The sequence below is a fragment of the Variovorax sp. MSC1_012 genome (genome assembly GCF_023667525.1).
GTDB lineage: Bacteria > Pseudomonadota > Gammaproteobacteria > Burkholderiales > Burkholderiaceae_C > Variovorax > Variovorax beijingensis_B.
On record NZ_JAMOZJ020000002.1, the window covers coordinates 170,466 to 228,136 of the forward strand.

The following is a 57,671-nucleotide window of genomic DNA, read 5'->3' on the forward strand; positions in this document are numbered from 1 at the left end:
GAAAAACGCGGGATCATCGAAGAGTCCATTCATGCAAGTGGTTAAACACAGGACTCATTGTTCGAGGGGCGAATGAACATCCATCGCGGCGGCGATGAACCTGCGCCGAACAAGAGATGAATGCTGGATGAACGGCCTGGCTAGCCCGCCGTCTCGCTGATGCGATATCCAAGGCCGCGCACGGTCTGCAGCAGCTGTACCGCGTGGTCGTCGTCGATCTTCATGCGAAGACGGCGCACATAGACATCCACGATATTGGTGAGCGGATCCTCGTGCGTGCCCCAGACATTGGCCAGGATGCGTTCGCGGCTGTATACCCGCCCAGGCGCGCTCATGAGCAGCTCGAGAAAGGCCAGTTCCTTGGCGGTCAAGGTGATCGGCTGCCCGGCGCGCTCCACGCGCATGCGTTCGCGATCCAGCACCAGGTCGCCCACCTGCAAGGTCGTGACCCGCGGCCTGAGGTCCCGGCCGCGGCGCAGCAGCGCCTCGATGCGCGCGAGCAACTCCTCGAAGTCGAATGGCTTGGTCAGGTAGTCATCGGCGCCGAGGCGCAGGCCGTTCACCTTGTCTTCGGTCGTGCTCATGGCGGTCAGCATCAGCACCGGAGTCTGGCCGCCCTCGGCGCGGAAGGTCTGGCACAGCTCCAGGCCGTTGATGCCCGGCAGCATCAGGTCCAGGATCAGAAGCGCGAGGTCTCCCCGGCGCGCCAGCTCCAGGCCCTGCGGACCGGTGCGGGCATGCTGCACCGCGAAGCCTTCCGCCTTCAGCCCGCGGACCAGAAAATCGGCGACACGGGGATCGTCTTCGACAATCAGGATGCTTCTGTTCATGGCTGCAGGACGCTGGCCTCAAGCTCGTGGATCGGCAGGCGTGCAAGAACGACACGCACCTCAGTCCCTTCCTCGGGCCGGCTCTGGATCTCGATGTGCCCGCGATGGGCCTTGACGATGGCCTGCGCGATGGAAAGGCCGATGCCGCTGCCATCCGCCCGGTGGGCGCGTGCCCGGTGGCCGCGGACGAAACGCTCGAAGACCCGGGGCAACTCGTCCTCGTCGATGCCGATGCCGTGGTCGCGGACCACGATGGCGACTTCGCCTCCGGCAAGGCTGCAGCCCAGATGCACCTTGCCGTTCGGGCGGGAATAGCGGATGGCGTTGTCCAGCACGATCATCACCGCCTGGCGCAGCCGGTCGCCGTCTGCGCGAACCATGACCGTTTCCGCCACGGGCTCGCAGGTCAGCACGGCCCCATGCAGCGCCGCCAGGGCCTCACCCTGTTCCGCGACCTCGCTCAGCAGCATTGAGAGATCCAAAGGAGACGGCTGGATCACCAGTTGGTCGGCTTCGGCCCGCGCGATCAGAAGCAGATCGCCAATCACCTTGGTCAACTGCTGAACGGTGCCGACAATGCGCTTCAGGGCGTGGCGGTACTCCTCGGGTAGCTTGTCGCCGCCGCGAAGCGTGATCTCCGCCTCCCCGCGAATCGCAGTGGCCGGTGTCCGCAGTTCATGGCTGAGGTCGACGAAGAGTTGCCGCCGCCGATGATCCAGAAGCTGGAGCGTGTCGTGGGCCGACTGCAATTCCTGAGTCCGGTCGCGAACCGCATCTTCCAGGCGCCGGCGGGCTTCGTCGGCCTGCTGGCGATGCTGCTGCAGTTCCGCCGCCATCTGGTTGAAATGGCGCGCCACCACTTCGAACTCGTCGCCCGATGCAAGTTCGATGCGGTGTTCCAGCGAACCGGACTGCAGGGCCCGCGTGCCTTGCAGCAGCAGCTCCAAGGGGCGCTTGAGGCGCCCGCGCAGATGCAGCGCCCACAGCATCGCTGCGACAAGGGTGATGATCGCCATGGCAATCGCCTGCTGCCGCAGCCGGTCCAGGCCCCGCTCGGTCGCGGCACGGGCAATGGGAACCGCCTTGCGCTGCCCTTCGATCGCACCGTTGAGCAGCTCGCGAAGGTCCCGGCCCTGGGTCATGTCGAAGACCTGCGCCACCTGCCGCCAGACATTCGGGAATTCCGCGCCGGGCGACAGCGGCTGCAGGTCCTGCAGTTGCGCCTGCACCTCGAGGATGTTGCCGTCCAGCAGCTTGCTGATCTCGACCAGCTGAAAGACCTCTTGCGGCACGGCGATGTCCTCCCGCGAGGACACCTTCCGCCACGAGTCCAGGTGCAGGCGGGACATTGCGTCCAGCCGCCCGGCACCGGTCCGCATCCGCTCGAGCAGCTGATCCCGCACCGCCGAGGTTGCCTCTGCATTCATGAGGCGCTGCGAGGCCCACACGCGCAGTCTCTGCTTGTTGGCTGAAATCTCGAGGAGTTCGGAAAGAATGTCGCTCGTCAGCCGGCTGTGCGCGGCGTACTCGTTGACGCGATTGGAGCCCCAGTAGACAAAGGCGGTCTGGCAGCACACCAGCGCAACAAGAACCGCAAAGGCAAACGACAACCGTAGACGAAACATTGCGGCGAAGTCTACAGGCCTCGGATTGCCGCCTGGTTCCATTCTGACGAGCTGAGCTTCAGGCAGCTCCTGACCTGGTGCTCGCGCTCGGCCTCGAGCTGAAGCTGGGCGCGGCGCGCCGGCGGGCAGGCCACGCATGACCGAGTGATGAGAGGGCCATCGTCGCCGCACATTGGGCCGCGGCGCATCAGCGCTCGCGGGCAGCGTGGCGCAACACCTGGGTGATCGGCTCGATCAGGTATTGGAGTGCAGTGCGCTCCTCCCCCTGCAGGTAGATCTCGGCGGGCATGCCGGCGAGCAGCTTCAGGTCTCCTGCCGTCGCGAGCGAAGCCGCATCGGCCTCGACCAGCACCGAGTAGTAGGGAGCGTTGGTCGCACGGTCGATCAGGCGGTCACCGGACACGTAAACCACCTTGCCGTGCACCAGTTGCGTGGTGCGGTACTTGAATGCGGTGAAGCGGATGTCGGCCGCCTGCCCGCGCTGGACGCGGCCGATGTCCTCGGGACGCACGCGCGCGTCGGTCATCAGTCGGCTGTCGTCCGGCACGACATCGGCGATGGTCTCGCGAGGCGGGATGACTGCGCCGGGCGTCGAATACTTCAGATCGATGATCTCGCCGCTGGCCGGCGCCGTGATCACCTGACGCGCCGAGGCATCGGCCGACTTGCGCCGCTCCTGCTCGATCTCGGCCAGCCGGGCCGCCGTGACCTTGAGCTGGTCGCTCGCCTGCTGGCGGTAGTCGCTCTCCAGCGAACGGATGCGCAGGTCGGCATCGACCGTGCGCTGCTCGGCACGCGCCAGCTCTGCGCGCCGCTCCTCGATTTTCACGCCGTAGTCGGCCACGGTGCCTTCGAACTGCGCGATGCGCGCGGCCGAGACGAAGCCGTCCTTGAGCAGCTTGCGGTTGGTCTCCAGATCGCTCTTCTGGAACTTCATCGACTCGCTCGCCTGCGTGATCTGGGCGCGCAGCGCGACGATTTCCTCGGCCACCTTCTCGCGCTGCGAGCGCAGCAGGCGCACCTGCCCCACCAGCGCGTCGCGCCGCGCCTCGAACAACGCGCGCTCCTTGTCCAACTGCGCCGCCAGGCGCGGGTCGGCGGCCGCGGTCTCGACCACGTCGGGAGGGAAGGCGATCGCGCGCGCCATGGTCTGCTCCGCGTCCAACCGCGCGAGGCTCGCGCGCTCGGTCTTGACACGGTGGTCCAGCCTGTTGCGGTCGGCATCGACCGAGACATCGCCCAGCACCAGCAAAGGCTCCCCCTGCCGCACATGCTGGCCGTCGCGCACCAGGACCTCGCGCACGATGCCGCCTTCGGCGTGCTGTACCGGCCGCCGGTTCAAGTCCACCTTGACATAGGCCTGCGCCACGACGGCCGAAGACAGCGGCGCAAAGCCCAGCCATGCAACGGCCGGCAACAGTCCACAGACCAGCACGGCCAGGCCCCAGTGCGTCAGGCGGCGCGCTTCGCGCACCTGGAGCGCCAGAGGGTCGTTGGCCGCGATTGCATGCGCCATGTAGTTCATGACACCTTCTCCGCGGGGCGCGGCATCATTACCACCTGCGCCCTGCCCGTGTTCTGGCCATTCCGCTTGATCGACTGCATGACCTCCGCCACCGGTCCGTACTGCTTGACGCGCCCGGCCTCCAGCACCAGCAGCTTGTCCATGTGCTGCACCAGTGCGCTGCGGTGCGTGACGACAATCACCGTGACCTGCCCGCGCAGCGCCTTCAGGGCCTCGCCCAGCGCCAATTCGCCCGCCCCGTCCAGGTTGGAGTTGGGCTCGTCCAGCACCAGCAGCTTCGGGTTGCCATAGAGCGCGCGGGCCAGCGCGATGCGCTGGCGCTGGCCCGGCGACAGCATCACGCCCATGTTGTCGACGACGGTGTCGTAGCCCTCAGGCAGCGTCAGGATCAGCGCATGCACGCCGGCACGCTGCGCCGCTTGCACGACCTTGTCCGGATCGACATCGCCCAGCCGCGCGATGTTGTCGGCAACGGTGCCGGCGAACAACTCGACATCCTGCGGCACATAGCCGAGCCAGGGGCCGAGTTCTTCACGCGGCCATTGCGCGATGTCGACGTCGTCCAGCCGCACGACACCTGCATGGGGCCTCCACAGGCCGGTCAGCAGGCGCACCAGCGTCGACTTGCCGGCACCGCTGGAGCCGGTGATGGCCAGCGACTCGCCGGGCTCCAGGCTCAGCGAGACGCCGGCGAGAATCATCCGCTCGCCCTGCGAGGACCGGAATACGAGGCCCTCCGCGTGCAGGCGGCCGCTCGGCGCCGGCAGCGCCATGCGTGGCGGCTGGCGCTCGGCGGCGCCCAGCACCTCGGACAGGCGCGCGAAGGCCAGGCGCCCCTCGGCCAGCACGCGCCAACTCCCCACCACCTGTTCGACCGGCGCCAGCGCCCGGCCGAGCAGGATGGTGCAGGCCACCAGGATGCCCGCCGTGCCTTCGCCCGTGATGACGAGGTAGGCGCCCAGTGCCTGCAACAGGACCTGCACCGCCTGGCGCGTGATGCGCGTGAGCGCAGCCATCGCCACCGACTTGCGCGCGATCGGGCCCTGCAACGCGGCGACGCCGGCGTTGAGGTTCCGCCAGCGCCCGATCACCGCCTCCCCCATTCCAAGCGACTGGGCCAGCTCTGCGTTCTGCATCGAGGATTCGAGGTAGCGCGTAGCCCTGGCGGCTTCCATCTGCAAGGCTTCGATATCGCGGCGCGTGATGCGGTCGTTCACCACGGCAAGCACGAGCATCAGCACCGACGCGGCGGCCGCGGCCATGCCCAGCATCGGATGCGCCAGCCAGATGACCGCGACATAGACGAATGCCCATGGCACATCGAACAGGGCCAGCAGCCCCTGGGAGGAAAACAGGTTGCGCAGCGCCGCGACGTCGCGCAAGCCTTCGCAGGGCGCGCGCTCGGCGCGGCGCGCCGTGCGCACCAGCATGGCCTTGGCCACCACCGGAGACAGCTGGTCGGCGATCAGATTGCCCGCAACGCCCTGCAATCGACTGCGCAGGTAGTCCAGCATCAGCATCAGGCCGAGTGCGACGCCAACGCCAAGCAACAGCACCAGCAGCGTCTCCCGGCTCTGGCTCGTCAGCACACGGTCGAAGACCTGCAGCATGAAGAGCGCGGGGGCGAGCAGCAGCAGGTTCACGAAGAACGAGAAGCCCGCGACAAAAAGAAGCGGTCGCTCGAGAAGCTGCAGGAGAGGCTTCATGTCGATCTCTCTCGTGTGCCGCCACCCGCTCCTGCGGACAGCAGGCGGAAGCTCACAGGCCGGCCTTGATGTCGTTGCTGTCGAAGGTGTCGCCCGGATTGGTCAGCGTCAGCGTCACCACCAGCGTGCGGTTCGCCGCGCCCAGGCCGTCGGTGTCGTAGTACAGGTTGCCTGTTGCACTGTCGTAGATCACATGCACGCCGGCACCCACCGTGTCTCCCGCACCGCCGCCGTCCAGGGACGCGAACTCGGCTGCCGACAGCGTGCTTCCGCTGGCGGTCGAGAGGGCCGTGAACGTGCCGCGCGACAGCTCGATCAGATCGCCGCTCGCCGCCGATCCCGACGCATTGAAGTCGGTGACCGAATCCACCGCGTTGGGTGCCGAGTCGAAGACGAAGGTGTCATTGTCCGCGCCGCCGGTGAGTATGTCGGCGCCAGTCCCACCGACGATGCGATCGTCGCCGGCAAGGCCATTGATCGCATCGTTGCCGCCGCTGCCGCGCAATTGGTCGTTCGACGCCGAGCCGGTGATCGTGTCGCCGAAGGCCGTGCCGATGACGCCCTCGAAGTTCTTGTAGCCGTCGGTGCCGAGCCCGGCGGCGCTGGCATTGAAGCTTGTCGTGCTGCTGCTTTGGGTCAACGTGAACGTGAGGCCGGCCGTGCCGTCCGAGAAGTCGAGCAGGTCGCCGGCGCCACCAGCGCCATCGAGCGTGTCGTTGCCGCCGCCGCCGCGGAGGATGTCGTTCGAGGCGCTGCCGGTGAGGGTGTCGGCAACGGCCGTGCCGATGACGCCTTCGATGTTCCGGTAGGTATCTGTTCCAAGCGACCCGGGTCCGTTGAAGACGGTATTGCCGCCGGATTGCGTCAGGGTGAAGGTGACGCCGTTGAGACTGTCGGAAAAGTCGATCAGATCCTCCGAACCGGCCCCGCCATCGATTTCGTCATTGTTGTTCCCCCCACGCAGCACGTCATTCCCGGCTCCACCGTCAAGGGTGTCGACGTTCTCGCCGCCGATCAGCAGGTCCGAACCCGCGTTGCCGAACAACTGATCGTTGCCGTTGCTGCCGACGAGAACCGACTGGAACGCGCCGTCACGCAGGGTGTCGCCTCCCGCCTTGCCGTCGATGTAGGCGCCTTGATAGGCCGCGACGCCGGTGAGGTCGATGTTGTTCGCGCCCGATGCCGTGTCCAGCACGTTCAGCGTGACGGAGCCGGTCGCACTTCCGCCGACGCCGTCGCTGAGCGTGTAGCTGAGCGTGACGACGGTCGGGCTGCCGACCGTGCCGCCGGTCGCACCGGTGGTGAACGAAAAGGTTCCGTCGGCGTTGACGGTGATCGGAGTGGCCAGCGCCCCCGTCACGACACTGATCGCCGTCACGCTGAGCGCAGCGCCGTCGATGTCCCTGTCATTGGCCAGCAGCACGCTGGTCGACAGTGTCACGGTGGTGTTGTTGGACACATAGAGCACGTCGCTGGCGGTAACCGGATTCACGTTCACCACGTTGACGGTGATGCTCGCCGTATCGGTCGCACTCGAGAAGGCGGAGCTTCCTCCGTTCGTCACGGTGCTGACCGTCGCTCCTGCCGTGCCGCTCGTCTGGTCCCAGGCGCGGAAGGTGATGCCGTCGCTGACTGTGCCGCCGAAGTTCGAATTCGCCTGGAAGTAGATACGCGTGTTCGCGTCCGCAGCCAACAGTAGTGCGGAGGCGTCCGACACCGCCCCCACCGTGGCCCAGTTGGTGCCGCCGTCGGTGGAATACCACCAGCTTCCGTTGGCGGCATTCGCGCCCGTCAGCGCGATGCCAGTGGCCGCGCCGTTGTCCGCATCGCTCACGTTGTCGAGGTCGCCGCTAGGTGGGGGCAGATTCACGAGGCTCGATACGAGCGTCCCGACGGCCCCGACCGGTACGCCGGCATTCTGGTCTACCGACGCCAGAGCGGGCGTCGCGGCAGCGCTCAGGACGGGTGCATCGTTAGTGCCGGCGATGGTCACGGTCACCAATTGGCTTGCGGTCCCGTCGGACGAGACCGCAGTGAAGCTGTCGCTGAGCGATTGGCCTGCGGCCAACTGTTGGACCGCTGTCTGGCCGTTGTTGACCGTGTAGGTCCAGGTGCCGTCGGCTGCCAGCGTGAAGCTGCCATAGCCGCTGCTGCCAGCGGTGCCGGGCTGGCTTATGAAGCTGGACTGTCCGGCATCGGCATCGGCGATCGTCAGCTCGCCGCTGACCGCGAGGCTGCCGCCGGACACTGCAGTGTCTTCTTGCACCGCGCCGCTGGCCACACCACCAATCACCGGCACGTCGTTGGTGCCAGTGATCGTCACCGTCACGACCTGGCTGGCCGTTCCATCGGCGGAGACCGCCGTGAAGCTGTCGTTGATCGACTGGCCCGCGCCCAGTTGCTGGATCGCACTTTGGCTGTTGTCGGCCGCATAAGTCCAAATGCCATCGGCTGCCAACGTGAAGCTGCCGTAGCCGTTGCTGCCGGCAGTGCTTGCTTGAGACAAGAAACTGGACTGGCCCGCATCGACATCGGCAATCGTCAGCGCACCGCTGGTGCTCAGGTTCGGCATCGAGCCATCCTCGCTCACCGCGCCACTGACCGCGCCGCCGATCACCGGTACGTCGTTGGCCCCGGTCACCGTCACAGTGATCTGCTGCTGGGCCGTGCCGCCGTGGCCATCGTCGATGCTGACGGTGAAGGTCTCCGTCGCCGTCTGGCCCTCGGCCAGATACTGCGTGGCCGCGTTGGCAACGCTGTAGTTCCAGCTCACCGTGCCGTCGCCCGCGCCCGTGGCCGCGTCGCTGAAGTCGGCCGTCAAAACCCCGCCCAGCGCGTTGTCCGCACCGACCGCCACGCTGACGTCGTGCGCATCGCTCAGGTCCACGTCGTCGAAGGTGATCGTGCCGCTGTCGCTCAGGGTTGGCGCCGTTGCATCCTCGGTCACCGCCGCAGCCGCATTGGCCGCGCCGATCGTCGGCGCGTCGTTGGTGCCGGTGATGGTCACGTCGATCTGCCGGGTGACGATGCCGCCGTGCTGGTCGTTCAGCGTGAGGGTAAAGCTCTCGAGCCGGGTCTCGCCCTCGGCCAGGTACTCGACGGCCGCGGCGTCCACGGTATAGGTCCAGGTGAGCTGGCCGCCCGTGCCGGTCCCCGTGGTGTCGCCGTCCTTCACCGCGGTCAGGCTGCCCAGCACGCTGCCAACCGGCGTGCCGGTGGCGCTCACCAGGTGCACATCGCTCAAGTCCAGGTCGCTGAAGCCGATGACGCCGCTGTCGCTGAGCGTTCCCGCCGGTGCGACCTGCTCGGTCACCGCACCCGCCAGGTCCTGGGCCGTGACGACCGGCCCGTCGTTGCTGCCGGTGATGGTGACGGTCACCGTGGCAAGTCCCGTCCCGCCATCGGCATCGGTCACCTCGTAGCTGAAGGTGTCGGTCGCGCTCTCGCCCGCGGCCAGGTACTGAAAATCGGCGGCATGGGGCTGATACTGGAAGTACCAGGTCGATGGATCGCCCATCGCCGGCTGAACGAGCGTCGCCGTCCCGTGGGCCGGTGCCGAGGCCAGCGCCAAACTCTTGACCAGGTCCGGAACCAGATCGTTCTGCAGCACATGGATCTGGATCCCCCGGCTGTCTTCGGTCGTCGTGGCCGCGTCGCTCACGGCGTTCACCGCCTCGTTGGCCGGATTCATCTCGACCCCGTCCACAAGGATTGCCAGCGTTTCGGTCATCTGCACGGTCAGCGTGGACGACCCGAACCTGAAAACGAAATCGCTGGCCGAACCATTGGAAACCTCGCCGGTCTTCGCGTTGGTCACTGCGTCAAGATGTGCCAGATAGGCGGAGATCTGCGTCTGGGTGGTGGACTCCAGCCACTGGGCCCGCGTGAACTGGAGCTGCAGCGTATCGACACCCGCGCCGCCCGTGTAGACGTCCTTGGTGCCCGCCGCAATGTTTTCGCTGACGTTGTAGATCAGGGTGTCGCTCCCCGATCCCCCGTTGAGCTGGTCGCTGCCGCTGCCGCCGTCGAGCGTGTCGCTTCCCGCGCCACCATTCAGCGAATCGCTCCCGGCTCCGCCGCTGACGGCGTCGTCCCCGTTGCCGCTGTTGATAATGTCGCTATCGGCCGTGCCGGTGAGAAGGTCGCTGCCGTTGGAGCCGGTAATCGTGGTCATGTGCTTCCTTGGTGAACGCCGGCGGGCCGGCGCGTGCCGATCTCGACCCTGTATTCCTTTGTTCGCAAATTAGATCGCGCCAGTAATGCGAGCACATGGAGAGAATGTCCTTCCTTCTCTATCGATAAGTCCCGGGTTGCCGCTGAAAGGCTTGGTACTTTTGCCCTGCCGAAGCATCCGCTTCAGCTGGCATGCCGCCAGTCGCGGACCGGGACGAAGGGGAACAGCGCGGGCACGGCCACATTCCATGGCCGAAGAATAAGAACGAGATCGCCGAAGCGAGTTCGATGATTGCCTTTGCGGCAACTCTCCCAAAGATGCGCATGTAGCATGCGCCGCTTCCGCCAGGAAGCGCACGAAGAAATAGAAGGAACGCTGACGCGACCTGGGATTCTTGCGGCGCCGTGCTGCGCCCTACCCCAGCGCGTCGTTCACCTGCTCGCGGAATTCCGTCAGGCTGACCGCCGTGCCGATTTCCCGCGGTAGCGCGTCACGTATCGAGAACACGCCAAGCACCTTCGCTCCCGACGTCAACGGCAGGTGGCGGAAACCGCGTTCGAGCATCAGCACCACGGCGTCGGACACCGGCGTTTCGGGCGGCACGCAGATGGGGTTGGGCGTCATGACCTCGCGCACCGCCGTGCTGTCGGGATCGAGCCCGCGGGCCAGCACGCGGGTCATCAGGTCGCGCTCGGTCAAGATGCCCAGCAGCATGTCGGGCAGTTCCATGACGAGCACGCTGCCGCAGTTGGCGCGCGTCATTGCACAGGCGGCATCGCGCGCGCTGGCCTGCGGGCCCAGGCTGATCACGTGCTTGCGCGAGATGGATTGGAAAACGGTGCGCTCGGCCATGGTGCGCCCTCCGGAAGGAACGTAATGGTGCCGCCGGACGCCGCTCAGCGCAAGGACGCGTTGAGCCGTGCGAGCGTCTCGGCGCCAGGGCACAGCTCGGCCGGGCCCAGCGCATTGAGCGGCCGGTCGCTCGTGTTGAGCGCGGTGTGCAGGTCGCTCGCGAGCGGATCGACGTAAAGCAGGCCGGTCACCACCTCGCCCATCTCCTGGTGCCGCTGCATGTGGCCCATGGCCGCATGGCGGTCGCCGGGGTCGTAGCCGGGATGCAGGCTGCGCAGGCGCAGCAGCGTGCCGTCGTGCTGGCGCACGTCCATCACTTCGCCCGGCGCCATGTCGACGGTGATCTCTTCCCGCCCGCTGATGAAGTCGATGCGGCTCACCGCTTCGTTGTGCTCGCGCACGTAGTCGTAGCTCTTGGTACTGCCGGGATGGTTGTTGAAGGCGACGCAGGGGCTGATCACGTCGATGAAGGCGGCGCCGCCGTGGCTGATCGCCCCCTTGATCAGCGGCACCAGCTGCGCCTTGTTGCCCGAGAAGCCCCGCCCCACGTAGCTGGCGCCCAGCTGCAGCGCCATGGCCACCAGGTCCACCGGACTGTCGCTGTTGACCACGCCCTTCTTGCTCTTGGAGCCCTGGTCGGCCGTGGCCGAGAACTGGCCCTTGGTCAGGCCATAGACGCCGTTGTTCTCGACGATGTAGGCCATGCGCACACCGCGCCGCATCGCGTGGGCGAACTGGCCAAGGCCTATGGACGCCGAATCGCCGTCGCCCGAGACGCCCAGGTACAGCAGGTCGCGATTGGCCAGGTTGGCGCCGGTCAGCACGCTCGGCATGCGGCCGTGCACCGTGTTGAAGCCGTGCGATGCGCCCAGGAAGTAGTCCGGCGTCTTGGAACTGCAGCCGATACCCGAGAGCTTGGCCACGCGGTGCGGCTCGATGTCCAGCTCCCAGCAGGCCTCGATGATGGCGGCGGAGATCGAGTCGTGGCCGCATCCGGCGCACAGCGTGGAGATCTTGCCCTCGTAGTCGCGCCGCGTGTAGCCGACCTTGTTGGTGGCCAGCGTGGGATGATGCAGCCGGGGCTTGGCGAGATAGGTCATGCAGCTTCCTTCGTGCCGGCGGTGCCGGCGGTGCCGGCGGCTTGCGTCTTCTGCACGTGCGCGCTGATGGCCTGGACGATGAACCGCGCCGTGATGGGCGTGCCGTCGAAGTGCAGCACCTTGGTCAGCCGGACGGGATCGATGTCCAGCTCGTTGACCAGCAGGCTGCGCATCTGCGCATCGCGGTTCTGCTCGACCACGAACACCTGCCGGTGCTGCGCGAGGAACTGCACCACGCTGTCCGGGAAGGGAAAGGCGCGCAGCCGCAGCGCATCGAGGTGGATGCCGCGCGCTTCCAGCGCCTGCAGCGCCTCGTGCATCGCCGGGCTGGTCGACCCGAAATAGATCACGCCCAGGTCGGTTTTTTCGGCGGCGGGGCGCAGCACGGGCTGCGGCACCAGCGCAGCCGCGGTCGCAAACTTCTTCAGCAGCCGCTCCATGTTGTAGATGTAGTCCGGCCCGCGCTCCGAGTAGCGGGCGTAGGCATCGCGCGTGGTGCCGCGGGTGAAGTAGCTGCCCTTGCTCGGGTGCGTGCCCGGCAGCGTGCGCCAGGGTATGCCGTCGCCGTCCACATCCTTGTAGCGGCCGAAGTCGCGGCCCGCTTCGAGCTCTTCGGCGCTCATGACCTTGCCGCGGTCGTAGGCCTTGCTGTCGTCCCAGGCGAAGGGCGCGCACAGGCGCTGGTTCATGCCGATGTCCAGGTCCGTCATCAGGAACACCGGCGTCTGCAGCCGGTCGGCCAGGTCCAGCGCAGCCGCCGCATGCTCGAAGCACTCGTGCGGGTCCTCGGGAAACAGCAGCACGTGCTTGGTGTCCCCATGCGAGGCGTAGGCGCAGGCCAGGATGTCGGCCTGCTGCGTGCGCGTCGGCATGCCGGTGGAAGGGCCGCCGCGCTGCACGTCGATGAGCGTGACCGGGATCTCGGCAAAGTAGGCCAGGCCGATGAACTCGGCCATCAGCGAAATGCCCGGCCCCGAGGTCGCCGTGAAGGCGCGCGCGCCGTTCCAGCCGGCGCCGACCACCATGCCGATGGAAGCGAGCTCGTCCTCCGCCTGCACGATGGCGAAACGGTGCTGGCCGGTGGCCGGGTCCACGCGGAACCTGGTGCAGTACTTCTGGAAGGCCTCGGCCACCGAGGACGACGGCGTGATCGGATACCAGGCCGCCACCGTGGCGCCGCCGTACACGCAGCCCAGCGCCGCGGCGCTGTTGCCGTCCACGAAGATGCGGTCGCCCACCCGGTCGGCACGCCGCACCTTGAGGCCCAGGGGCTCGAGGTTCTCGCGCGCGAAGTCGCAGCCCAGGTGCAGCGCCTGCACGTTGGAAGCCAGGAGTTTTTCCTTGCCCTTGTACTGCTCGCCGAACAGCTTCTCGACCACCTCGGGCTCGATGCCCAGCAGGATGGACAGCGCACCCACGTAGACGATGTTCTTGAACAGCTGGCGCTGCCGCGGGTCCTGGTAGACGGCGTTGCAGATCTCGGTCAGCGGCATGCCGATCACGCGGATGTCGTCGCGGAACTTTGAAGGCGGCAGCGGCCGCGTGCTGTCGTGGAACAGGTAGCCGCCGGGCTCCAGCTCGGCCACGTCGGCGTCCCAGGTCTGCGGGTTCATCGCCACCATCATGTCGGTGCCGCCGCGCCGGCCCAGGTGGCCGTCTTCGGTCACGCGCACCTCGTACCAGGTCGGCAGGCCCTGGATGTTGCTCGGGAAGATGTTGCGCGGGCTCACCGGCACGCCCATGCGCAGGATGGCCTTGGCGAACAGCTCGTTGGCCGAGGCCGATCCCGAGCCGTTGACGTTGGCGAACTTGATGACGAAATCGTTGACCGCCTCGATTTGTGGAATGGCGCTCATGCCGACACTCCCTCCCCTGCCGGCGTCATCTTCAGCAGGAACTTCTGCATGTCCCAGGCGCCGGTCGGGCAGCGCTCGGCGCACAGGCCGCAGTGCAGGCAGACGTCCTCGTCCTTGACCATCACGCGGCCCGTCTTGAGTCCGCCCGAAACGTACAGGTCCTGCGCCAGGTTGAGCGCCGGTGCCTTGAGCCGCTGGCGCAGATCCGCCTCGTCGCCGTTGGTGGTGAAGCTGATGCAGTCCATCGGGCAGATGTCCACGCAGGCATCGCATTCGATGCAGGCGGACTCGGTGAACACTGTCTGCACGTCGCAGTTCAGGCAGCGCTCGGCCTCCTTGAAGGCGGTGGCGGCGTCGAAGCCCAATTCCACCTCCACCGCGATGCTGGCCAGCGCCTTCTCGGCCTTGGCCCACGGCACCTTGTAGCGCAGGTCGTTGGAGGTGTCGTTGTCGTAGCTCCACTCGTGGATGCCCATCTTCTGCGACACCAGGTTGGTCATGGGCGCTGGGCGCACGTACACCGGCTCGGCGCGCAGCAACTTGTCGATCGACACCGCCGCTTCATGACCGTGGGCCACGGCCGTGATGATGTTCTTGGGACCGAAGGCCGCATCGCCGCCGAAGAGCACATGGGGCACCGTCGATTGGAAGGTGTTCTTGTCGAGCACGGGCAGGCCTGATTTGTCGAAGGCGATGCCGCAATCGCGCTCGATCCACGGGAACGCGTTCTCCTGGCCCACCGCCACCAGCACCTCGTCGCATTCGAACCAGGCGTCGGGCTCGCCGGTGGGCACCAGCGTGCGGCGGCCCTGTGCGTCGTACTCGGCGCGGACCCGCTCGAAGGTCATGCCCTGCAGCCGGCCCTCCGCGTGCACGAAGGCCTTGGGCACGTGGAAGCTGATGATCGGAATGCCTTCGTGCTGCGCATCTTCCTTCTCCCAGGGCGAGGCCTTCATTTCGTCGAAGCCGCTGCGCACGATCACCTTCACGTCGGTGCCGCCCAGGCGCCGGGCCGAGCGGCAGCAGTCCATCGCCGTATTGCCGCCGCCCAGCACGATCACGCGCCGGCCGATGCGGCTCACGTGGCCGAAGGACACGGAATTGAGCCAGTCGATGCCGATGTGGATGCCAGCCGCCGCTTCCCGCCGCCCGGGAATGTCCAGGTCGCGCCCGCGCGGCGCGCCGCAGCCGACGAAGATCGCGTCCCAGCCCTCGGCCATCAGCGCCTTCATCGAGCCGATGCGCTCGCCGCCGCGGAACTCGACGCCCAGGTCCAGGATGTAGCCGGTCTCCTCGTCGATCACCGACTCCGGCAGCCGAAAGCGCGGGATCTGCGTGCGGATGAAGCCGCCGGCCTTGGCCTCCTCGTCGAACACCGTCACTTCATAGCCCAGCGGCGCCAGGTCGCGCGCGACGGTGAGCGAGGCCGGGCCCGCGCCCACGCACGCGATGCGCTTGCCGTTCCTGGGCGCCGGCTTGGGCATGCGCGCACGCACGTCGTCCTTCATGTCGGCCGCCACGCGCTTGAGCCGGCAGATCGCCACCGGCTCGGGAACCTTCTCATTGCTTTGTTCGACCCGCCCGCGCCGGCAGGCTGGCTCGCAAGGCCGGTCGCAGGTGCGCCCGAGGATGCCGGGAAAGACGTTGGAAACCCAGTTGATCATGTAGGCGTCGCCGTAGCGGCGCTGCGCGATCATGCGGATGTATTCAGGGACGGGGGTGTGCGCCGGGCAGGCGTACTGGCAATCGACGACCTTGTGGAAATAGGCCGGGCTGGCAATGTCGGTTCGCTGCAAGGCGTGCCTCCTGACAGTCGCCCGGGACCCCGGAGGGGCCGGCGAGCGGCGCTGCGGCAAGTATGCGCCGCGCCGGCCGCCGCAGCGCCTTGGTGAAATCCCGCAGGCGCCCCGCTACCGGCGATACATGTAGACCTGTCCCTCGACGCCGTGCCCGAGCTGCGTCGCACCGGACGAGACCGGGTCGAGCCTGCAGCACGCCTCGACGGAATCGGCATGCGATTGCGGCACCACGATCATGACTTCGCGCAGGCCAGAATCCAAGGCGTAGTCAACCAGGACATCGGCAACCTGCGTCAGCAGCTCCGCGGAGGCATGCGCCTCGCCCAGCGTCACGCAGACATGCCCGATACCCGCCACGGCCTCGGCACGCGGCTCGAGGATCGCGTTGGCCATGCCGATGCGCTCGCCGTCGTCGGACAGGACGTCGAAGAAGACCACGGGCGCGCCGGTGGCGACGTAGGTCTTCTGCGTGCGGGCGGCAATCTGGAACCCCTCTCCCACCATCCTGGCCGGAAGAGCGATCTCTTCCTCCGGCGCCGGAGCACGAAGCAACGAACGGGCTGGACTGGTCATGATGAGACCTCCATCGGCGAGTCATTTCCTGCGCGGGCAAAAGCATAATCCCGCGTGCCGCGCATGTCATCTGGCAAACTGTCACGCGCAAGGCAGACCTGCAACCAACCCCAACGCACTCGAGAACCATGAAGGCGCAAGAACGGGAAGAGCTACTCCAGGCACTGAAGACCCGCTTCGAGAAGAACATGCGCCGGCACAAGGCCATCGCCTGGGCCGACGTCAGCGCACGGCTCGAGGCCCATCCCGGCGCGCTGAAGTCGCTTCGCGAGATGGAGGCCACGGGCGGGGAACCCGACGTCATCGGCCAGGACAAGAAGACCGGCCGCCTCAGCTTCTGCGATTGCTCCGCGGAGACCCCCGGCGGCCGCCGCAGCCTCTGCTACGACCGCGAGGCGCTCGACGCCCGCAAGGAACACAAGCCGGAGAGCAGCGCGGTCGAGATGGCCGCCGCGATGGACATCGAGCTTCTCACCGAGGAACAGTACCGGGAACTGCAGACCCTCGGCGAGTTCGACCTCAAGACCTCGAGCTGGATCGCGACACCCCCCGACCTCCGGGCGCTCGGCGGCGCGCTCTTCGGCGATCGGCGCTATGGCCGGGTGTTCGTCTATCACAACGGCGCGCAGTCGTACTACGCGGCCCGGGGCTTCCGCGGATTGCTTCGCGTGTAAGCCCGCCTACTTGCAGGCGAAGCTGGCAGCCGATTCGAGATCGCCGCCGACATAGCTCGCCACCTTCGGATACGGGCACAGCGGCCGCGTGCGGGCGGCCGACCAGCCGGCGGGCAGTTCCGCGTTGACCACGTTGGCACCCGCGCCGCGCGCGGTGGCGACCACGGAATCCGGCGCCTTGCCCTTCTCCACCCATGCCACCAGCGGCGTCAGCATGTCGAACTGGTCGGTGGCCGGGCCTCGTCCGCAGTGGTTCATGCCGGGCACCGGGAAGAAGCGCGCAAAGCCGGAGACATCGCCGCCATTGGCCGCGCGCAGTTCGTCGTACCAGCGCGTCGTGTCGTCCGACGAGAACACCGCGTCGCTGGTGCCGTGGTAGACCATGAGCTTGCTGCCGCGGTCGCGCAGCGCCGCGAGGTTGCCCGGGTTCGGCGGCGTCATGAAGGACATGGCCGATTCCGTGTAGAGCGCAGTGGTCGCGAAGATGCCCGGCGCATCCGCGTCCATGCTGAAGCCCAGTGCAAAGTCGATGCCCGGCGGGCGGCTCGTGCCCAGCGGCGGCGAACTGAACACGAACCCGACCGCGGCCGTGTCCAGGTTCTGCGAATTGGCGAACTCCCATTGCCGCCAGTCGACGCCGTTGATGCCCGCGTCATAAGGGAAGCTGCTGTAGAGCGTGGCGCCCGCGGCGTTGCGCGCACCGCTGAAGACGTTGTCGAGCGCGGTCTTCTGGGCGCCCGTGAGGCAGCTGCCGTCGCGTGCGCCGCTGCAGGTGGGGACGTCGGTGGCCAGCGTGAAGGCCGCCTTGCATGCCCGCACGTCCGCGACGATGCCGTCGGTCGCGCCGTCCAGTGCATCGCACTTCGACCGCACGGCAGCGGCGACCGTGTCCATCTCTGCCTGCGTGAAGGCCGTCTGCAGGTCCGGCTTGCCGGCCGGCGTGTTGGCGGTCGTCACCTGCGCGTACTGCTGGACGCCGTAGAGCTGCGCGACCGCGGCCTTCGGCAGGTTGAAACCGGGATTGCCCGCCAGGATGCCGTCGTACTCGTTGGCGGACCGCGCGGCCGCAACCATTGCATGGCGGCCGCCGTTCGAGCAACCGCCGAAGTAGGAGCGGTCGGCCCCGCGGCCATAGGCCTTGGCGATCAGGTTCTTGGCCATGGGCGTGAGCTGCGCGACGGCGTTGTAGCCGTAGTCCAGGCGCGCCTGCGGATCGATGCCGAAGACCGGGTTCTGCGCGCCCGAGTGGCCCGCATCGGAGCTGATCACGGCAAAGCCCATGTGCAGCGCGGTGGTCGTGGGCGACCCTCCCCCAACGCCGCCCGATGCCGGCGCCACGCTCCCGTCCAGCCCGCCGTTGGCCTGGTAGAAGAAGCGCCCGTTCCAGTCGACCGGCAGGCGCATCTCGAAGCCGATCGCATAGGTGCGGCCGTCGACGCTGCTGGTGCGTTCGTTCATCTTTCCCTGCACCAGGCAGTGCGCCGGCGTGGGCGTGCTGACGCCCGCCACCGTGAGGGTGCCGGCCGCCACGGAAGTGATGCTGGTGTAGGCCGTGCCGTTGAAGGCGGCCTTGCTCGCGAGGTCGCTGCACGACTGCAGCGTGCCGGGTCGAGCCTCCGGGGACGCCGCGGGTGGCGGGGCGACGGGCGCAGGCGCCGGTGCGTCCGGCGCGGCCGGAACGATCGGCAGGAACGCAAAGCCGCCGCCGCCGCCTCCGCCGCAAGCCGCGAGCAAGGCGGCCGCACCCACCGCGGCCCATGCCGGCCGCCAGGACGATGACACGATGTGATCCATGCTTGTCTCCTCGGCCGGCGGCGCTTCGTCGACCACAAAGGTTATTGAAGATAACCAATGTAGTTTTGATTCATAACCAAAAAACGAGGACAAACCCGGATACCGAGGGATCCGCGTCGCGCTGCATGCTTTTTTGCCTTTTGTCTCGAGCGGCGACCCAAGTTCTATTGAACTGGGGGAGAGTTAACTCTTTTGCTCGGTAATCGCAGGAGATTTGCAAGGACATTAACTTACATGCGAAGACATGCAGTTACGCTGGCCTTCCGCACGATATGAAGCTGAAGCGCTCAACGATGATTTTTTTGACTGCTCTTGTCATCCTGTCTTCGGCGGCAGGGTGGTATGGCTGGGAGCGCGGAAAGCAGTCACGACAAACGGCCGCGGAAGCATGCAGAACGCAGTGCCACCCATTGCCCGGGCAAATCGAGGGCGAGAAGCGGATTCCCAACGCGCCCGAAGGGTGGCGCAACTACCCCGTCCTTCCAAGATGCGTGTGCGGGTAACGTCCGAAACGCGCGCTCCCAAACGGCACTGGCACTCTCAGGCGCGAGGCGACGGCGACACAGCGCCTTCCTCACCAAGGTAGTTGCGCAGGCCTTCAAGGTCTATCACCTCGACACCGCCGTGCTCCACCCGCAGCAGGCCTGCGCGCTCGAGCGCATGCAGTGCCCGGTTGGCGCGCTGGCGCGAGACCGCGGACAAGAGGCCGATCTCATCCTGGGTCAGGCGTATGAAACTGCTCGCCTGCGGATAGAGGATCGGGTCGAACAGGCTGGCCAGGCAGCGTGCGATGCGCGCGTCAGGGCCCAGCAAGCGGTCGAACTCCATGAGTCCGATGAACAGGCTCAGGCGGGCATTGATGTGCGACAGGAGGAACCGGTCGAAATCGAGGTTCGTCGACACCAGGCGTTCGAAGGTATGGCGCGGCACGCAGGCCACGCGCGTCGGACGCATGGCCACGCCGTCGTAGCGCCACGGGCCGGGCTTCAGCAGCGACCCTTCGCCGGCCCAGCCGCCGGAAGTCACGCCGGTGAAAGTGGAGATGCGGCCATCGGCCAGCGAGAGCGACATCTTCACCAGGCCCTCGATGACGCCGAGCCAGAGATCCGCGGGCTCGCCGCGACGCATCACGAAACCGCCGGCCGGCACCTCGCGCTCGTACGACTCGCGCACCACGCGGTCGAGCTCCTCGGCCGCCAGGGTCTGCGCCCACAAGCTCTCGCGGAGCATGCTCTCCATGGCCTTCGACGGCATTCGTGTTTCCTCGCTCGCTGGCCCGCTCTTCCACTCGCGCCGGCCCTGCGTGGGGAGGTCTGTGGGCGCGTAAGGAATGTCTTCAAAAAGACATTTTTGGCGCGGCGATCATGCCATATTGGCCCCCGTTCGCCACAACCATAAGACAGGAGACAAGGATGGAACATCCGGAATCCGGCGCGGGCCCCACGCCTGCGCCATCTCATGACGAACCGCCCGGCATGCGCCGGCGCAACCTGCTGGGATACGCGGCCTCTGCGCCGCTGATCTCGGCCGCCGCGGGACTCGGCGGCCTCGCGGCTCCTTCGTCGGCGCGGGCCGCGATACTGCCGATGACCCCGCCCGACACGACCGACCTGATCGACATCGGCGATGCGGTGACCGTGACTGCGCTGCCGACCATGCCGCTGGTCAAGGTGAACAAGCTTGCGAACGGCCGCGTCCGGCTGGAGCTGCCGCGCTTCGAATCGGGCCAGGGCATCGCCACCGCCGCCGCGATGATGCTGGCCGACAAGCTGGGCTTGCCGCTGAACGCGATCGAGGTCGGCTCCGCCGACGCCAGCCCGGAGTTGCTGTACAACCAGCTCACCGGAGGCTCCTCGAGCGTGCGCTCGCTGCATGCCGGCATGCCGCTGATCGGCGGGCTGGCCACGGGCTCCGCCAACGCGGTGGTCGGCCAGCGCGTGACGCGGCTCGACGCGCTGGACATCGTGACCGGACGCAAGAAGTTCACGCTCGACCAGGCCGTGCCCGACGCGAAGCCGACCATGGTGTGCCGGCCGCCCACCATCAACGGCAAGTTCGTGCGCATCAACAACACGACCGCGGTGATGGGCATGCCCGGCGTGCTGGGCATCGCGCCGATCCCCGCCACGAACGGTATCGTGCCCACGCCGCCCGGCGTGGCGGTGATGGCCGAGACTTTCGGGCAGGCCTGGGCCGCAGTGAACGCGCTCGACGTCACCTGGACCGCGGGCGCGGTCGCCGGCGAATCCAACGCCAGCATCCAGCAAAAGCTCAAATCCGCGCTGCTGCCCTTCCTGCTGCCGCCGCTGGGCGCGTTGACGGTCGAGGGCGAGTTCGAGTTCGCGGCGGTCTCGCACTGCCCGATGGAAACGGAATGCGCCATTGCCGACGTACGCGCAGACCGCGCCGAGATCTGGTCCGGCCTGCAGAGCCCGATCGTCACGCAGCAGGCAGTGGCAGCCGATCTGGGCCTGCCGCTGGACAAGGTCAAGGTGCATGCCGTGCCCTCTGGCGGCTCCTTCGGGCGCCGGCTGTTCTGGGACGCGACGCTGCAAGCAGTACAGATCTCCAAGGCGCTGGGCCGGCCCTGCCGCCTGATGTACCACCGCACCGACGACATGCGCCACGGCCGCGTGCGCCCGCCCATGTTCCATCGGGCGCGCGCCACGATGCTGCTGGGCCAGGTCATCTCTTTCGAGCAGCGCATCGCCGGAGTGCGGCTCGATACGCGCCACGGCTTCGGCGAGATGCTGGGCGCCGCGGCCATCGCGCTGCCCAACGGCTTTCCGCAGACGGTGGGCAACTTCGCCATCGAGCAGGTCATGTTCAAGACCATGGTCACTTCGCCGTACAACTTCGGCGTCACCACCAAGCTGCTGACGCCGGTCGCGATGGACATCAACACCTGCTCCTACCGCTCGGTTCACATCCAGCCCTCGCGCCTGGTGGAGGAGATCCTGGTCGACGAGATGGCAAGGACGCTGCGCAAGGACCCGGTCGCCTTCCGCCTCGAATACCTGCGCCTGCCGCGCGCACGCGCGGTGCTGAAGGCCGTGGCCGAGGCGGCGCAATGGGGCAAGGCCATGCCGCCGGGGTTTGCGCAGGGCGTGGGCGTGCACCAGGAGTCGAAGTCCTTCACCGCCTGCATCGTCGAGATCGACGCGCGCGTGCCGGCCGACATCAAGGTGACCCGCGCCACCATCGCGATCGACGTCGGCACGCCCATCAACCCCTCGGGCATCGAGGCGCAGATGCAGGGCGGCCTGTGCGAATCGATCTCCATCGTGCTGACGGCCGGCCTGCACATCCAGAACGGCCTGCCGCTGGAGGGGAGCTACTCGCAGTACCACTTCGCGCGCATGAAGAACTACCCGAAGGACGTGAAGGTCATCATCATGCCCCCCAGCAGCGGCGAGCCGATCGGCGGCCTGGGCGAGGTGGGCCTGTCGGCCAGCTCGGGCGCGATCGCCAACGCCTATGCGCGCGCCACCGGCAAGAAGCCGCGAAGTTTTCCGCTGAACTTCCCCGTCGATTTCACCCCCATCCCCCCGGGCAAGCTGCCCACGCCGGTCACCGTGCCGGTCCCCGCCTGAGGAGTCCGCCATGCCCGTGCAATCTTTCAAGGTGAACGGCGGCCACGTCGACGTCGAGGCGCCCGACGACATGGCCCTGCTCTGGGTGCTGCGCGACAAGCTCGGCATCACCGGCCCGAAGTACGGCTGCGGCATCAACGTGTGCAAGGCCTGCACCTGCCACGTGGACGGCAAGGCGGTCACCGCCTGCTCGACGCGGGTGATCGACGTGCGCGGCCGGCAGGTGACGACCATCGAGGGGCTGGCCAACGGCAACACGCTGCATCCGGTGCAGCAGGCCTGGATGAACCTCGACGTGCCGCAATGCGGCTTCTGCCAGCCCGGCCAGATCATGGCGGCGGTCGACCTGCTGCGGCGCACCCGCAACCCCACCGACGCGGACATCGACGCCATCGAGAACGTGTGCCGCTGCGGCACCTACGGCCGCGTCCGCGAAGCGATCAAGGCCGCTGCGGCGATGATGGGTTAGCAGGTCGGCGGCCGCGGAACCGGCTCAGGCTTCCGGATGCTTCCAGGCGGGCAGGGTCGCCCGGCGCGCCGCGTTGAGTTCCGCCATCGAGATGTGCAGTTCGGCCATCGTCTGCACGAGCAGTTCCAGCAGCGCCGCACGCTGGCGCTGCCGAACGGCCTCGGCGCGGCGCGCACGCAGCGCCTGGCGCACGGTGGCCTGGATGGCCCGGGCCGCCGGCGAATCGTGCAGGTGGTCCGCCGCCGACGGGCGGGGTGCGGCGCTCGTGCGCATCACGCAGCGGCGGCCACACCCTGGACGGCCGCGCCGGCTTCGGCATTGGCGGCATCGCCGCGGGTCTCGGCGGCCGGGCCATAGTTGCGCAGGTGCAGGAAGAACTCCCCCATCATCTGCATCCAGAGCCGCATGGCGAACGCGAGATACGGCGCAGCCACGCCGCCGGCAACCACCACGTCCATCTCCAGCACCACGAAGTCGCCGTGCTGCGCCACGCGCGCGAAGCGCTTGGTACGGTGCCACGATGCCAGCACGGCGTCGGGCAGCGTGCCGCCCTGCACATGCAGCGGGCAGCTCAGGGTGAAGTCGGTGTACTGCGTGGTGGTGACGGGGTTGCCCCACAGCACCTGGAAGCCGATGCCATGGCTCGCGCTGTGAAGGCGCACCACGCCATCCTGCTCGATGGTGGTGACTGCGGCGCCGGCGGCCTTGATGGCGTCCGACACCTGCTCGGGCGTCACTGCGTCCAGCAGGTCGTGGTTCTGCGCGGCAGCGGCATCGTTGCTGCGGACTTCGGTGTTCGTCTGAGTGTTGTTCATGTGTGTGACCGTTGGCTTGGGTTGTTCAGTTCGTCTTCTTGAGCGCGGCATCGAGCGCCGCGGCGTCGATGCTCAGTTGGGTGGCTGGCGCAAGCTGGGCCAGGTAGGCCTGCACCAGCTGCTGCTGCCGCTGCTGGCGCAAGGCGGCCCGCAGTTGCGGCTTCATCTCGTCCAGCGTGGCGGTGCGCGCGGGCTGGATGCCGAGCAGCTTCACCACATGGAAGCCGGCCTGCGCCTGCACCGGTTCGCTGACCTCGCCGACCTTGAGCCTGGCCACCGTGTCGCGCAGCTCGGGGAGGATGCGCGCCAGCGGCAGGGTGTCGACCTCGCCGCCGCGCTCGGCGCTGCGCTTGTCCTGCGAGCTCGCGCGCGCCACGGCGGCGAAGTCGCCCGCGCGGGCCTGGCGGGCGAGCTTGCCCGCCTCGTCGCGCACCTTGGCGACGGCGGCCGCATCGCGCTCGGGCGCGGCCAGGTAGATCTGCGCCACGCGATAGGCGGCCGGCAGGTTGAAATTGGCCTTGCCCTGCTCGTACGCCGCCTGCATTTCCGTTTCGGAAGGAAAAGCTTCCGGCACCTGGCTCACCGATTCGAGGTAGCTGGTGGTCACGATGCGCGCGGCGATCTCCCGCACGGCGGCATCGACCTTCGCCTTCACCTCGGGCCGGTCGGCCCAGCCCTTGGCGCGAGCGTCGCGCAGCAGCGCTTCGCTCAGCAGCCGCTGGCGCAGCCAGCCATCGAGGCTTGCGCGATCGGCCTTGACGGCTGCGCGCTCCGCCTCGGGCAGCGCCTGCAGCAGTTTCTCGACTTCGTCCTGGCCGACCGTGACTTCGCCCATGCGCGCGACCACGCCATTGCCTTGCGCCGGCGCCTGGGCGGCGGCCACGCCCACCGACGAGACCAGCAGCACGCCGGCCGCGGCACGCAGCCCCTGCATGAGCGCGGCCGATGAAGAGGATGAGGATTTCCTGCGTTTCATTGCTTCTCCTGGGTTGCAGGCACCGCCGAGGCACCAGGTGCCGGCGCGTTCACCGCGCGCACATCGAACTTGCCTTCGTACAGCTTGTCGCCGTACTGCTGCGCGATCTGCTCGAACTTGACGCGGCTCTGCGCGGCGAAGGGCTGGCGCGATGCGAGCACGCTGCCCAGGTCGACCGTCTCGTAGGCCCGCAGGATCTCCTGCCCGACGGCGTAGAGCTGCGCGTTCTTGGCCTCGCACTGGGTCAGCGCAGTGCGCTGCGTGGCGGCTTCTGTCGTGAGCCGCTGGCGCTCGGCCTCGGCGGCGCGTGCCATCTTCAGCAACTCGTCGTAGGCGCCGCGGTACTGCGCGATCTGCGCGCCGGCCTTCTCGGTCGTGGCCTGCGCCTGCTGGCGCAGCTGCTCGGTGCCGGCGCTCGCCTGGCTGCGCGCATGGCGCTCGGCAGCCAGCTGGGCCTGGCTCTGGGCCAGCTCCTTCCTGAGCGCCTCGAGGTCGGACTTCGCCGGTGCGGCACCCGCCGCCGCAGGCGCGGCCGTCGGCTGCCCGGCCTTCAGCGCGGCCAACTCGTTCTGCGCCTGCTGGAGTTGCGACGTCGTCACGCGCAGTTGCGCGCGAAGCCGCTCCTCCATACTCTGGCCCTGCGGCTGCTGGGCCTGCGCCATGCCGGCCGTGCAGGCCAGCATGGCCAGCACCAGCGCCGGTAGAATTTTTCTGGACACGGCGGCCTCCTTAGAAACGCGCATTGAATTCGAGCTGCAGGGTGTCGATCGACAGCGGCGGTCCGTAGACTTCCTTGGTCGAGATCCAGCGGCCGGTGAACCACATGTTCTTGTCGATCGCATACGAGCCGCCCAGGAAGTAGCCGCGCGCGTTGGTGCCGCCGCCGTGGAAGGTCGAGTCGTTGTAGCCGTCGGGCATCGCATCGGGCTCGATGCGCTTGTAGCCCGCGAGCACGTTCCAGTCGCCGCGCGCGGCCGGGGCCGGCTTGCCGTAGGTGGCCTGCAGCATGTAGGCATTGCCGCCGCTCCTGAAGTCGCTCTTTGCCGTGCCGCCGGTGGGGCCGAAGTTGTTGACGATGGCGCCGCGGATGCCCGCGCGGTTCCAGATGTCGTTCGCGTCGTAGGCGGTGTTGCGCACGAAGTTGGCGTCCAGGCGCAGGTTGTTGCCTGCCACCGCGGTGTCCCAGCGCAGGTTCAGGTCGATCAGGCGGAACTTCGACGCCAGGCCGACGTATTGCGGCTGCAGCGTGCCCGCCGGATTGAGCGGATCGAGCGAGATGTCGCGCAGCAGCATGAGCGTGTTGCCCTTCTGCATGAAGGCCGGGCGCGACCAGTCGGTGCTGCAGCCGTCGGCACCGGCGTAGAGCGCGCAGGGCTGCGACACCTGGCCGTTGATGTTGCGGAAGTTGTAGTACGCCAGCGCCCCGCGCACGCGGTTGTCGTCGTCGATCTTCCAGTCGGCGCCAAACTGCGCGCCGAGCAGCCACTTGTTCTCGCTCTTCGCCTTGTCCTGGCTGCGGCTCGGCGAATTGTCGGACGAGTATTCGAGCGGTATCAGCCCGAGCGTGCCGAAGAGCGAGAGGTCCTTGTTGGACGCGAGCTTCTTCTCGAACTGCGCGGCAATGCCGTCGAAGTTCAGGTCGCTGGAGTACACCAGGTCGGTCGACATGAACGGGTTGCCGAAGCGGCCGGCCGTCACGGTCAGCCAATCCACCGGCTTGTGCGAGATCCACATCTGGTCGAGCCACACGCTCTTCTTGCCGAGGCCGCCGCCCAGCGTCTGGGTGGTCGAGACCGGGCTCTCGTCGCTGCCCGAGGCCAGGCGCACGCCGGCCTTGGTGTTCTCCGAGAGGTCGGCGTACACGCCGAGCCGCGCGCGGGCGCGAAAGAGGTTGCGGCGGTCCTGCCGGGTGTTGAGGATCGAGGGCAGTGCGAGGTTGGTGTTCGGGTTGACGTCGTAGCCGCTGCCCCTGTTGAGCTCAGGCCAGTTGATCTCGATGTTGCTGTTGTTGCCCGCGTAGCTGCGCGATTCGTTGCGCACGCGCACATCGCCCTCCACGCGGATGCGCTTGCTCCACTCGGGGGTTTCGTTGGGGGCGGCCCAGCCCTCATCCTTGGCCTGGGCCATTACTTGCGCCTTGACCTCGTCGCGGATCTGGTCGCGCACGGTCTGCGAGATGTAGGGCACGCGCACGTCGCCCGCTTCGAGCCGCACGCCGCCAGCAGTGCTTGCCGATGCGGCCGTGGCGGAGGCCGCCGCGCGCTGCGCCTGCTGCTGCGCGGCCATGGCTTCGGTCTGGGCCTGGGCCAGCAGCGCTTCGCCCACGTCCTTGGCAAGCGTGCCGCTCTGGATCAGGCCGCGGATCAGCTTGACCATGGCGGTTTCGGCGGGCGCGGCGGCCTGCGCCTGGGCGCTCGCGGCCGCGAAGACGAACACGGAGGCCACGGCCGCCGCGAGCGCGCATTTGCGCAGGGTCGGCATGGCGCCCCGGCTCTGGATGTTGTTGAGATGATTCATCGCTTCGTTCACTGGATTGAATGGGACTGGCAGGGCGTCGGCACGGGCTGCGGTGGTGGCCGCTTCGGTCATGGCCGGCGCCCCTTCATGGACACGCGCATCGGAAAGCGCAGCGAAGCCGGCGGCTTCTCGTCGACGCGGTCGAGGTTGCGGATCAGCGCGAGCACGGTGTCGTCGATATCGCTGGTGCCGGTGCCGCGCACCAGCTGGACCCGCGTGGTCTTGCCGTCGGCCCCAAGCCACAGGTCGATCTGGATGTCGTCGAACACCAGCTGGCGCGTGCGCGGATCGCGCGACAGGGCCTGCTGCAGGAGGCTCGAGACGTAGCGCGCATACGAGCCGCTGCCCAGGCCGCCGCCGGCCCCGGTGCCGCTCATGCCGCCGCCGCTGCCGGCCTGGATGCCGAAGGCGTCGTTGCCCGCCTGCGCGGCGCTGTCCATGGTCACCGGGTCGCCCAGGTCCTTCGAAGGGCTGGGCGGCGCGTCGTCCTTGGGCGGCTCCAGCGGCTCGACCGGCTTGGGCTCGCGCTCGACCACTTCGGGCTTGATCTTTTCCGGCTCGGGCTCGGGCAGCTTCTCGGGCTCCGGCGGCGGTGGCGGCGGAGGTGGCAGCATCAGCATCGGCGCATCGGCCACCACGCGCTTGGTGCTCGCGGTGTCGGACAGCAGATGCCAGACCAGGGCCACCAGCGCGGCAAGGACCGCCAGGCCGATGAGCACCCCGCCCCAGCGGCGCCAGAGTCCGGAAGTCGGATCGCGAGGTTTCACGCTCCGCCTCTCACTTCTGCTTGCCGGTCACGAGGCCGATCTGGTTGAGCTCGATGCGGCGCAGCAGGTCGAGCACGTCGATCACCTTGGCGTACTGCACGCTGGCATCGCCGCGCACGATCACCGGAAAGTCCGGTGCGAGCGCCTTCTCGGTGCGCAGGCGCTCTTCGAGCTCCGGCAGCGTCACCGGATAGGCGTCGAGGAACACGTTGCCCGCGTTGTCGATGGTGATGGCTTTGGTCTTGGGCTTCTCCAGCGCCACGGAGGCGCTGGCCTTCGGCAGGTCGACCTTGATGCCCGGGATGCTGGCGTTGCTGGTGAGGATGAAAATCACCAGCACCACCAGCAGCACGTCGACGAAGGGCGTGATGTTGATGCCGCCCGTGCGCTTGCGCACGGCGAACTTGGCTGCACTGTTTGCCATGGCGTTGCGGCCTCAGGCGCGCTTGGCGACAGCCACCGGCAGCGAACGGCCCTCGCCCTGCTCTTCCGCCAGGCGCGTGACGAACTCGTCGACGAACACGGCCATGTCGGCGCCGATGGCGTCCGAGCGCGAGGCGAGCCAGTTGTAGCCGAACAGCGCGGGAATCGCGACACCCAGGCCGGCCGCGGTACACAGCAGCGCGGCCGCCATGCCGGGGGCCACCGAGTTGATGTCCACCGCACCGGCCATCGCCGCCACCACGAACACCAGCATGATGCCGATCACGGTGCCGAAGAGGCCCACGTAGGGCGCGCCTTCGATGGTGGTCGAGAGCCAGTTCATGCGCTTGGACATGCGCTCGGTCTCGCGCACCATCACGCCGTCCATGGCGGCGCGAATGGCGCCGATGGTGGCGCTCGACACGGCGCTCAGGTCGTAGCCGCGGTCATGGCGGCGGCGCATCTCGTCGATGGCCACTTCGTACAGGCGCCACAGCGACGAGTCGGCACGCACCTCCTGCGGCACCGTATTGCTCACGGCCAGGCGGTCGAGCGGGGCACCGGCTGCTTCGCGGAAGTGCTCGATGAAGGCCGCGTTGGCGCGCGAGGTGGCGCCATAGCTGCGGCCCTTGCCGATCATGATGGCCCACGACAGCACCATCATCAGGCCCAGCAGACCCACGACAATCCAGGCGTCCAGCGGCATCGCGGCCAGGATGAAGCCGAAGTGGCTCTTGCCGGCCTGCTGCTCGTCGGCGCCGAACACGGTGAGGCGCGACTCGGCGCCTTGCGACACGGCATCGGCCAGCAGCAGCGCGTCGGCGCGCGCCACCTTCGAGAACCGCACTTCGTCGATCGCACCGGTGAACGGCGCGAAGGCAGCGGCAGCCTGCGCACCTTGGGCAGCGGGCGTGGCGGCCGGGGCGTCAGCGCCAAGGGCACCCGCGGTGTTCAGCGCCGGCAGCCGGGCCGCCAGCGACACCGTGGGCCGGCCGCCCACGTACAGCGCCAGGCTTTCGCCCTCGGCCTTGACGGCCAGGTGCGACCACTGGCCAGCCTGGATCGGCTGGCCGGGCGTGCTGCGCTGGCCGTTGACCTGCACGAAGGGCACGCCCTGGTCGATGCCGACCACGAACTCACCGGCGCCGTCGCGGCGCGCATAGATCGCCTGGCGCGCGCCGAGCTGGTCGGGACGGACCCAGGCCGAGAACGTCAGCGCGCCGCCGGCCTGCACGGAGAGCGATGGCGTCGCGGGCAGCATCAGCGGGCCGCTGCCCAGCTGGGCGCCCTTGCCGATCACCGTGCCCTCGACCGGCACGGCCGCGGTCTGGCCGTTGTTGCCGTAGGCCGTGGTGTCGCGCGGCGGCACGGCGGCTTCGGCGAAGTGGTAGACCAGCGTGTAGTCGGGGTCGAAGCTGCGCTGGCCGTTGCCCGATGCGGGAGCCTTCGGATTGCCGTAGTACATCCACAGCTTCTGCGGCGTTCCTGCCGAGACGTTGGGCACGTCGACCCAGATGAGCGCCATGCCCAGCAGCGGATCGAACTGCTCGATCTGGTGGTTCAGCACGGTCTTGTCGTCGGCCGCGACAAAGCGCAGGTCGGCGCCGGTCTCGCTCACGCCCTCGAACTTGAAGTTGCCCGTGTGCAGGCGAACCAGCACCGGCACGCGACCGGCGTCGCTGCCGATGGCTCCGGCCTGCGGACCGCCGTCGATGGTGACGGGTTTGCGGTAGGACCACTCGGCTTGCCACCAGGCATGGGCCAGGCCCGGCAGGAGCGTGCTCAGCAGCGTGAGCACGATAAAAAGGATGCGTCGCATGACAGGGTTCTCCGGAAAGCTCGTAGAGAGAGACAAGAAATGAAGGAAATGGAAATTCGGGGCTGCGGAAATCAGTAGCTCGCGGTGAGGCTGAAATTCACGCGCGTGTCGTGCTTCTTCGTGCGCGGACCGTCGACCAGCGGATAGCCGATGTCGACGCGCCCCGCGAGGTACTGCCCCACCTTGAAGGTGGTGCCCAGGCCCACTGAATACAGCGAGAAGCGGTCGCCCTGCTCGGGCAGCGGGCTCTTCAGGCGCAGCCGCGCCGCATCGGCAAAGGCATAGACGCGCCAGTTCTCGACCGTGCTGCCAAGGAAGCTCAGCGGCTGGCTGCGCAGCTCGAGCGAGCCGACCACGCCGTAGTCGCCGGTGGCTTCGGCCGAGAGATAGCCGCGCACCGAGTTCATGCCGCCGCCAGCGATCTGCTCGCTCGACACCAGCGGCGAATCGGTCATCTGGCCGTTGAAGCGGAAGGCCACCTGCTGGCCGCCGTCGAAGGTGTGCGTGCCGTTGAGGTCGGTCTTCAGCACCATGAAGCTCGGCGAGGCCTTGTAGCGCTTGTAGTCGAACGCGGCCCAGTCGCTGCCGTACTTGAACGAGCTGCTGGTGCCCACCACCAGCGAAATGCCCACACCGTACTGGCTCTTGTCCGATTGCCGAAAGCCCGTGTACGACAGCGTGATCGGCGCGTACTTGAGCGGCACGGTGTCGGCGCTGCCGTTCAGGCTCAGTGCCTCCTTGTTGTTCTTGAAGTCGACGCCCACGCTGAACGCGTGCCACCAGTTGCCCGCATTCGGCACGGTGTAGGTGGCCTTCAGGCCGATCGAGTGGCCCTTGCCGAGCACGTCGGTGCCGCCCACCGTGGCCACGTTGCTGTCGGACACGAAGGCGCTGGCCTCCAGGCTCCAGTTGGTGCCCGGCAGCGGCGCGGCATACGAGGCCGAGATCACCTGGGTCTGGCTGAGATCCTGCGGCGCGCCGAAGAAGCTGATGGACGCGCTGTGGCCCAGTTGCCAGAGGTTGTCGTGGCCCAGCGAGGCGGTGGCGCGCAGCTTGCGCGTGTCGGCGCTGTAGTCGTTGTTGAGGCCGACGCTCGCGCGCCACGGGCTCGAGTCCTGGACCTTGAGGTCGACGTCCATGGTGCCCGGCATCGCGCCCTGGCGCACCAGCGGCATCACCTGCCGCTTGGGGCTGCGGTTGAGCGCAGCAAGCTCGGTCTGCGCCTTGTTGAAGTCGGGCACGCCGCCCTCCTTCAGCGCCGGCACCTGGTCGCGCACGTCGAGCGGCGAGTTGTACTCGGCGCCCACCACGCGCACGCGGCCCACGCGGGTCTCGTTGACCTGCAGGAACACCACGCCCTGCGTCACCTGCTGCTCGGGCAGGTCGACGTACACCGACTGGTAGCCCGCCGCCTGGTAGGCCGCGAGCAGCGCATCGCGCGCGGCCTCCACGTCCTTCAGCGTGCGCTCGGGCCCCAGGAACGGTGTGACCGCCTTTTCGATGGCGCGGGCATCCAGCACGGTGTTGCCGCGAACGATGTACTCGGCGATGTCGACCTTGCGGGCCGGCTCTGTGCCGGGCGAGGCGCCGCCGGCCGCCGTTGCCGCGGGGGCCACGCTCGCGGGCGGGGACGCCTGGGCAAAGGCCGCCTGCGCGCCCATTGCCACCACTGCCAGCCACACCGCTCTCCAGCACATCGGTGGGCCGTTCTTCTTCATGTCATGCATTTACAGCTCGGTTCTCAAGGATGAAGCTCGCTTGCAGCGGCTCATGATGGAGAGCCTTCATGTCGCTGCTGCGTACCGTTACCTAGACGCGTGGCGTACGCAACGACTGCCGTTTGTCACGAAAACTTCATCAAGAAAAAAAGGCCTCCCGCGCGGGAGGCCTTGGGTCGCGGGTTCGCGCCGCCGGTGGCTCATCAGCGCTCGAGCCCGCCGCGTTCGCCCGGGGTCAGCGACTGCATCTGCGCGGCCGTCAGCGTGCCGGCGCCGAGCACCTGCACCACGCCCTGCGGGTCGTAGGCGGCGCGCGAGTCCCGCGGGGGCGGCGCGCTGCTGTTGCCGCCCTCGCCCGCGCCTTCGTTCCCGAAGCCCAGCACGCGCACCGTGAACACCGAGGGCAGCGCCTGCCGCTGCGCCGCGCGCTCGCGCTGCACCGCATCCTGCGCGGCGGTGGCGGCCTGCGACGCCGCCGCGCTGGCATTGGAGAGCGCGCCGACGTTCACCGCCGCCACCACCGGAATGCCCACGGCCTCGCCCTTCACCTGGATGTTCTCCGCGTTCACCACGCGCAGTGCCGCCAGGTTCACGTTGCCCGAGACGCGGATGCCGGCCTCGCCCGCATCGATGGTGCCCAGCGGCGCGATCAGGTCGATGTCGCCCGGCGGCACCTCGGGCACCGGGTTCAGCGTGGCAATGCCCGCGCCGGTGTTGGGCGTGGTCGGCGACAGCGTCACCAGGCCCACGTCGTCGTACACGCGCCGCTGCGGGGTGTAGACCACGGTCGACTTGGAGCCGCGGCCCGCGTTGATGTCGCCCTGCGCGGACCACGCGAGGATGTTGCCGCCGAAGGTGGTGAAGACCCGGCTCTGCCCCAGCAGGATGCTGCCGTTGGAGAAGATCTCGATGTCGCCCGCCCCCTGCGTGAGCACGCCCGAGCCCTCGCCCGGCACGAAGCCGCCGTCCACGCCCACCAGCGTGCGCCCGCCCGGCACCATGACGCGGATGTCGCCGCCGAAGTTGGTATGGATGCCCGCGTCCTGCACCTGGTAGTGCGGCGTCTCGTAGGCGGGCCGGCCGAGGGCGATCCACTCCGCCTCGGTGATGTACTTCACGCCGGGCTTCGGGCGCGTCGTGGGCACGGCGTTCGTGCGGTCCTCGTAGTAGAGCGCGCTGCTGAACATCGTCAGGTCGCCCTGGTAGTCGATCGCCCTGCCCTCGGCGTCGTGCGCCGGGAACAGCGTGGCGATGGCTTCGCGCCCGCGCAGGTAGCTGCCCTCGCGCGGTCCGCCCGCGGCGTTGTACTCGCGGCCTGCGGCCTTGAGTTCGGCGTAGTACACCGGGCGCAGGAAGGCGCGCTGCTGCTCGGCCGGCAGCGCCGCGAAGAAGGCGCGTGCGTCCATCGAGGCGGCGTCGAAGCGCAGGCCCAGGCCGTTGCGCTTGCCATCGCCGAAGCGCTCCTCGAGCCAGTTGACCAGGTGCAGCTGGCTGCGCTGGCCGTACTCGCGCTGCAGGTCGCGGCTGGGTGCGCCGCTGCCGGCGGCGTCCCCGGCGCGTGCGCGGTCGATCTCGGCCTGCTTGCCCGCCAGGTAGGCCGGCGCACCGGCCTCGTCGCCACCATAGCCGAACTGTTCCTGCAGCCATTGCGCAAGCGTGAGGCGGCCGCTGTACACCGCCACGGCCTTGCCGGGCTGGTCGGCCAGTGGCCGGCCCGCGTCGGCCAGGTTGGCGGGGTCCAGGTAGCGCGCCGCAAAGGCCGAGAAGTCGAGCCCCCGGGCGCCCACGCCCGCGGCCACCGCAATGCCCGCGCCGCCGCTGCGCTCGCCCGGCGCGGCGTTCCTTGCGACCGCGCCGATGCTCTTGAGCTCGCCCTTGTCGGCCAGGTACAGGTCGCGTCCGGCCGTCACTTCGAGCAGGCCGGGGCCCGCCACGTAGAAGCTGCCGTAGCGCACGTCGCGCCCCGCAGACACCACGGAGACGTCGTCGGGGTTGTTGTGCACGATCAGGTTGCCGCGTGCGCTGCCGAGTTCGACCGCGACCGGCTTCAGCGGCGCGCCGGCATCGGCGCGGTTGATCTGCGTGGTCCAGCCGAGCGCGCCGACCGGCGCCTCCTCGTACTCGCCCAGGCCGGTGCCCGCGTTGACGATGTCGCGCCCCGCGCGCAGCGCCACCGGTCCGCCGCCTTCGTACCACGTGGGCAGATCGCCGGCCGCGCCGTCGGAGCGGCCGCGGTAGACGACGGCGCCTGTGCGCACGCCGATCAGGTCGCCCTCGAGCGCGTAGAAGCGCGCCGGCTGCTGGCCCGGCACGCTGTGGCCCGACACGCTCGGCGACCCGAGGCTGAACAGCGGATAGACCTGGCTGCCTTCGCCCGGCCGGAACGGGTTGAGAAAGACGGTCGGCGCGAGCGCATCCGGGCTCACGTTGCTGAGCTTGCGCATGCCGAACCAGGTTTGCTCGAGGCTGCCGCTGAAGCCCGGATTGAACGGGCTCGGCAGCTCGGCCGGATCGGCACCCGACTGCGTGAAGCTGTAGCCCCCGGCATAGACCGAATCGCCCGCCATGAGCTCGAGCTGGCCCGCGCCCGCGTGGGCGAATTGCGGCCCCGCCGGCGGGGGCGCCAGCATGACGCCGGTGCCCGGCTGGATCGGCTTGTTGGTGCCGTCCACGGCGCCGGTGATCGAGTTGCCGTAGTAGAGACTGCCGCTGGCCGCGACCGCGCGGAACATCGAAGGCATCACGAAGCGTCCGTCGGTCGGCTGGGCGTCGCCGCGATCGCGGTAGCCGGCGATGGCGCTCGACGGCACCAGGTTGCCGCCCGCGCTGAACAGGTCGATGCCGCTGGCCGGGGTCCACAGCGAGAACCAGCTGTAGCCGTCGCCCGGGCGCTGCACGCCTTCGCCCACGAAGGGCGTGCCGTTGTTGAACTGCGCCACGCGACCGGCATCGGCCACGCCGCCCAGCACCAGGTCGCCACGCGCGTCGATCTGCACCGCGGCATCGCCCGGCACCAGCATGGGCCCGCCGCCCGCGATCGACGAGGTGGCGGTGTAGACCTGGTAGGCGCGCGATTCCTCGGGGTCGGCGCGGTCGAAGCGCAGCTCGATGCCGCCGACCGAGCCGGCCTGCATGCGCAACGCGCCGCGCAGGTTGACGAAGGTGCTGTTGAGGTCGGGGCGCGCGCCCTGGTAGGTCGTCTGCGGCGTGATCTCGGCGCTGTTCGGGAACGCGCGCAATTCGGCCACCGGATTGAGCCCGCCGCCGATGCGCACGTCCAGGTCGCCGCCCCCGGTGAGCGCGAGCTGCTGGCCGTCGGCCGAGACGCGGCCGGTGCCGCCCACCACCAGGTTGAGGCCGGTGCTGCGCGGCACGAAGTTGCCGGCCAGGTCCATGCGCCGGGTCAGCATGCCGGCGTCGCCGCCGGCCTCGAGCACGAGGTTGCCGCCGCCGAGGGTGCCGATGCCGGTGAAGCCCGTCATGAAAGGCACGGTGCCGAACAGGTCGTAGGCGGTGGAGGGACCGGGCACGTAGCTGCCGAAGTTGATCCACCATGCGGTGGGCACGCCCTCGCTGCCGGCCACCGCGCTGCCGGTGCCCTGGCGCCACAGCCAGTTGCCCACGTCGGTGCTCGCGCCCATCGGGCGGATGGAACCGATGGCGTCGGAACGCGGCTGGCCCGGCCGGCCGATCAGGTCGCCGCGCACGTCACCCTGCGCGCGCACCAGCACGTTGCCGCCGTGCTCCGGATACCACGCGCGGTAGAGGCTTTGCGCGCCGCCGTCGACAAAGGGCTCGTAGGCCGTGCCGTCGGCGCCGAGCACGGTGTCGCCGACCCGGGCGCGCGGCAGGTTGTAGGCCGCGGCAACGCCCCTGGCCTGCGTGCCCGCGGTGTACACGCCGTAGGGCGAGCTCATGGTGAAGTCGCCGCCCGCGAGCAGGTCGAGGTCGCCGGTGCCGGTGCGCAGCACGCTGAAGAGCTGCTGCGTGGCCGGCAGCGGCACGGTCTTGGGCAGCTCGCCTTCGGGCGCCCAGGTCACGAGGTTGCCGAGGCCCATGTCGTTGAACCCCAGTACCGCCTCTTCGCCGCCCCATTCATCGACGTTGATGAGGGTGCCTGGCGCATAGCCGATCTGGTTGAGCGAATCGCCCATCCAGTAGAACTGCCCCGGCACGCCCGGCGTCGGCAACTGCAGCGCGAGGCCGCTGCCCATGCCGTAGTGCGTGTCGGCCAGCAGCAGCTGGCCATTGGCATGGCGCGCACGCAGCGCGCGGGTGTCCGCGGCCTGGGTGTCGGCACCGGCCACGAGCCGCATCGACCACGACTGCGAGCCTTCGGCCAGCATCGGCGCGAGCGCCAGGTTGCGGCCCTGGTCGCCGCTGGCATCGGCCGGGCGCAGGTTGACGAAAGCCACGTCGCCCGGCAGCTTCACCACGGTCTCGGCGGGCACCACGGCGCCCTTGGGCAGCTTGAGCGAACCGGCCAGGATCACGCCGTTGGCCGGCTGGTCGGGCAGGCCGTCGCCGTCGTAGTCGGGGCTGGGCGTGTCGTTGATGGCGCCGGGCGGGAACGGCAGCGGCACGCCGGCCGGCCAGGTCATGGCCGCGACGCGCGCGCCGCCCGGCAGGCGGTTGCCAGCGTCCAGCTTCATGCCGCTTTGCAGCGTCACGGCCGTGGCCAGCACGGTACCCGCCGCATGCAGCACCTTGCCCGACGCGTCGCGCACTGCGCCGCCGAGCACGGTGCCCGCGGGCAGCACGTAGTCTTCGGCGAGCGTGGCGGTCGTGGCCAGCACGGTGCCGGCGCGCAGGCTCATGGCCTGCATCGGCAGCGCGTAGTTGAGCGTGCGGCCCGGCTGGAAGAAGGTGCCCTCGGCCAATTCGACCAGCCCGCCGCGCGGCACCACCACGTCGCCGCCCCAGGGCACGCGGCCCTTGATCAGCACCCAGCCGCGGTCGCTCGGCGTCGGCTGCAGCGCCGAGGTGTCGAAGCCGTCGGTGATGCTGCCGTACACGTTGAGGTTGCCGCCCGCGCGCAGCACCAGCGCGCCCGCTTCGCCGGAGCCGTGCACGCCGGTCTGCGGCGTGTGCGGGTTCACGCTTGCATAGCGGTGGCCCGACAGGTCGATGTCGCCGTCGATGTGCAGGTCGCCGTCGGGCGTGGCACTCACGATGGCCACGCCGGGGCGCAGGTGGAAGGCGTCGCCGTAGGCGCGCAACCCCGCGAGCCGGGTGTTCATCAGATCGCCGTTGCCGCGCACGTTGCCCATGAAGGCCACGCTGTCGGCATGCTTGGCGTCGAGGTAGGCCTGGTTCACCACCTGGTAGGGACGGCCATCGGCCGCGGCGTCGGTGCCGGGTTCGGCGTCCTTGTAGGTCCAGAAGCCGTTGACGGTGACGGCGCGCGCGCCGTCGATGCGCAGCTGGCCGCCCGCGTCGATGGCGATGTCGTTGCCGCGCGCACCGCCCAGGCGCTGCGCGCTGAGTTCCACCGTGCCCAATGCCTGCGCCGTGCCGTCGGTGCCGGCGCGCACGTCCATGCGTGCGCCGCTCTCCAGCACGAGGCGGCCGCTGCCCGCGTCGATCTCGATCATGGCGCGGTTGGGCGCCTCGATGACCTGGCCATAGCTGTCGGTGCGCATCACGCGGCTGTGCGCGTCGAGCACGGCCGCGCCGCCGATGGTGACGCCGTCGCGCGCGGCCAGGCGGATGCTGCCGGCCTGCTCGCCGCTCGCATCCACCATGCCGTTGACGGTGAGCCGGCCGCCGTCCACCGACACGCTGATCTCGCGCGCCCGGAGTTCGTCGCCCACAGCCAGGTCGCCCTGCTTGAGCTGGAAGCTGCGGCTGCCGATGACGCCGCCGTCGGTGAGGCGGTGGTTCAGCCCCGCGAAATCGTCGATGTGCTGGCCGCGGATGTCGGCGCCGCCGGCCGCGTACGGCACGCGCGTGCCGCCCGCGTCATACCCGCCGCTGCTCGCGCCCGCGATGGTGCCGTGCAATGCGACCGTGCCGGCGCTCTCGCCCAATGCCAGCACCGTGAGCTTGCCCGCGCGGTTCTGCTCGGCCGACAGGTCGATGCGCGAGCCGGCCGACTGCCGCACGTCGCCCGCGCGGCTTTCGAGGATGGCGTCGCCGCCCCAGCTGTACTTGGGCACGTCGAAGAAGTCGATCCGGCGGCCCGCGAGGTCGAGCTGCGCGCCGTCCTCCAGCCGCAGGTCGCGCCCGGCCGAGGCGGTGAGCTTGCCGCTCGGCAGCGCGATGCGGCTGCCCAGCGTGAGGTTGCCGCCGGCGTCAAGGCCGATCTCGGCGCCGAGCGCATCGGCCAGCGCCTGGCCCGAGAGCGCGGGCGCCACGGCGCCGGCCGGTGCCGCGAGCACGATGTCGCCGCCCGCCTTGATCCTGTTGACCGAGCCGGCCTGGCCGGTGAGCAGCGGTGTCTGCATGCGCAGGTTGCCGCCGGTGAAGGCGTAGCCCTTCAAGGCATCGTCCCAGGCGCCCTGCGACTGGTAGACCGAGAGCGAGCCCGTGTGGTTGGCTGTGATGCGCTCGCTGGCATTGAACACCACTTCACCGAACCCGAGGATCAGCCGGTCCACGCCGTGGATGGTGTCGGGCCGGCTGCCGGGACCGTAGCCGAATTCGATCTGGTTGGCATCGATCTGCAGCCGGCCGCTGCCCGTGCCCGAACCGCCCGCGGCTACCAGGCCCGGCGAGGTGGTGGCGCCGTTCCACACCAGGATGCCGGTGTGGATGCGCGCCAGCGCGTCGGCATCGCCCGCGCCGTAGATGGCTGGCGCGCCGAGCACCAGCCGCTCGAGCGACGAGCGGCCCGTCGCCGGGTCGATGGTCGAAAGCTCGACCGAGTCGTGGAAGTTGACGGCGTCGCGCGCGGTCAGCACCAGGTTCTCGAGCGCGGGCGCGCCGCTCGAGGTGTCGCCGCGCAGCAGCCGGTCGAGGATGCCCTGGTTCAGCGTGAGGCCCGGCGGCAGCGCGTTGCGCGCGGCCGCGTCGGCCAGCGCGGTCTCGCTGCCGACGTTGATGCCGCCCACCGACAGCACGAGGTTGCGCGTGCCGTAGCGTGCCGCGTCGCGCAATTCGAAGCTCTGGTCGGTGGAGGCCGCGATGGTGCCTTCGGAATAGAGCTGCGCGATGCCCCGGCACAGCGAGCCGGTGGCGCAGGCGCCGATGTCGATGCGTCCCGCGCCGTCGTCGGAGCTGCTGAATTCCGGCGCCAGCAGGTCGAGCCAACCGTTGGACACCGCCAGCACGCTGGACGTGCCCGGCGCATAGACGAAGCCGTCACGCGAGTCCCAGGCCGCGCGGCCGCGGCCCAGCGTGTTGATGCCCGCGCCCTGCTCGACCACGATGCCGCCGGCCTTGGTGTTGGTGACGAGGTAGACCTCGCCGGCACGCAGCACCGCGCCTTCGCGCAGCACGATGCTGCCGGCACCGGTGAGGAAGCGCGCGATGTTGGCGCGCTGCGAGCTGCCGGTGTGGTCCGTGTAGGCCACGTTCGGCAAGCCCCCGATGCCCAGGCGCGGCGCGCCGATCGCATTGAGCGCACTGGCGTGCACCGAAACGCCAGTGAAGCCTGGCGTGGGTGCGGCGCCGTCGGCCAGCAGCTCGTAGTCCACGCGGTAGCCGCCCGCCAGCAGCGCGCTGCCGCCGAAGCCGCCGGCAGCCGGCGTGTAGTCCACCTGGCCGGCGAAATGCAGCGCAGGGGCCTCGCCGATGGCACCGAGCCGTTCGGGCGCGGCCAGGTCGAAGCGCAGCATCTTGGCGTCGCGCTCCAGCAGCGGCCGCGGCACGCCGTTGCGCTCGGCCTGTGCGATCGCGAAGCTGGCGTAGCTCGTCTCGTTGTATTGCGAATAGCTGCGCAGCGTGTCGGCCGGGGTCAGGAACACTTGGGTGGGCAGCGTGTCGCGGATGGCAGTGCCTGCCGTGCCGAACTGCGCGGCAGCCGCGTAGGAGCCGTTGCGCATGGGCACCGTCACGCCCGCGGGCGGGAGGTTCGGCGCCAGGCCGTTGAGCTCGACGCGGAAGGCGCCGGGCAGCAAGGCGAATGTCGAAGGCAGCAGCGTGTAGGTGCCTGCGGGCAAGCCCGGCACGCCCGCACCGATGGTGATCTGGCGGCCCAGCGCCGGATCGCCCGCGCCGTGCTCGTTGACCAGCGGCGCGTAGCCGGCCTGTGCGCCGGGCACGATGGCATACACCGGGTTGGTGGCCAGCCCCGGCAAGGTGAAGCTGCCGCGCGCGCTGGTCTGCACCAGCGGATTCATGCGCGCGTCGGTCGAGCCGCCGCGGCCCACGAGGAACGCGGCGCCCGTGAGCTCGCCGCCGCCGCTCAAATCGAGCACGGCGCCTTGCTGCACATTCACCGCGTGCGCGGCCAGCGTGACCGAGGGGTCGTTGCCCACGCCCTTCCACACCACGTCCTTGCCGTCATGCACGTAGCTCAGCCCGTCGAGCGTGCCGCCGTAGGGCATCGTGAGGCCGTTGGCGCTGACCGAGGTGACGCTGCCAGGCAGCAGGTTGATCCGGCCCGACAGCACGGGGGCCGCGACCGCGCCGAGCACGATCTCGCCCAGCGGCGCGCGCACCACGCCGCCCTGGTTCACGGTGGCTGCGGCAAAGCTCAGGCGGCCGAACACCGAGTAAGGTTGCGCGGGCAGCGCGGCCGAGGGATCGATGCGCTCGATGTCGAGGCTGCGCGCCGGGTCGAACTCGCGCTGCAGCGTGCCGTATTCGTTGAATGCACCGCGCTCGCCCACCACGAAGCTGCCGCTGTCGTTCATGGCGGGGTAGATCTGCGAGGCCGCGAGCGTGAGGCTGCCGGGCGTGTAGAACGCCGCCGCCTGCGACAGGCGCAGGTCGCCGCCCGTGCGCATCACGGTCCGGTCGAAGGCCAGGCGCTCGACCGCGAGCGGATCGCCCGCGTTCTGCACGATGCTGCCGCGCGCACCGATGTTGAACTGGCCGACGATGTCGATCAGCTGCGCATCGAGCGCCAGCCCCGAGCCTTCGGCCACCAGCGGCACGCCGAGCGCGCCGGCACCGGCGCCGCTGTTCTGCGAGCCGCGCACGGGGTTCGGCATGAGGTGGCTCTCGGCCTGGCCGCGGGTGCTGCCCGCGAGCCGGATCGAGGGCGCGGCCAGGCGCACCTGCGCATCGATGGCGCTGCCTTCGGCCAGGCCGATGGCACTGGCCGCGAGGTGCAGGCTCTGGCCCAGGCGCAGGTCGACGCTGCCGTCGAAGCTCACGAGGCCGTTGGCCAGCAGCGAAAGATTGTCGAAGCCGCCCGCGGCAATGCGGTCCACGCCGATGCGCGCGCGGCCGTAGGCCAGCGCGGCCTCGCGCTCGCCGGGCGCGAGTTCGCCCGAGAGCCCGCTGTCGCCCTGCACCTGCGCCAGCACCAATTCGCGCGGCACGCGCACCGCGTCCTCGACGTTGATGCCCTTCAGGTCCTGCCGCCCCACGGGGCCGTAGTTCGGTGTTTCGAGGTTCAGCGCCAGCGTGCCGCCGGCGGCGCCCGCACCGCCCGCCGCGGCGCGCATGTCGCCGTCGAGGAAGAGCCCGCGGTACGAGCTCAGCGCGATCACGCCGCCGTCGGTCGCCACCTCCCGCGTGCCGTGGCCCGGCACGTCGAGCCGTGCGGCAGCGCCCGAGGCATCGAGCCGCGCGCCGGGCCGCAGCACCACGAAGGCGTCGGCCGCGTCGACCTCGCGTGCAGCGTCGACATGGGCCGCGCCGATCTCGATGCGCCCGCCTTCGCTCACATGGCCGTAGCTGCGCCCGCGCGCATCGACGGCGGTGGTGGCGCGGCCCGCGGCGTCGAGCACGGCCTCGTCGCCGATCCAGATCGACGTGGCATTGGCTGCGCCGGATGGCCGGTTGGCGTCGTTGCCGGTGCCGAAGGCGCCCGGCAGCACGCCGATGCGTCCGCCCCAGGCGTTGAGCGTGCCGTCGATGGTGATCTGCCCGTTGCCCGTGAGCGTGAGCGAGCGGCCCGGGTCGACCGAGATCGTGGCGCCGCGGCCCACCACGAGTGGGGCCTGGCTGTAGACCGAACCCGCGCCGAGCGCCAGGTCGGCGCCCGCGCGCTGCGTGAGCACGCCGGCGAGTGGGTCTTCCTGCCACAGCGGCGGCAGCCACGGCTGCAGCACGGCCGATGGATCGGCGCCGGTGGTGGCGGCCAGGGCCGCCGCGGGGTCGGCACGTAGCACGGGCATGGCCACGTCGACGCGTGCGCCGGCGGCCACCTGCACGCCCTGCTGTGCGCTCACCGCGTAGCGCGAGAAGCCGCTGCGGAACAGGCCGTCGTCGAGCACCAGCAGCGGCTTGACCGCCACGTCGGTCGGCAGCCGGTTGCCGGCCATCAGCAGTGCGCCCTCGCCGAGCACCACGTCGCGCGCGAACGGCGTGCCCGCGGCGACGGTGGCGGTGTAGTCGGGCACCGGCATGCCGTGCGGGAACGCATCGGCGGGCACCACATAGCCCGGCGCCATCGTGCCGTTGATGTTGACCAGCTCGGTGCCCGCAGGCACGGTGCTGCCGCTCGGGTAGAAGGTGCCGTTCCTCGCGTAGACGTAGACGTATTCCCAGGCCACGGTCGCGGCCGGCACCACCCAGTCGACGGGCAACGTGTAGCTGCGCGTGGCGGTGAACATCGGCGGCACCTTCAGCGCCTCGCCCGGCGCCACGGTGTTGGCGATGTAGCTGAAATCCTGCGGCAACACGGTGCCCGCGGGGATGGTGAAGGCCTCGGCCAGCGTGAGGTGCACCGGCACCGCCTCGCCCGCCGTGAGCCGGCCCGCATGCGTGAGCACGCCGCCGCCGATGGCCACGCCGATGCCGGTGTCGATCGTCAGCGTGCCGCCGCCCTTGACGCCGTGGCCGCGCAGCGTGCCGTCGAGCAGCAGCGCGCCCGCGCCGCGGCCGGTGGTGTCGTCCTGGCCCGAGCGCAGCGTGATGTCGCCGCCGCGCCCGCCTTGCATCGAGGCGCCGGCCATCAGGGCGGCGCCCGAGGAGGTGTCGATCACCGAGCCGGCATGCAGCCGCAGGTCGCCGGTGCTGGCGATCGAGACGCTGCCGCCGTTCATGTACGGCAGGCCGCCGATGTCGGAGGGATTGATGCGCAGGTTGGTCCACAGGCCGCGCGTGTCGAGCATCGCGCCGGCGGCCAGGTCCACGCCCGGCGTGTAGCCCTCGGGCGGCGCCGCGGTGACCGGCTGGTCGAGCCAGTTCGTGGTGCTGCCGGTCTGCAGACGGCCGACCATGTTGCCGAGCGCGATGCGCCCGCCGCGCGCGGTCAGGTCGGCGTTCACCTCGACCTGCGTCGCATGCAGCGCGATGCTGCCGCCGGGCGCCACCGCCACGTCGGCGTCGACGCGGATGCCGCCTTCGGCATAGGCCCTGAAACCGCCCAGGCGCAGGCCGCCGAGCCAGCCCGCGTCGATGCCGATCTTGCCGTCGAGCTCGGAGGGCAGCGCGTCGTCGAGCTGCAGGTCTTGCGCGATGCGCTGTACCGCGCCGATGTCGATGCGCTCGGCCATCGCCTGCGGGCTGTCGCGCAGCGCGCCGGTGGCGGCATCGGCCGCCGGTTGCAGCCGGCCGATGACCAGCTGGCCCGCGCGCGGTGCCGCGTCCTGCGACTGGCGGTAGCCGTCGAGTCCCACATCGGGCGCATTGCGCTGGCGCTCGCCCTGGAACACCGTGGCCTCGATGTGGCCTTCGAGCACCGCCGACCTGGTGCCGACGATCACGCGGCCCGCGTCGCGGCCCACGGTGTAGCCGTTCTCGAGCCGCTCGCGCGGGGCGATCAGCGGGTTGTAGAAGAACTCGGTGGTGTTCTTGCCCCAGCGCTCGTGCGGGTTCTCAAAGCCGCGGTAGACGCCGTCGTAGAGCATGTCGCCGGGCGCGCTCGACAGGTTGTAGAGGCGGCCGTCCTTGCCCTTGAGCCAGCTCTGCCTGAGCATGCCGGTCTGCACGTCGAGCGAGCCGCCCGAGACGTTGATGGTCGAACCGGCGCGCGTCACGAGTTCGCCGCCGCCGAAGGCCACGGTGCCGCCAGAGGCCGCCCATTCGCCGATGCCGTGGCCGCCGGTGTTCAGGTAGCCGCTGACCTCGAGCAGCCCGCCGCCGGTGTACCAGCGGTCGGTGGCATAGCCGTTGGTGCCGGCGGGCACGCGCACCAGGTAGCGGCGGTCGATCCAGAGATTGGCGTTGTTGAGGTTCCTGCTGTCGCGGTTGCCCGGCGCATCGCGCTGCTCGTTGCCCTGGACGTTGACCTCGACGTTGTTCGACGCCATCGCCACGCTCACGCCCACCGCGCCCGCGACGTCGATGGCCGCGCGCTCGGCCAGCTGGATGCGGCGCGCCGCATTCACGTTGACCTGCCCGCCGGTGGCCAGCGTCATCGAGTCGGACTCGAACGCCACGTGGCCGCTGGAGGCGATCTGCACCAGCGACTGGTCGCGCCGGTTGTAGGCGCCGTCCGAAAGAAGGGCCGATTCCTTCACGAGCGTGTCGCGCTGCACGTCGAGTGCGGTGGCGTTGCTGTCGTCGAGCAGCACGGCGCTGACGCTGCCGGGCGCCAGCGTGACGCGCGCATCCGCATCGCCGGCCGCGCTCAGGTGCAGCGTGCCGCGCGTGTTGACGCTGGTGCTCGAAACCAGCACGCCCGCTTGCTCGACCGTGTGGCCGGTCAGGGTGATGTCGCCGGTCAGCGCCTGGATGAGGCCCGTGTTCGAGACCCGGCCTGCACTGCTGCCCTCGTTGCGCGCCACCACCACTTCATTGCCGCGCGTGCTCGACTGCTGGTTGCCATCGGTGCCCAGCCCCTTGCGGATCACGAAGCTGTCGCCGGCCGCCAGCGTGGTCTGCCCGCCTGGCGTGACGATGGTGCCGCGGTTGTGCGCCTCGCGTCCGGCCAGCAGCACATAGCCGCCGCCCTCGGTCACGGATTGCGGCTTGCGCGTCTCGATGCGCGCGCCCGCCTCGACGATCACGTCGGCGGTGGCGTTGCCGTTCGTCGAGCTCGTGGGCGTCGCCATCAGGTCGTTGGCCAGCGTGGGCACGTGGCCCGTGCCCAGCGCCTGGCTGTAGATGCCGCGATTGAACTGCGCATCCGTCATGCCCACAGCCGAGGCCAGCAGGTTGCGTGTGTTCACCTGGCTGCTGCCGCTGAACACGATGCCGTTGCGGTTGACGACCATCACCGTGCCATCGGCCTCGATCTGCCCCTGGATCTGCGACGGACGCGCCTTCGGGTCGTTGACGCGGTTGAGCACCGCCCAGCTCGGCTGCTGCTCGAACCGGAGCGTGGTGTTGCGCCCCACGTTGAAGCTTTCCCAGTTCAGGATGGCGCGCTCGCCGGTCTGCGTGACGGTGACCTGCGTGCGGCCGCCGGGCTGTGTCGTCTGCACCGGTGCATTCGCGTTCGCCCAGCCCGCCGTGAGGCTCGCGGTGTCGACCCGCAGGCCGCCTTCGGCAAGGCCGTCGGGCACGCTCTGCCCACCGGCGAGTGCCGCGCGCCGTGCGGCCTCCTGCGCGGCCTGCTGCGCCGCGATGCCGCGTGCGGCAAGGTTGAGGTTGCCGATGGAGCGCTGCAGCTGCTCGTTCGCGCGCTGCTGCTGGGCCTGCGGGCTGGTAAGCATCGATGCCGGCATGCCGTTGGGCAGCCGGCCGGTGGCGATGGCGGCGTTCTGCGCCATGTTCTTCTGCGCCATCCATGCGCCGCTGAAGGCTTGCTGCGCATGCGCGCCGGTGGCCGTGGCGCCGGCGGCCAGCAGCAGCGCGATGGCATGGACCAGCGGTGTGAGCCGGACCTCCGGAAAGGAGAAGGATGGATTCGTGTGGCGCCGGGACACCGTGCTGCTGCGTTGCATGCGGACTTCCATGGGTTCGTGTTTCTTCATTGCTCGATCGCTGCCACGAAGCCCGCCCGGAAGTCGGACGGCCCGTGGTCTACCGAGCTATGACAGCGAAGCTCCACCGCGACTGCACCATGTCACGAAATCTTCACACAGGCAGTGCCGGCTTCATGCCCTCGCAAGGCCCAGCAGCACGATGCCGCCCGGCAGCTGCGTGAGCTCGGCGCCATACACGTCGCGCACCAGGAAGGCCACATCGTCGAGCCGGTCGATCGAGAAACTCGCCTGCACCCTGCTGCGGCCCAGGGCCTCGCTGGTGAGCACGAGCCGGCCATGCCGGTAGCGGTTGACTTCGGCCACCACGTCGGCAAGCGGCACCTGGTTGAACACCAGCTGCCGGCGCCGCCATGCGCTGACAGGCCCGGTGTCGACCGGCACTGCCGCCGCCAGCCCCGCGGCGCCGTAGCGCAGCTGCCGGCCTTCGTCGAGCCGCACCTGCCGTTCGCCGCGAGCCACCTCGACCTGGCCCGACAGGCAGGTGACGCACACCTCGCCGTCCAGGTTGCGGATGTTGAAGCGTGCCCGCACCGCCGTCACCGTGCCACCAGCGGCCGACACCGTGACGCGCCCCACGGCCGAGGCGGCGGTCAGCACCTCGGCCTCGCCGGCCAGCAGCTCGATGCCTTCGCCGCCGCCGGTTCCGGGCTGCAGGTTGACGCGCGTCTGCGTGTTCATCTGCAGCACCGCGCCATCGGCCATGGCCACCTCGCGCTGCTCGCCGGTGCCGGTGCGATAGTCGGCGCCCCATTCCGTGACCGAAGCCCACAGCCCGAGCGGCGGCGATACCGCAAGGTAGGCGACCGACGCCGCCACCGCCCCGCCCAGCAGTGCGCGGCGGCCGGCGACAGGCATGCGCCCGTCCGCGCCGCGCTGTTCCTTCCGGCGCACGCGCAGCGCGGCCGGCGCCATCGCCTTCCAGACTTCGCGGGCCTGCGTGAAGGCGGCCGCATGCGCGCGGCTCTGCGCGCACCAGAGGCGAAAGGCCTGTGCGTCCTCTTGCGTCGCCTGGTGCGAGCCCAGCCGCACGACCCAGGCCTGCGCTTCGCGCTGCAGGGTGCCCATGGCTTCGGCCTCGGCCTCGGCGGATTTTTCGGGTTGTTCAGCTGCCATCACGCTTAGACTGTTTTCCGGCGCCGGGACCGAAGCGCTGGACGAAATCTCTTCCCAGCCGCTCGCAGCAATGCTCCAGGCCGGCGCGCAATTCCTTCTCGACCGTGCGCGCCGACACGCCGTAGCGTGCGGCAATGTCCTTGTGCGGCATCTCGTCCACGCGCGCGGCCAGCACGATGGCGCGGCGGCGGCGCGGCAGCTCGGCCAGCGCACGCTCCAGCGCCTCCAGCTCGTTGCGGGCCTCGGCGCCGCGCGCCGGGTCGGCCATCTCGTCGGCCATGTCGTAGAGCGCCTCGACCTCGCCCACGCTCAGCAGCCGCGAATTGCTCTTGCGCTGGTCTTCCGCCACGTTGAGCGCAATGCGGAACAGATAGGCCGAGGGATAGCGCACGGCACTGCGCACGTTGGTGCTCTCCACGCGCAGGTAGGCCTCCTGCAGCGCATCGTTGGCCAGGTCTTCCGAGCCGAGCCGGATCTGCAGGTGCTTCCTGAACTGCGAATAGCGCGCGAGGAACAGCGCGCGCAGGGTGGCCTTGACCGAATCGGGCATGTCTCGCTGCCCGGCCTTCAGCCTGCGCGCACGGCGCGATAGGGACGGCAGTCGCGCGCCGGGTCGGCGCGCGGCGTCAGCAGGATGGTGACGGGCTGCGCCATCCCCGGCGGCGGCGGCGCATCCAGGGCCAGCGCGCGCAGGCTGGCGAGCACGGCGGCATCCCGCTGCGGGAGTCCGCTGCCTTCGAGCACGCGCGCCTCGCCCACCTGGCCCGCGGGGTCGATCCATAGCTGGATGCCAAGGCGATAGTGGCCGAAGGCATCGGGCTGCGCGACGCACAGCACGCGCGTGACCGATGCCTGCAGCACGGCCGCAAAACCGGCCTGGGTGCGGGCGGCTTCCGCTGCCGCGCCTTCGTTCCTCGGCGCGTGGCCGCCGGAGCGGCTCTCTGCGGATGGCGCGGCCGGAACGGGCACCAGCGTGAACGCGTCGGTACCGGTGTAGCGGGCCGCCAGGCCGGTGCCGGCGAGCATGCGCTGCAGTGCCTCGCGCGGCGTGAAGTCGCCGTGGACCGCGGCAGCCTCGCGTCCGGCCGTGAGGCTGCTGGCCACGAGCACCGAATGCCCCGTGATGCGGCCGAAGACGGAAAGGGAAATTTCCAGCGGCTGCGCCGGCAGGTCGAAACGCGTCGCGGCGCCGTCCGCAGCGGCTTGCGCGGCGGCGAGCCGCGCGCCCATCATCAGCGCCATGACCAGGCACCAGGACAGTGTCAGGGCACCGCCCGGTGCGGAAGTACGTGTCATTTGGCGGAAATCAACTGCGAGGAAGTCTTGGGAGGTTCGGCCGTCCGCCTTGCGGCCTGGGTGAGCGTGCGGGCGAGACTATCCGGCGCGCGTGACCAAGCTGTGACGTTTGGTTTGCATGCGGCGCACGCCGTCTTTCCCCTGACTTGCATGCGGCCTAGACTGCCGCATTCCCGGCGATGGAGGCGAGCAGATGCGCATGGTTTTCTTGTATGGCGTCGCGGCCCTCGCGGCGTGCGGCCTTTGCGGCAACGCGGCGGCACAGGCTGCATCACAGGCAGGCGATGCCGGCGCGGACAGTTGCGTCGAAGTGATGGTCAACGGCGAACGCGCGCCTTCCTATGCCTGCCTCACGCAGAAGCTGAGTCCCGCGGCTCCGCCGCGCGGCGCCGGCGACGCACCGCCGGGCATGGCGTCGGAAGCCATCACGCAGCGGCCATCGAACCAGCTCGGCCTGTTCAACCGCGCCGCGACCGGACACCGCATGGGCAATACCTTCGGCACCTCGGTCCATCCGCAGCGCCCGCCGCCGGCAGTGCCGTCTTCGCCGCTGATGAACCGGCCCTGAGCACTGCAGGCTGCGGCTGCTTCACTCGAGCGGAACAACGCGGCGGAAAGTCCGGACGTCGCCGTCCCCCGCCGCGCGGATATCGAACACCAGCTCCAGCCCCGTCGCGGGCGACCGCGCAGGTGCAGTCCCTGGCAGGTTGCGCCATCCCTGGCCAGGCTCCCATGCCCGCACACGGGACATGGCGACATCGTCCAGCACCGCGACGCGCACGGCGGCATCCGGCGCCGGCAAGGGAAAGGACGCAGCCGCCGGACCGGCCGCCCGGTACAGCACGGCGCCGCGCTGCCACCATTGCACGCGCTGCCAGCGTCCCGGTGCGGCGGGCGCCGCGCGGACGATCTCGATGAAGAACGGCAATCCTGCCTGCCGACGCACCTGCAACGACGCAGGCAGCAGTTCGGCGGCGGCCACTGGCGCCGTGTTCGCCGCGGCGGCCTGCGGCGCATCGGTGGCGCTCGACGGCAATTCGGTGGTGGCGCGCAGGGCCAGGTCGCGTTCCAGCTGATCGAGCGCGCGCAGCAGCCGGGCCATGTCTTCGGTCCGCTGCTCCAGCATGGCGTTGGCGCGGCTCACGCTGTCGAGACCGCGCCACGCCATCACGCTCAGCACGGCCATGATGGTGATGGCAATCATCACCTCGACCAGCGTGAAGCCCGCCTGGGCCTGCCGCGTGCGCATCTAGCGGGCCTCGCCTGCGCGCGTTTGCAGCGAGGCCAGCCGCCTGCCGCCGTCTTCCGCGAGATACACCTCCACCGTCACCGTGCGCAAGCCGTCGATGGCGGCGGCGCTGGTCTCGAGCCGGCAGACCAGCCTCACGCCGCCCTGCGGGCAGTCGCTGCGGACGACGCCCGGCACGGAAGGGCCCTGGCCGATGCGCAGCTCGGCCAGCCGGTTCTCCGCAGAGAGCATGGCGAGCGACTGCGGCTCCAGCAGCCCGAGGTTGGTGATGGTCAGGCTCGAGGCGCGCACGATGGCCGCCAACGCAATGCTGACGATGGCCAGCGCCATCAGCACCTCGATCAGCGTGAAACCTCCGGTGCGGGACGATGGCGGCAGGAAGCGCATGGCCTACCGGACTTCGTAGCCGCCCGCAGCGTCCCGCCGGATCGTCACGGTGGCGCCGGCATGGCGCAACGCCAGTTGCCAGGCCGTGCCCATCGGCTCGGAGGTCAGCAGGATCGGCCCGGCAGGCGCCACGTCGACCGGCGCCACACGCCATTGCCGCGGACGCAGTTCGTCATCGGCGGCAAATGTGTCGAGCGCACCCAGCGTCGATACCGCCGGTATGGCGCTGCCGGGCACGTCGTGCCAGCTCCCGCGCGCGAACCGATAGCCGGTGCCATCCGCCTGCCATGCGATGACGCGTCCGTCGACGCGCACCTCGTTCTGCGCGACGGCAAGGCGTCGCACCAGGTCATGCGCCTCGCGGCGCAGCTCCTGCGCGGGATCGGGCGCCATGCCCAGGCTGATCGCGGCGGTCCCGATGCCGATGATGACCAGCACGATCATCAATTCGATCAGCGAGAAGCCGGCTTCATCGGCTGCATCACCCCGGGTTTGCAGTGGTACGCGCATCTTCATCTTGCGCCGATGCTAGGAACGCTCCGTGATGCTGGAATGAAAACAGCGCCTGACACGAAGCGCCAATGCCACCGTGATAGACATGGAACCCGAATGCCGCAGCAGCGGCCACCGCATGGGGAACACCGATGACCGATCCTGTGAAGCTGTCCGCCAGAACCCTGGTCCACGCCACCGGCCTGCTGCTGGCCGTTGCGGGCGTGGCGACGTGGGCCCACCTGCTGTCCCGCCCCGCGCCGCAGGTTCCGGCCGCATCCGCGCCGGCGGCGGCGGCCGACCCCACGGCCAGTGCGCTGGCCGCGTGGTTCGGCCCCGGCGAGCTGCGGGCGAACATTGCCGTCAAGGGGTTGATCAAGGGCACGGGACTGGAAGGCGTGGCCGTGCTGGCCGTCAACGATGCGGCGCCCAGGCCCTACCAGGTCGGCGACGCGCTGGGCCGGTCGGTCACGCTGGCGGCCATCGAGGCCGACGCGGTGGTGATCGAGAAAGCCGGAACGACCCAGCGCATCGCCGCACCGGCCATTGCGCAGCCGAAGGCGCCGGGCATCGTCAGGGTGGCGCCCGCCGAAGCCCCTCGCTAGTGCGCAGGGTCCGCGCCGGCGGATCCGCATCCTGCTGTCCCCTCTAGCGTGCCGCTTCGTGCGCGCGAGCGTCGGGCGCGGAGGCCCAGTGCGACAGCGCGTGCAGCAGCCCGCGGTTGACCCGGAAGTCGCTGTCGCCCGACTCCTGCAGGAAGGTGCTGGAGAGACAGCGCGTGACCACCCGCACGGCGCGCGGATCGGCCCCCACGGCCTGCAGCTCGCGCGTGAACTCGGCACGTCCGGGCAGCTCGTCGGCAAACTTCTCGAAGCCCACGAACCAGCGGAACAACATGTTGTAGGCCAGGCTCTCGTGCACCTTCTGTGCGTCTTCGAGCGAATAGATGATCTGCAGCATCAGGCACTTGAAGAGCGTCGCGGCGTCGATCGTGCTGCCGTGCCGGCTCCCCAGGTCCGCCAGCAGCGCGCGCTCGTGCTGCAGCGCATCCTCCACTTGCTCGCGCAGCGCCACGAGCGGGTGGCCCGGCGGCACCAGCGCGCGCAGGTTGTCGGCCTGGACCCAGGCCTGGTGGCTGACGATCCACACCCACGGCGAGCCGTACCGGTTGACGGCCACCGGCCCTTCGCGCGCGCGCTCGACGATCTTCGAGAGCCTGGCATCGAGCTCCTGCATGGTGACCCGCAGCGGCGACATCCACTTCATCATCGACTTCCTCCACTTCCTGAATCGGCGTGCGGCGGGACGCGTGACGCCGGCACGCATGCAGGCTGCGCCGTGCCCACCGTGCACGCCACGGCTTCAGCGCAGTTCGCCAAGGGCCTGCCGAAGCGCGGTGTCGACCTTGCGCACCGAGATGCCGTGGCGCCGGGCGACTTCCTGGCGCGACATCTCGTGCCAGCGCAGCGCAAGCAGCATCGACTGGTGGCGGCGCGGCAGGCGCTGCATGGCGCGGTCCACCGCAGCCACCTCCGAGCGCGCCTGGGCGATGAGCTCCGGGCCGGGTTGCAGGTCGGCGATGGCGTCGAAGTCCGCGCCCTCCTCGGCCGACCCCAGCCAGCGCTCGCGCGAGCGGATGCTGTCCATCGCGAGATTGAAGGCCACCCGGTAGACGTAGGCGTCGGCGTTGGCCGGTGCCTCGCGCGGCTGGCGCTCGCCCAGCCGAAGCCATGCCTCGTGCAGGCACTCGCTCGCGAGATCCCTGCATCCGAGCTGCCGGCCGAGGCGCCGGTGCAGCTGGGCATAGTGCGCCACCAGATGGGCCTGCAGGTCGCAGGCAGGCGCAGCGGCCGGCCTTGCCGGAGCGCGCACTTCGGGTGCGGGCATCTCGATGGCGTCGAGCAGGCGCCAGGCCTGCGGGAACGCCAGGGAGAACCGGTGCGGAGCACTGCGAATGGCCAGGGAATTGGGAGTCATGATCGTTTTCGCTGAGACAAGGAAGGAACGGATGCGCCCGCCGGCCGGGGCGCCCGGCGCGGTTCAGCGTTGCAGATTGGCGCGCTCCTCGTCGGTCAGCTGCCGGCTTGCCGAGGGTGGCAGGTTCCCTGCACCGCCCAGCACGCGGATCACGCTGCGCGGGTTGTAGCTCACCGGCGTGGCCGCCTTGTCCGCGGGCGTGTCGCTGCCGCTTGCCGGCTCGTTGCCGAAGCCCAGCACGCGCACCGTGAACACCGAGGGCAAGGCCTGCCGTGCCGCGGCACGCTCGCGCTGCATCACGTCCTGTGCCGCCATGCTGGCCTGCGAGGCGGCCGCGCTGGCGTTCGTCAGGGCGCCCACGTTCACCGAGGCCATCATCGGCAGGCCGCTCGATTCGCCCTTCGCCTGGATGTTGGCCGCATTCACCACCTGCAGCGCCGCGACGTTGACGTTGCCCGACACGCGGATGCCCGCTTCGCCCGCGTCGATGGTGCCGAGCGGCGCGATCAGGTCGACGTCGCCCGGCGGCACCTCGGCGATGGGCGCCAGCGTGGCGATGCCCGCGCCCGAGCTCGGCGCCTGCGGAGAGACCTCGGCATTGCCCATGTCGTCGTACACGCGCTTGGGCGGCGTGTACAGCACCGTGGTCTTGGAGCCGCGGCCGGCGTTGATGTCGCCCTTCTCGGACCAGGCGAAGATGTCGCCGCCGAAGGTGGTCATGATGCGCGACAGGCCCAGCAGCAGGCTGCCTTCGCTGAAGAGGCGGATGTCGCCCTCGCCCTGCGTCATCACGCCCGAGGTGGCCGGCGGCACCGCGCCCTGCACGCCGAGGATGATCTTGCCGCCCGGTGCCAGCATCTCGATGTCGCCGCCGAAATTGGTGCGCACGCCCGAGCCGCCGAACATCGTGATGTCGCCGCTGCGCGCGATCTCGTTGCCGGCCGCATCGCGGTCGGGGAACAGCGTGGCGATCATCTCGCGCCCGCGCAGGTACGAGCCGAAGCGGCTGCTGCCGCGGTCGTTGTATTCGCGGCCGCCCTCGCGCAGCTCGGCGTAGTACACCTCGCGCAGGAAGATGCGCTGCTGCTCCGGCGCCAGCGCGTCGAAATACGCGAGGGCCTGCGCGGTGTCGCCGCTGAAGCCGTAGCGCGCGTTCAGCCACGCGGCGAGTTCCGCCTCGTAGGTCCTGGCGGCCTTGCCGGGCTGGCCGGCCAGCGGCGCACCGGCATCGGCGCGCTTCGACGGATCGAGGTAGCGCGTGCGGATCGCCGACATGTCGAGGCCCTGGGCACCCACGCCCGCCATCATCGCAATCGACGCACCCCGCCGGGTGTCGCCCGGCACGATCGGCCCGATCGAGGCGATGCCGCCGCGGTCTTCCTGCAGCAGGTTGCGGCCCGCGGAAACTTCCAGCGTGCCGGGGCCGGCGATGTCGAAGTTGGCGTAGAGGATGTCGCGGCCGGCGGAGACGATGGAAACGTCGGTCGGGTTCTCGTGGACGATCAGGTTGCCGCGCAGCTTGGCTGCGTCGAGTTCCGAAGGTCCCCCGGTGGTGCCGCCGGGTGCCACGCCGGTGTTGACGATGTCGCGGCCCGCCTTGATCCACACCGGCGCGGCGGCGTTGTACCAGGTGGTTGCGCCGCCGTTCTTCTGCACCACCTCGCCCGTCTTCAGGCCGATGATGTCGCCGCCGGCCGCATAGAACCTGATGGGCGGCGCATCTTCCGCGCGGCCCAGCGGCACCGCGGCGCTGTTCGCGCCGAACGCGAACAGGGTCGTGGGCGCGAAGGCGCTGGTGGAAAACGCCGGGCCCTCCCGCGAGATGTTGGTCACGAGGATGTTGCTTGGATCGGCCGCGCCCAGGAATGCCGGGTTGAACGGTGTCGGTACGGGCGTGCCCGAACCCGACATGCCGACCGCGTACTCGCCCGCATGGATCGATCCGCCCGCGAGCATTTCCAATTCACCGGTGGCCGAAGGCGCGAGGGTCAGGCCATACACGAGGGTTTCGGGCAGCCCGACCGTCTGCGGCAGCGCCGCATAGCCGTAGTAGAGGCTCCCCGAAAGCGCGGCCGCGCGGAAGATCGAGGGGTAGACGATCCATGCGTCCGCCGCGGTGGTCCCGATCTGGCCCTTGTCGCCCGTCGCCATGGTGGGCGTCAGGTTGCCGCCGGCCGAAACCAGTTCGATCGCGCTGCGCGCGGTCCACAGCGAGAACGCGCTCTGGCCGCCGCCGGCTTGCGTCTGCCCGCCGAGCAGGTAGCCCGAGGTGTTTGGCGTTGCGCTGCGGCCCGCATCGGCCGCCCCGCCCATCGCCAGGTCGCCGCGCGTCTCCAGGCGCATGGCGGTGTCGCCCGGCACGAGGTTGATGCCGCCGCGTGCATCGGCATAGCTGGCCCTGAAAGGGTCCATGCCGCGCGGATCTGTGGGGTCGGAACTCCGCGCCTGGTACTGCAGGCCGACACTGCCGACGGAGGCGGCGGCGAGTTCGGTCGCGCCGCGCAGGTTGGCGATGGCGCCCGTGAGCACGAGCGTTTCCGCGTCCGGGCTGAGCTTGCGCTGCGGGTTGAGCGCGCCCGCGATGCGCATGTCGATGTCGCCCCCACCCGTGAGCGTGAGCGCGCCATCGGCGCCGACCCGGCCCGTGCTGCCCACCGCCACCACCAGCCCCTGGCTGCGGTGATCGACGCTCTGCTGCGCGACCTGCTCGCCGCGCAGGTCGATCGTGCCGGCCTCGCCTCCCACCCGGATGCTGACGTTGCCGCCGCCCAGCGTGCCGATGCCGGTGAAGCCGACCAGGTCGGGCGTGGCGGTGGTGCTCCTGGCGTAGGTGCCGAAGTTGATCCACCACGACGCGGGGATCGGCGTGTCGATCGCCGCCGTGCCCGAGCCCTGGCGCCAGAGCCAGTTGCCCGGCACCACGCTGGTCGTCGGCGCGCCGGTGATGTCGCCCACCAGGTTGCCGCCCGCGGCAATGCGCACGTTGCCGCCCTGGTCGGGATACCAGGCGCGGTAGGCCGCCAGGCTGCTGGCGTAGTCGAGCAGGTCGGGCTGCGGGCCGACGACCGTGCCGTCGGCTTCCCTGCCGCGCGCGCGGTTGTACGCAGCGCCGGCCGCCGTCGCCGAGCCGGCGGTGTAGATGCCGTAGAGCGAATCCATGCGGATGTCGCCGGCCGCGGACAGGTCCAGGTCGCCGGTGCCGGTGCGCACCACGCTGAAGGCCGCCGACGCGGGCTGGCTGCCCGCGATGGAGGGCGGACCGTCGTCGGAGCATTGGGTCGGATCGATGTCGCACCAGAACAATTCGTCGGCAGACACCGGCGTGCCTGCCGGATACCCCATGAAGTTGCCTTCGGCCCAGGCCTTGGCCCGGCCGATCGTGTGGGCCATCACGTAGTGCGTGTCGCCCAGCCTGATGGCAGCCTTGGCCGAAGGGTTGAGCGCGCGCCGGTCGGCCGAACCAAGGTCGGCGCCGGCCACCAGCTGGAAGTCCCACGAGGTGGCGCCTTCGCCGAGCATCGGCGCGACGGCCCAGTTGCGCCCTTGCGCGCCGTTCGCGGCGGGCCGCAGGTTGATGGGCTGGTCGCCCGGCAGCTCCACGAACGTCATCGACGGAATGAGCGATCCGCGCGCGAGGTTGACCTGTGCCGTGGTGGTCATCTCGACCGGCAGCGCCACGCCCTTGGGCCAGGTGAGCGCGCCGACCTGCGCCGCGCCGCGCAGCGCCGTGCCCGCGCCGAGCCGCATGCCCGCGTCCAGCGTCACGGCGCCCGGCAGCACCGCGCCCGCCGCATAGACGATGGACCCGTCGGCGTTGTAGATGTTGGCGCCGACCACCGTGCCCGCCGGCAGACCGAGCGCGCCGGCCAGCACGGCATCCACCGGCAGCACGGTGCCCGCCGGCAGCGTCATCGCGGCGACGGCCACGCTGTAGTTGAGGGTCGAGCCAGCCGGAAAGCGCGTGCCGGTGTCCAGCACCACGCCGTCGATCGGCACGACGATGTCGCCGCCGTTGGGCGTGTAGGGACCGCCGTTCTTGCGCGCCTCGGTCAGCACCCAGCCGCTGTCGTCGGGCGTGGCGGCGGGCGGCGCAAAGCCGTCGTTGATGCTGCCGTGGATGTTGAGATTGCCGGCCGCACGAATCACCAGGCGGCCCGGCTCGCCGAAGCCGCGCCGTGCCGGATCGCCGCGGTTGGCATCGGGACCGTAGCGGTAGCCCGAGAAGTCCAGGTCGCCGTCCACCGTGAGGTCGCCGTTCGGGTTGTTCACGCTGTCGCTCACGATCTGCACGCCGGGGCGCAGGCGGTAGCGGCCCAGGCCCGAAAGCCTGCGGCCCAGCGCCGCGTTGGCGAACGCGGCATCGACGAAGGCCTGGCTGTCCGTGTCGATGCGGTCCAGGTAGCCCTGCGTGATGAGCTGCGGCCGGTGGCCCGACACGTCGGGCAAATCGGCCAGCGGTGCATCGTCGTAGCTGCGAAAGGCGTTGACCGCGATGGTCTTCGCGCCCTGGATTGCGGGCGTGCCGTTGACGGCGACCGCCACGTCGTTGGCGTCCACGCCGCTACCTCCTTCGTCCGCACCGCCGGTGCGGCGTGCATTCAGGTCGAGCGTGCCGCGCGCGCGGCCATCGTTCTGGCCCGCCTGGGTGCCCACGGGCACGTCGGTGCCGGCGCGCAGGTCGATGCGTGCGCCGCCGCCCAAGGTCAGCCTGCCTTCGGTGCTGGTGAGATCGACGATGGCCCGGTTGGGGCTGTCGATGATCTTGCCGTAGCTGTCCACGCGCAGGCCCGTGCCGTGCGCATCGAGCGTGCCGTTCACCGTGAGGTCGTTGCGCGCCGCCAGGTGGATCGAGCCGACCTGGTAGCCGCTCGCGTCGATGCGGCCGTCCACGCGCAGGCTGCCGCCGTCGAGCGCGATCGACACCTCGCGGGCCTTCACCTCGTCGCCCACGGCGAGGTCGCCCTGCTTGATCTGGAAACGGCGCGCGCCGAACACGCCGCCCGCGTTCAGGCGGTTGTTCAGGCCCGCGAAGTCGTCCAGGGTCTGCGCGCGCACCGTGAGTTCGCCCGCGTCGTAGGGCACGACCGTGCCGCCCGCGTCGTAGCTGCCGCTGCTGCCGCCAAGAATGGTTCCCGCGAGGCCGATGCGTCCGGCCGCGCTGCCGAGCGCGGTCGCCTCGACGGTGCCGCCGCGGTTGTTGCGCGCGGACACGTCGATGACCGAGCCCGCCGCCTGCGCGATGTTGCCCGCCTCGCTCGACAGCACGAGGTCGCCGCCCCAGCTGTACTTGTCGACATCGAACAGCGCGGTGTTGCGGCCGGCCAGGTCGATGCGCGAGCCGGCGCCGAGCACGACGTCGCCGGTCGCCGCGAGCACCAGCCTGCCGGAGGGCAGCACGATGCTGCCCTCCAGGCCGACGCTCTTCCCCCTGAGTTCCAGTGTGGCGCCCAGCGCATCGCTCGACGTCGCTGCGCCCGTGCCTTCGGGCGCGGCCACCACGATGGCGCCGCCGGCCGTGATCCGCGTCGTCGAGGCGGCCTGCCCCGTGACGAGCGGCGACACGATCGTGAGGTTGCCGCCCTCGTTCGCATGCCCTTGGCCGGGCACGTACGCGCCCTGCC

37 protein-coding genes (2 of these 37 cut by a window edge) are annotated in these 57,671 nt (G+C 69.8%); 5 read left to right on the plus strand and 32 right to left on the minus strand.

Annotated features, from left to right (window positions below; translation table 11 throughout):
* The 11 genes from L1081_RS26270 to L1081_RS26320 all read right to left on the minus strand — a co-directional run.
* A protein-coding gene (locus L1081_RS26270; protein WP_489417569.1) for an SgcJ/EcaC family oxidoreductase crosses the window boundary here: on the minus strand, positions 1–17 show its 5' portion. Its footprint begins 469 nt before the window's first position; only the first 17 of its 486 coding nucleotides appear in the window; it begins with the start codon at positions 15–17; the stop codon falls past the left edge of the window.
* Between the two features lie 123 nt (positions 18–140).
* Positions 141–830 carry a response regulator gene (locus L1081_RS26275; RefSeq protein WP_489417570.1) on the minus strand — a complete coding sequence of 230 codons (690 nt, stop codon included), beginning with the start codon at positions 828–830 and terminating at the stop codon, positions 141–143.
* A complete protein-coding gene (locus L1081_RS26280) occupies positions 827–2,455 on the minus strand; it encodes an ATP-binding protein (RefSeq protein WP_489417571.1) in 1,629 nt (542 codons plus the stop codon). The genes L1081_RS26275 and L1081_RS26280 overlap by 4 nt, the downstream gene beginning before the upstream one ends.
* A 187-nt stretch (positions 2,456–2,642) precedes the next feature.
* Positions 2,643–3,980 carry an HlyD family type I secretion periplasmic adaptor subunit gene (locus tag L1081_RS26285; protein WP_489417572.1) on the minus strand — a complete coding sequence of 446 codons (1,338 nt, stop codon included), beginning with the start codon at positions 3,978–3,980 and terminating at the stop codon, positions 2,643–2,645.
* Complete coding sequence (locus tag L1081_RS26290) at positions 3,977–5,686, minus strand: type I secretion system permease/ATPase (protein WP_489417573.1); 1,710 nt, start codon at positions 5,684–5,686, stop codon at positions 3,977–3,979. Before L1081_RS26290 ends, L1081_RS26285 begins: the two co-directional genes overlap by 4 nt.
* A gap of 52 nt (positions 5,687–5,738) precedes the next feature.
* Positions 5,739–9,860, minus strand: a complete 4,122-nt coding sequence (locus tag L1081_RS26295; RefSeq protein WP_489417574.1) for a VCBS domain-containing protein — start codon at positions 9,858–9,860, stop codon at positions 5,739–5,741.
* Between the two features lie 414 nt (positions 9,861–10,274).
* Positions 10,275–10,712, minus strand: a complete 438-nt coding sequence (locus L1081_RS26300) for a CBS domain-containing protein (RefSeq protein WP_489417575.1) — start codon at positions 10,710–10,712, stop codon at positions 10,275–10,277.
* A 44-nt stretch (positions 10,713–10,756) separates the two neighbouring features.
* A complete protein-coding gene (locus tag L1081_RS26305) occupies positions 10,757–11,812 on the minus strand; it encodes a thiamine pyrophosphate-dependent enzyme (RefSeq protein ID WP_489417576.1) in 1,056 nt (351 codons plus the stop codon).
* Positions 11,809–13,668 (minus strand): 2-oxoacid:acceptor oxidoreductase subunit alpha, encoded by a 1,860-nt coding sequence (locus tag L1081_RS26310; RefSeq protein ID WP_489417577.1) that lies wholly within the window; start codon positions 13,666–13,668, stop codon positions 11,809–11,811. Before L1081_RS26310 ends, L1081_RS26305 begins: the two co-directional genes overlap by 4 nt.
* Complete coding sequence (locus L1081_RS26315) at positions 13,665–15,464, minus strand: FAD-dependent oxidoreductase (RefSeq protein WP_489417578.1); 1,800 nt, start codon at positions 15,462–15,464, stop codon at positions 13,665–13,667. Before L1081_RS26315 ends, L1081_RS26310 begins: the two co-directional genes overlap by 4 nt.
* Positions 15,465–15,578: 114 nt before the next feature.
* Positions 15,579–16,040, minus strand: coding sequence for a hypothetical protein (locus L1081_RS26320; protein WP_489417579.1), 462 nt, complete (start codon positions 16,038–16,040; stop codon positions 15,579–15,581).
* 128 nt (positions 16,041–16,168) lie between these two features.
* Here L1081_RS26320 and L1081_RS26325 point away from each other — a divergent pair, with 128 nt between their 5' ends.
* Positions 16,169–16,714, plus strand: coding sequence for a DUF4256 domain-containing protein (locus tag L1081_RS26325; RefSeq protein WP_489417580.1), 546 nt, complete (start codon positions 16,169–16,171; stop codon positions 16,712–16,714).
* Between the two features lie 6 nt (positions 16,715–16,720).
* Here the strand turns inward: L1081_RS26325 and L1081_RS26330 are convergent, their stop codons facing one another.
* Both L1081_RS26330 and L1081_RS26335 read right to left on the minus strand, forming a co-directional pair.
* Positions 16,721–18,508 carry a tannase/feruloyl esterase family alpha/beta hydrolase gene (locus L1081_RS26330; RefSeq protein WP_489417581.1) on the minus strand — a complete coding sequence of 596 codons (1,788 nt, stop codon included), beginning with the start codon at positions 18,506–18,508 and terminating at the stop codon, positions 16,721–16,723.
* Positions 18,509–19,048: 540 nt separating this feature from the next.
* Positions 19,049–19,762, minus strand: a complete 714-nt coding sequence (locus L1081_RS26335; protein WP_489417582.1) for a cyclic nucleotide-binding domain-containing protein — start codon at positions 19,760–19,762, stop codon at positions 19,049–19,051.
* Between the two features lie 158 nt (positions 19,763–19,920).
* Here L1081_RS26335 and L1081_RS26340 point away from each other — a divergent pair, with 158 nt between their 5' ends.
* The gene (locus tag L1081_RS26340) at positions 19,921–22,101 is read left to right on the plus strand and encodes a molybdopterin cofactor-binding domain-containing protein (RefSeq protein ID WP_489417583.1); all 2,181 of its coding nucleotides are present in this window, start codon (positions 19,921–19,923) and stop codon (positions 22,099–22,101) included.
* 10 nt (positions 22,102–22,111) lie between these two features.
* Entirely contained in the window at positions 22,112–22,570 is a 459-nt protein-coding gene (locus L1081_RS26345) for a (2Fe-2S)-binding protein (RefSeq protein WP_124961548.1), read from the plus strand.
* 24 nt (positions 22,571–22,594) lie between these two features.
* Here L1081_RS26345 and L1081_RS26350 read toward each other — a convergent pair whose 3' ends face one another.
* The 13 genes from L1081_RS26350 to L1081_RS26410 all read right to left on the minus strand — a co-directional run bounded on the left by L1081_RS26350 (position 22,595) and on the right by L1081_RS26410 (position 47,945).
* The gene (locus tag L1081_RS26350; RefSeq protein ID WP_489417584.1) at positions 22,595–22,843 is read right to left on the minus strand and encodes a hypothetical protein; all 249 of its coding nucleotides are present in this window, start codon (positions 22,841–22,843) and stop codon (positions 22,595–22,597) included.
* Positions 22,843–23,385, minus strand: a complete 543-nt coding sequence (locus tag L1081_RS26355; protein ID WP_489417585.1) for a YbjN domain-containing protein — start codon at positions 23,383–23,385, stop codon at positions 22,843–22,845. Before L1081_RS26355 ends, L1081_RS26350 begins: the two co-directional genes overlap by 1 nt.
* A 25-nt stretch (positions 23,386–23,410) precedes the next feature.
* Positions 23,411–24,361 carry a peptidyl-prolyl cis-trans isomerase gene (locus L1081_RS26360; protein WP_489417586.1) on the minus strand — a complete coding sequence of 317 codons (951 nt, stop codon included), beginning with the start codon at positions 24,359–24,361 and terminating at the stop codon, positions 23,411–23,413.
* Entirely contained in the window at positions 24,358–25,080 is a 723-nt protein-coding gene (locus L1081_RS26365) for a hypothetical protein (protein ID WP_489417587.1), read from the minus strand. The genes L1081_RS26360 and L1081_RS26365 overlap by 4 nt, the downstream gene beginning before the upstream one ends.
* 10 nt (positions 25,081–25,090) lie before the next feature.
* Positions 25,091–26,878 (minus strand): putative porin, encoded by a 1,788-nt coding sequence (locus L1081_RS26370; RefSeq protein WP_489417588.1) that lies wholly within the window; start codon positions 26,876–26,878, stop codon positions 25,091–25,093.
* Positions 26,879–26,946: 68 nt separating this feature from the next.
* Positions 26,947–27,645 carry an energy transducer TonB gene (locus L1081_RS26375; RefSeq protein ID WP_489417589.1) on the minus strand — a complete coding sequence of 233 codons (699 nt, stop codon included), beginning with the start codon at positions 27,643–27,645 and terminating at the stop codon, positions 26,947–26,949.
* Positions 27,646–27,655: 10 nt separating this feature from the next.
* Positions 27,656–28,069, minus strand: coding sequence for an ExbD/TolR family protein (locus tag L1081_RS26380; protein WP_125965608.1), 414 nt, complete (start codon positions 28,067–28,069; stop codon positions 27,656–27,658).
* A 12-nt stretch (positions 28,070–28,081) separates the two neighbouring features.
* On the minus strand, positions 28,082–29,887 hold the full coding sequence (locus L1081_RS26385) for a DUF2341 domain-containing protein (protein WP_489417590.1): 1,806 nt from the start codon (positions 29,885–29,887) through the stop codon (positions 28,082–28,084).
* 71 nt (positions 29,888–29,958) lie between these two features.
* The gene (locus L1081_RS26390) at positions 29,959–31,614 is read right to left on the minus strand and encodes a ShlB/FhaC/HecB family hemolysin secretion/activation protein (RefSeq protein ID WP_489417591.1); all 1,656 of its coding nucleotides are present in this window, start codon (positions 31,612–31,614) and stop codon (positions 29,959–29,961) included.
* Between the two features lie 194 nt (positions 31,615–31,808).
* Positions 31,809–45,494 (minus strand): filamentous hemagglutinin family protein, encoded by a 13,686-nt coding sequence (locus L1081_RS26395; protein WP_489417592.1) that lies wholly within the window; start codon positions 45,492–45,494, stop codon positions 31,809–31,811.
* Between the two features lie 153 nt (positions 45,495–45,647).
* Positions 45,648–46,649, minus strand: coding sequence for a FecR domain-containing protein (locus L1081_RS26400; protein ID WP_489417593.1), 1,002 nt, complete (start codon positions 46,647–46,649; stop codon positions 45,648–45,650).
* On the minus strand, positions 46,639–47,199 hold the full coding sequence (locus tag L1081_RS26405) for a sigma-70 family RNA polymerase sigma factor (RefSeq protein WP_489417594.1): 561 nt from the start codon (positions 47,197–47,199) through the stop codon (positions 46,639–46,641). The genes L1081_RS26400 and L1081_RS26405 overlap by 11 nt, the downstream gene beginning before the upstream one ends.
* A gap of 17 nt (positions 47,200–47,216) precedes the next feature.
* The gene (locus tag L1081_RS26410; RefSeq protein ID WP_489417595.1) at positions 47,217–47,945 is read right to left on the minus strand and encodes a TonB family protein; all 729 of its coding nucleotides are present in this window, start codon (positions 47,943–47,945) and stop codon (positions 47,217–47,219) included.
* Between the two features lie 199 nt (positions 47,946–48,144).
* Between L1081_RS26410 and L1081_RS26415 the strand changes: the two genes are divergently transcribed.
* Positions 48,145–48,513 (plus strand): hypothetical protein, encoded by a 369-nt coding sequence (locus tag L1081_RS26415; protein ID WP_489417596.1) that lies wholly within the window; start codon positions 48,145–48,147, stop codon positions 48,511–48,513.
* A gap of 21 nt (positions 48,514–48,534) precedes the next feature.
* Here the strand turns inward: L1081_RS26415 and L1081_RS26420 are convergent, their stop codons facing one another.
* The 3 genes from L1081_RS26420 to L1081_RS26430 are packed head-to-tail and all read right to left on the minus strand — an operon-like array spanning position 48,535 to position 50,097.
* Positions 48,535–49,194: a prepilin-type N-terminal cleavage/methylation domain-containing protein gene (locus L1081_RS26420; RefSeq protein ID WP_489417597.1), complete on the minus strand. Its 660-nt coding sequence runs from the start codon at positions 49,192–49,194 to the stop codon at positions 48,535–48,537.
* Positions 49,195–49,581, minus strand: a complete 387-nt coding sequence (gene gspI / locus L1081_RS26425; RefSeq protein ID WP_489417598.1) for a type II secretion system minor pseudopilin GspI — start codon at positions 49,579–49,581, stop codon at positions 49,195–49,197.
* A 3-nt stretch (positions 49,582–49,584) separates the two neighbouring features.
* Positions 49,585–50,097 (minus strand): prepilin-type N-terminal cleavage/methylation domain-containing protein, encoded by a 513-nt coding sequence (locus tag L1081_RS26430; RefSeq protein WP_489417599.1) that lies wholly within the window; start codon positions 50,095–50,097, stop codon positions 49,585–49,587.
* 128 nt (positions 50,098–50,225) lie between these two features.
* Between L1081_RS26430 and L1081_RS26435 the strand changes: the two genes are divergently transcribed.
* Positions 50,226–50,678 carry a type II secretion system protein N gene (locus L1081_RS26435; RefSeq protein WP_489417600.1) on the plus strand — a complete coding sequence of 151 codons (453 nt, stop codon included), beginning with the start codon at positions 50,226–50,228 and terminating at the stop codon, positions 50,676–50,678.
* A 43-nt stretch (positions 50,679–50,721) separates the two neighbouring features.
* Here L1081_RS26435 and L1081_RS26440 read toward each other — a convergent pair whose 3' ends face one another.
* From L1081_RS26440 to L1081_RS26450, 3 genes are all read right to left on the minus strand, one after another.
* The gene (locus L1081_RS26440; RefSeq protein ID WP_489417601.1) at positions 50,722–51,342 is read right to left on the minus strand and encodes a transposase; all 621 of its coding nucleotides are present in this window, start codon (positions 51,340–51,342) and stop codon (positions 50,722–50,724) included.
* A gap of 93 nt (positions 51,343–51,435) precedes the next feature.
* Positions 51,436–52,050, minus strand: coding sequence for a sigma-70 family RNA polymerase sigma factor (locus L1081_RS26445; RefSeq protein WP_489417602.1), 615 nt, complete (start codon positions 52,048–52,050; stop codon positions 51,436–51,438).
* A 63-nt stretch (positions 52,051–52,113) separates the two neighbouring features.
* Positions 52,114–57,671 carry the end of a filamentous hemagglutinin family protein gene (locus L1081_RS26450; protein ID WP_489417988.1) on the minus strand. 7,099 nt of this gene lie beyond the right edge of the window, so 5,558 of the gene's 12,657 nt are visible here — the last part of the coding sequence; its start codon lies off the right edge, out of view; the stop codon is at positions 52,114–52,116.

Bases quoted from the DNA above. Each gene is read 5' to 3' on its own strand.
- L1081_RS26380 (WP_125965608.1), bottom strand. From the start codon at position 28,069: ATGGCAAACAGTGCAGCCAAGTTCGCCGTGCGCAAGCGCACGGGCGGC.
- L1081_RS26355 (WP_489417585.1), bottom strand. From the start codon at position 23,385: ATGAACAACACTCAGACGAACACCGAAGTCCGCAGCAACGATGCCGCT.
- L1081_RS26290 (WP_489417573.1), bottom strand. From the start codon at position 5,686: ATGAAGCCTCTCCTGCAGCTTCTCGAGCGACCGCTTCTTTTTGTCGCG.
- L1081_RS26350 (WP_489417584.1), bottom strand. From the start codon at position 22,843: ATGCGCACGAGCGCCGCACCCCGCCCGTCGGCGGCGGACCACCTGCAC.
- L1081_RS26285 (WP_489417572.1), bottom strand. From the start codon at position 3,980: ATGAACTACATGGCGCATGCAATCGCGGCCAACGACCCTCTGGCGCTC.
- L1081_RS26395 (WP_489417592.1), bottom strand. From the start codon at position 45,494: ATGCAACGCAGCAGCACGGTGTCCCGGCGCCACACGAATCCATCCTTC.
- L1081_RS26305 (WP_489417576.1), bottom strand. From the start codon at position 11,812: ATGACCTATCTCGCCAAGCCCCGGCTGCATCATCCCACGCTGGCCACC.
- L1081_RS26435 (WP_489417600.1), top strand. From the start codon at position 50,226: ATGACCGATCCTGTGAAGCTGTCCGCCAGAACCCTGGTCCACGCCACC.
- gspI (WP_489417598.1), bottom strand. From the start codon at position 49,581: ATGCGCTTCCTGCCGCCATCGTCCCGCACCGGAGGTTTCACGCTGATC.
- L1081_RS26340 (WP_489417583.1), top strand. From the start codon at position 19,921: ATGGAACATCCGGAATCCGGCGCGGGCCCCACGCCTGCGCCATCTCAT.
- L1081_RS26405 (WP_489417594.1), bottom strand. From the start codon at position 47,199: ATGCCCGATTCGGTCAAGGCCACCCTGCGCGCGCTGTTCCTCGCGCGC.
- L1081_RS26415 (WP_489417596.1), top strand. From the start codon at position 48,145: ATGGTTTTCTTGTATGGCGTCGCGGCCCTCGCGGCGTGCGGCCTTTGC.
- L1081_RS26320 (WP_489417579.1), bottom strand. From the start codon at position 16,040: ATGACCAGTCCAGCCCGTTCGTTGCTTCGTGCTCCGGCGCCGGAGGAA.
- L1081_RS26295 (WP_489417574.1), bottom strand. From the start codon at position 9,860: ATGACCACGATTACCGGCTCCAACGGCAGCGACCTTCTCACCGGCACG.
- L1081_RS26410 (WP_489417595.1), bottom strand. From the start codon at position 47,945: ATGACACGTACTTCCGCACCGGGCGGTGCCCTGACACTGTCCTGGTGC.
- L1081_RS26345 (WP_124961548.1), top strand. From the start codon at position 22,112: ATGCCCGTGCAATCTTTCAAGGTGAACGGCGGCCACGTCGACGTCGAG.
- L1081_RS26330 (WP_489417581.1), bottom strand. From the start codon at position 18,508: ATGGATCACATCGTGTCATCGTCCTGGCGGCCGGCATGGGCCGCGGTG.
- L1081_RS26440 (WP_489417601.1), bottom strand. From the start codon at position 51,342: ATGATGAAGTGGATGTCGCCGCTGCGGGTCACCATGCAGGAGCTCGAT.
- L1081_RS26310 (WP_489417577.1), bottom strand. From the start codon at position 13,668: ATGAGCGCCATTCCACAAATCGAGGCGGTCAACGATTTCGTCATCAAG.
- L1081_RS26280 (WP_489417571.1), bottom strand. From the start codon at position 2,455: ATGTTTCGTCTACGGTTGTCGTTTGCCTTTGCGGTTCTTGTTGCGCTG.
- L1081_RS26275 (WP_489417570.1), bottom strand. From the start codon at position 830: ATGAACAGAAGCATCCTGATTGTCGAAGACGATCCCCGTGTCGCCGAT.
- L1081_RS26400 (WP_489417593.1), bottom strand. From the start codon at position 46,649: ATGGCAGCTGAACAACCCGAAAAATCCGCCGAGGCCGAGGCCGAAGCC.
- L1081_RS26300 (WP_489417575.1), bottom strand. From the start codon at position 10,712: ATGGCCGAGCGCACCGTTTTCCAATCCATCTCGCGCAAGCACGTGATC.
- L1081_RS26390 (WP_489417591.1), bottom strand. From the start codon at position 31,614: ATGCATGACATGAAGAAGAACGGCCCACCGATGTGCTGGAGAGCGGTG.
- L1081_RS26325 (WP_489417580.1), top strand. From the start codon at position 16,169: ATGAAGGCGCAAGAACGGGAAGAGCTACTCCAGGCACTGAAGACCCGC.
- L1081_RS26385 (WP_489417590.1), bottom strand. From the start codon at position 29,887: ATGCGACGCATCCTTTTTATCGTGCTCACGCTGCTGAGCACGCTCCTG.
- L1081_RS26360 (WP_489417586.1), bottom strand. From the start codon at position 24,361: ATGAAACGCAGGAAATCCTCATCCTCTTCATCGGCCGCGCTCATGCAG.
- L1081_RS26370 (WP_489417588.1), bottom strand. From the start codon at position 26,878: ATGAATCATCTCAACAACATCCAGAGCCGGGGCGCCATGCCGACCCTG.
- L1081_RS26335 (WP_489417582.1), bottom strand. From the start codon at position 19,762: ATGCCGTCGAAGGCCATGGAGAGCATGCTCCGCGAGAGCTTGTGGGCG.
- L1081_RS26430 (WP_489417599.1), bottom strand. From the start codon at position 50,097: ATGAAGATGCGCGTACCACTGCAAACCCGGGGTGATGCAGCCGATGAA.
- L1081_RS26420 (WP_489417597.1), bottom strand. From the start codon at position 49,194: ATGCGCACGCGGCAGGCCCAGGCGGGCTTCACGCTGGTCGAGGTGATG.
- L1081_RS26445 (WP_489417602.1), bottom strand. From the start codon at position 52,050: ATGACTCCCAATTCCCTGGCCATTCGCAGTGCTCCGCACCGGTTCTCC.